This is a genomic window from Streptomyces sp. NPDC051136, assembly GCF_044455745.1.
Taxonomy (GTDB): Bacteria; Actinomycetota; Actinomycetes; order Streptomycetales; family Streptomycetaceae; genus Streptomyces.
The window spans coordinates 310,500-361,107 of record NZ_JBITFE010000010.1 but is presented as its reverse complement, the minus strand read 5'-3'; the positions used below and the strand labels follow the sequence as shown (position 1 = coordinate 361,107).

Here is a 50,608-nt window from a genome sequence, read left to right as displayed (position 1 = left end):
GAACCACACCAGCGACCAGCACCCGTGGTTCCAGGAGTCCCGCAAGAACCCGGACGGCCCCTACGGCGACTACTACGTCTGGGCCGACGACGACACCCGCTACGCCGACGCCCGCATCATCTTCGTCGACACCGAGGCCTCCAACTGGACCTACGACCCGGTGCGCGGCCAGTACTTCTGGCACCGTTTCTTCTCCCACCAGCCGGACCTCAACTACGAGAACCCGGCCGTGCAGGAGGAGATGCTGGCGGCCCTGAAGTTCTGGCTCGACCTGGGCGTGGACGGCTACCGTCTCGACGCCGTGCCCTACCTGTACGCCGAAGAGGGCACCAACTGCGAGAACCTGCCCGCCTCCCACGCGTTCCTCAAGCGGGTGCGCCGCGAGATCGACGCCCAGTACCCGGACACCGTGCTGCTGGCCGAGGCCAACCAGTGGCCGGAGGACGTCGTCGACTACTTCGGCGACTACGCCACCGGCGGCGACGAGTGCCACATGGCCTTCCACTTCCCCGTCATGCCCCGCATCTTCATGGCCGTGCGCCGCGAGTCCCGCTACCCGGTCTCGGAAATCCTCGCCAAGACCCCGGCCATCCCGTCCGGCTGCCAGTGGGGCATCTTCCTGCGCAACCACGACGAGCTGACCCTGGAGATGGTCACCGACGAGGAACGCGACTACATGTACGCGGAGTACGCCAAGGACCCGCGCATGCGCGCCAACATCGGCATCCGCCGGCGGCTCGCCACCCTGCTGGACAACGACCGCGACCAGATCGAGCTGTTCACCGCCCTGCTCCTCGCCCTCCCGGGATCACCGATCCTCTACTACGGCGACGAGATCGGCATGGGCGACAACATCTGGCTCGGCGACCGCGACGCCGTGCGCACCCCGATGCAGTGGACACCCGACCGCAACGCCGGCTTCTCGACCTGCGACCCGGGGCGCCTCTACCTGCCCACGATCATGGACCCGGTCTACGGCTACCAGGTGACGAACGTCGAGGCTTCGATGGCCTCGCCCTCGTCCCTGCTGCACTGGACCCGGCGCATGATCGAGATCCGCAAGCAGAACCCCGCCTTCGGCCTGGGCACCTACACCGAGCTGCCCTCCTCCAACCCCGCGGTGCTGGCCTTCCTGCGGGAGTACGAGGACGACCTGGTGCTGTGCGTGAACAACTTCGCGCGCTTCGCCCAGCCCACCGAGCTGGACCTGCGCGAGTTCGCCGGACGCCATCCGGTCGAGCTGTTCGGCGGCGTCCGCTTCCCCGCGATCGGCGAACTGCCGTACCTGCTGACCCTCGGGGGCCACGGCTTCTACTGGTTCCGGCTCACCCGAGTCGCATCCCGCATCGGCCGCCGCGCTTGAGCGTGGGCCGAGGAAAGGACGCGTCACCATGCCGAAGACCGCATCCCTGCGCCCCGGACGCGGGCAGCTCGCGGAGCCGATGGCGTCACTCGGCGAGCTGCTGCGGGAGTGGCTGCCGCGCCAGCGCTGGTTCGCGGGCAAGGACCGGCCCGTGGCCGAGCTGGGTCTGCTGTCGATGACCGAGCTGTTCCCGGGCTGTCTGCACCTCCTGGTGCACACCGGGCAGGGCTCCGTGCCCTCCCCGGGCGGCGCTCCGCCGGCCGGGGACTGCTACCAGCTGCTCCTCGGCGTGCGCGAGCAGCCCTCGCCGCGCCTGGGCCGGGCGATCATCGGCCAGGTGCAGGACGGTCCGCTGGCCGGACGGACCGTCTACGACGCCCTGCACGATCCCCGCACCGCCCAGCTGCTCCTGGAGCGGCTCCGGCACCCCGGCAAGGCGGGGCCGCTGCGCTTCGAGGCCGACGCCACGCGTCCGGTGCCCGGCGGACTCGCGCCGCGGCTGCTGGACGCCGAGCAGTCGAACTCCTCGCTGATCTACGGCGACGAGTTCATCCTGAAGCTGTTCCGGCGCGTCCAGCCCGGCGTCAACCCCGACCTGGAGGTGCCGGACGCGCTGGCCCGCCAGGGCTGCGGCCGGGTCCCCGCGCCGGTGGCGTGGATGCGCACGACCCATCCCTACCAGGCGACGCTCGGAGTGCTCCAGCCGTTCCTGCACGGCGCCTCCGACGGCTGGACCCTCGCCCTGAACGCGCTCGCCGCCGGGGACGAGTTCACCGTGCAGGCCCACGAACTGGGGCAGGCGATGGGCGACGTGCACCTGGCACTGGCCTCCGCCTTCCCGGTGGGCGCACCCGGTGAGAACGGCCGCACGGCGGCGGCGATGACCGAGCGGCTGACCGCGGCCGCGCACTGCGTGCCGGCGTTGCAGCCCTTCGTGCCGGGACTGCGGGCGGCCTTCGCTGCACTGTCCACCTGCGACTGGGGGCCGCCCGCCCAGCGCATCCACGGCGACCTGCACCTCGGTCAGGTGCTGCGGGCCGGCCGGGACTGGTTCGTCATCGACTTCGAGGGCGAGCCCTCGCGTCCGCTGGCCGAACGGCGCAGCGCCCACTCCCCCGTCCGCGACATCGCGGGGATGCTGCGTTCCTTCGACTACGCCGCCCGGCAGCGCCGCCCGTGGCGCCCCGAGTGGGCGCGCCGCTGCCGGGAGGCGTTCTGCGCGGGCTACGCGGCCCGCGCCGGATGGGACCCCCGCAAGAAGCACGGCCTGCTGCGCGCCTACGAGACGGACCGTGCCGTGTACGAGGTGCTGTACGAGGCCCGGCACCGCCCCGACTGGCTTCCCGTACCCATGGCGGCGATCGAACGACTCGCCGTGAGAGGAGACTGACCCGTGGCCCTCCGCGACACCTCGATCCCCGAGCCGTCCGCCCCGGCCCCGCACGCACCCGGTGCCTGCGCGACCGCGCCGCCCCTCGACCCCGCCGACCGGGGGCGCCTGCTGGCCGGCGCCCACCACGACCCGCACGCCCTGCTCGGCGCCCACCCGGTGCCCGGCGGCGTCGTCTTCCGGGCGCTGCGCCCCTTCGCCCGCGAGGTCGGCGTGCTCGTCGACGGCGAGCGCCACGCCCTGGCGTCGGAGGGGGACGGCCTGTTCTCCGGCGTCCTGCCGCTGTCCGGGATCCCGGCGTACACGCTGGTGGTGGCGTACGAGGAGGGCGAGCCGCGGGAGACGCACGATCCGTACCGCTTCCTGCCCGCGCTCGGCGAACTGGACCTGCACCTGATCGGCGAGGGCCGGCACGAGCAGCTGTGGCAGGCCCTCGGCGCGGAGCCGATGACCCACGAGGGCGTCACCGGCACCCGCTTCACCGTGTGGGCGCCGAACGCGCAGGGGGTGCGGGTCGCCACCGACTTCACCCACTGGGACGGCACGGCGTTCCCGATGCGTTCGCTGGGTTCGTCCGGCGTGTGGGAGCTGTTCCTGCCGGGGGTCGGCGAGGGCACCCGGTACAAGTTCGAGATCCACTCGCGCCACGGGCACCGGTTCCTCAAGGCCGACCCGATGGCCCGCGCGGCCGAGGAGCCGCCGAACACCGCGTCCGTGGTGACCGCCTCGCACTACGAGTGGGGCGACGCCCAGTGGATGCGGACCCGGGCCGCCCGGCCCGTGCACGAGGCACCGTTCTCCGTCTACGAGGTGCACCTGCCGTCCTGGCGCCCTGGGCTGACCTACCGCGAGCTGGCCGAGGAGCTGCCGGCCTACGTCACGGACCTGGGCTTCACCCACGTCGAGCTGATGCCGGTCGCCGAGCACCCCTACGGCCCGTCCTGGGGCTACCAGGTCACCGGGTTCTACGCCCCGACCGCGCGCCTCGGCACCCCGGACGACTTCCGGTACCTGGTCGACGCGCTGCACCGGGCCGGGATCGGCGTGATCATGGACTGGGTGCCGGCGCACTTCCCGAAGGACGACTGGGCGCTGGGACGCTTCGACGGGGACCCGCTGTACGAGCCCGGGGACGACCGGCGCGCGACCCACCCGGACTGGGGGACGTACACCTTCGACTTCGCCCGGACCGAGGTGCGCAACTTCCTGGTGGCGAACGCCGTGTACTGGTGCGAGGAGTTCCACATCGACGGGCTGCGCGTGGACGCGGTCGCCTCGATGCTCTACCTGGACTACTCGCGCGACTCCGGCCAGTGGGAGCCCAACCGGTACGGCGGCCGGGAGGACCTGGCGGCCATGGCCTTCCTCCAGGAGATGAACGCGACCGTCTACCGGCGCTGCCCGGGCGTGGTGACCATCGCCGAGGAGTCGACGGCGTGGGGCGGGGTGACCCGGCCGACCGACACCGGCGGGCTGGGCTTCGGGCTGAAGTGGAACATGGGCTGGATGCACGACTCGCTGGAGTACGTGGCCCACGAGCCGGTGCACCGCAAGTACCACCACCACGAGATGTCCTTCTCCATGGTGTACGCGTACAGCGAGAACTACGTGCTGCCGATCTCCCACGACGAGGTGGTGCACGGCAAGCAGGCGCTGGTGTCGAAGATGCCGGGCGACTGGTGGCAGCGGCGCGCGAACGTGCGCGCCTACCTGGGCTTCATGTGGGCCCACCCCGGCAAGCAGCTGCTCTTCATGGGGCAGGAGTTCGCGCAGGGCGCCGAGTGGTCGGAGAAGCAGGGTCCGGAGTGGTGGCTGCTCGACGAGGGGTACCACTCGGCGGGCGACCACCGCGGGGTGCGGGACCTGGTCCGTGAGCTCAACAGCCGCTACGCGCGCACCCCGGCTCTGTGGCAGCGCGACACCGACCCGGCCGGCTTCCGGTGGGTGTCGGTGGACGCCGCCGAGGACAACGTCTTCGCCTTCCTGCGGTACGCCGCGGACGGCTCCCCGCTGCTGGCGGTGTCGAACTTCTCCCCGGTGGTCCGGCACGCGTACGGCCTGCCCGTCGGTGACGAGGCGGTCGCCTGGCAGGAGGTGCTCAACACCGACGCCGAGGAGTACGGCGGCGGCGGTGTGGCCAACCCGGACCCGGTCAAGCCGGAGGACGGGAACCTCCGGATCACGCTGCCCCCGCTGGCCACGGTGTGGCTGATGCCGTACGCCCTGTGAGGTGACCAGGTGTCCGACCGGCCGCCCCGGGGCAGTCGGTTGGTCACACAGGTCCTCAGAAAGGCGGCACCACGTGCGCACCGTCGGAGTGGAGGAGGAACTCCTCCTGGTCGATCCCGCGACCGGCGAGCCGCGGGCGCTGTCCGCGGCCGTGCTCGCCCGGGCGTCGCTGGACGACGGGGAGCAGGACGTCTTCGAGAAGGAGCTGCACGAGCAGATGCTCGAGTTCGCCACGCATCCGCAGGCGGACATGGAGCGGCTGCACGCGGAGATCGTCCGCTGCCGCGGGGAGGCCGGGCGGCACGCCGGCGAGATCGGGTGCGCGGTCGCCGCGCTCGCCACGTCACCGCTCCCGGTCACCCCGTCCATCGGCGTGAACCGGCGCTACGAGTGGATGGCCGAGCAGTACGGCGTCGTCGTCCAGGAGCAGCTGGTCCTCGGCTGTCACGTGCACGTCTCGGTCGAGTCGGACGAGGAGGGCGTCGCGGTGATCGACCGCGTGCGGCCCTGGCTGCCGGTGCTGACCGCGCTCAGCGCCAACTCGCCGTTCTGGCAGGGCGTGGACTCCTCGTACAGCAGTTACCGCAGCCGGGTCTGGCAGCGCTGGCCGTCGGCCGGTCCCACCGAGCTGTTCGGCTCGGCGGAGCGCTATCACCGCCGGGTCGCGGACATGCTCGCGACGGGGACGATCCTGGACGACGCGATGGTCTACCTCGACATCCGGCTCTCCCAGCGCTATCCGACGGTCGAGTTCCGGGTCGCGGACGTCTGCCTGGACGCCTCGACGGCCGTCGTCCTCGCCGCGCTCGCCCGCGCGCTGGTCGACACGGCTGCCCGGGAGTGGCGCGAGGGCGTCGAACCGGCCGGGCACAGCGTCAGCCTCCTGCGCCTCGCCGCCTGGCGGGCCGCCCGGTCGGGGCTGACGGAGGAGCTGCTGCATCCCGGGACGATGCGGCGGATGCCCGCCGAGAGGGTCCTGCGGGCCCTGGTGGAGCACACCGAGGAGGCCCTCGCCGCCGCGGGCGACCTCGACCGGGTGCGCAAGGGTGTCGACACACTGCTGCGGGACGGCAACGGGGCGCGGGTGCAGCGCGGTCTGCTGGAGAGCACGGGCAGCCTGCGGGAGGTCGTCGCCGCCTGCGTGCGCCGCACCCAGGCGGGCTGAGACGTCCCGCGGCGGCCCGTCGCCGCCGTCCGGCCGGCCGCGTACCGGCACCGGACCGGGCGCCGAGCGGACCGGGCGCCGGCCGGTGGCCCCGGCCCTCGGTCGACGAAGGTCGGGGCGCTCAGTAGATGAGGGCCAGGGCGTAGCCCAGCAGACCCACCGCGAAGACCAGCACGACGGCGAGGATCAGTGTCATCGGCCCCTTGGCCCAGCCCTTGGCCGGATTGTTGCGCAGGTCCCGGGGACCGGCCTCGGGCATGCTGCTCTCCGCCGGCGGGGTCTCCCCGGGCGGCACGCCGCCGCCGGGCTCCAGGCCGGTGCTGAGTCGCGGATCGGGATCCGGGTTCGAATAGCTCATACCTCCCGGGTCCCCCGATCCGCCGAGATCACCAGGTGCGAACACTTCTGCCGTCCCGGCCCCCCGCCGCCCGCCGCTGGGCTAGCCTCCGAGCACCGCCGGCCCCGGTGCTCACCGGTGCCGGTCGGGGGACCCCCGTCCGTACACGTCAGGAGCCGGCGCATGCACGACCCCGCTCTCGCTCCCCGGGCCGTCCCGCCGCTGACCGGGGGCCTCGCCGACAGCCTCTTCGAGACGGCCGCCCGCACGCCCGCCCTGCCGATGCTCGCCCGCCGCCGCTCCCCCGGCTCGGCGGTCTGGGACCAGGTGAGCGCCGTGGAGTTCCGCGACGAGGTCGTCGACGTGGCGAAGGGCCTGATCGCGAGCGGCGTCTCGCCGGGCGACCGGGTCGCCATCATGGCCCGCACCCGGTACGAGTGGACGGTCTTCAGCTACGCCCTGTGGACGGTGGGCGCCGAGGTCGTGCCGGTCTATCCGACCTCCTCGCGCGAGCAGGTCGAGTGGATCCTGCGGGACGCGGGCTGCGTGGGGGTGCTGGTCGAGGACGAGCAGGGCGTGATGACCGTCGGCCCGGTGTGCGCGTCCCTGCCCGCGCTGCGGCACGTCTGGCAGCTGGACGCGGGCGCGCTGGAGTCGCTGGTGGAGCGCGGCGCGTTCCTCCCGTTCGCCTCCGTCGACTCCATGCGCCGCATCGTGCTGCCCGACTCCACGGCGGTGGTCGCCTACACCTCGGGCACCTCGGGCCGCGCGCTGGGGTGTGCGCTGAGCCACCGGGGCCTGGCCGGCCCGTGCGACACGCTGCTGGCGGGCTGGGGCCACACGGTGGCGCCCGAGGGAGAGCAGGGAACGGTCCTCGCCTACCTGCCGTTCGCGCACGTGTACGGGCTGATGATCCAGACCCTGTGCGTCCGGGGCGGGCTCCTCATGGCGCACGAACCCGCGATGACCGGGGAGGCCCTCTCCTCGGCCCTGTGTTCCTTCCGTCCGACGTACCTGTACGCGGTGCCGTCGGTCCTGGAGAAGATCTACAAGAACTTCCTGCGCACCGCCCAGCAGGCGGGCCGGGGTGCCCTGTTCGAGCGGGCCGCGCACACGGCCCGGGACTTCGCCGCCGCGCAGGAGAGGCAGCGCCTCGGGCGGGGGGCGGGGCCCGGCCTCGACCTGCGCCTCCAGCACGCCCTGTACGAGCGGACGGTGTACCGGCGGCTGCGCGGCGCCCTGGGCGGCCGGGTGGGCCGGGCCACCTCGGGCGGTTCACCGCTCAGCCGCGAGCTGTCCCTCTTCTACGAGGGCATCGGCGTCTACGTGCACGACGGCTACGGCCTGACCGAGACCAGCGGCGGGCTGACCATGCAGCCGCTGGGCCGGGAGAAGTCGGGCACGGTGGGCCAGCCGCTGCCGGGGACGGAGATCCGGGTGGCCGACGACGGCGAGATCCTGGTGCGGGGGCCGTCACTGTTCCGGGGGTACCTCGGCGACGAGGCCGCCACCCGTGCGGTGCTGCGCGGCGGCTGGCTGGCCACCGGCGACCTCGGGCACCTGGACGAGGAGAACTATCTGGCGATCACCGGACGCAAGAAGGACGTCATCATCACCAGCGGCGGCAAGAGCGTGGCCCCGGCCGCGCTGGAGGAGCGGCTGCGGATGCACCCGCTGGTCCACCAGGCGGTGCTGGTCGGCGACAACCGGCCGTGCGTCGGCGCGCTGATCACGCTGGACCCCGAGTTCCTGACCCACTGGCGGGCCTCCCTGGCCCTGCCGGGCGACGCACCGGCCCGGGAGGCCCGCGAGGAGAACGCGCTGCGGGAGGAGATCGCGCGGGCCGTGGCCGCGGCCAACAGCGCCGTGTCGCGCTCGGAGTCCATCAGGGTCTTCCGTGTCCTGCCCGCCCCCTTCGACGTGGCCGGCGGCTTGCTCACCCCGTCGATGAAGCTCCGGCGGGACGCGATCGCGCAGGCCTACGCCCTGGAGATCGACGCGATGTACGCGGCCCGCTCGCACCGCCGGCCCGCGCAGGCGCCGTCCCGGGAGCCGGCGGGCTGGGAGGACGCGGACAACGTGTTCCTCCGCTGATCGGCGACCGGCCCGCCCCTGGCCAGGCGACGACGGCGCGACTAGGTTCGCCCGGCACGGGAACTAAAAACGGTGGGAAGGCGAAGGAGAAGAGACGACGCCCGGCCGTGGCCGGGCCGGGAAGGCGCAATGGCAGCCGAGTCGCGTTGGGACAGGACACTGGCTTCCGAGGAGATCACGAACCGCACCGCCAGTTTCACCGGGGAACTGCACAATGTGACCGGTGCGCGGCTGGTCGCGGAGGAGTTCCTCTACGACCTCGCCCGTGCGGCGCCGCCCGCGGCGCCCGAGCACTGGGACGACATCCTCCTCGTCGTCACGGAACTGGCGGCGAACGCCGTGCAGTACGCACCGGGGCCCTTCCAGCTGCGGCTGCGCCGCACGTTCGACGGTGTGCACGTGGTGATGCACGACACCAGCACCACCGAGCCCGCACCGCGCCCCTTCCATCCGAGCAAGGGCGGCGGCGGCATCGGCTGGCACCTGATCCACACCCTGTCCGACCAGGTGAGCGTCGTCACCGGGGAGCAGGGCAAGGACATCCACGTCTTCCTGCCCTGGTGACCCGGGCGGTCAGGTGACCGCGGCGCTCACGGCGCCCCCGCCGCCCGCAGGGGCACCAGGGCACTGATCGTCTTGCCGCCTCCCGGTCGCAGGTCGACGGCGATGTCCCGGGCGAGGCGGGCGACCAGCGGCCAGCCGTACCCGCCGCCGGGGTGCGTGGTGGGAAACGCGGCCACGGCCCGGGGCACCACGGTGCTGTTGTCGTGGACGGCGATCCACAGCCCCTCGTCCGTGGGGCGGGCCTCGAAGCCGGCCAGTCCGTCGCCGTGCCGGATCGCGTTGGTGACCAGCTCCGAGACCACGAGCAGCAGGTCGACCACGTCCTCCTCGCGCACCTCACGGCCGTGCCCGCCCCACCGGGTCCGGGCCATCGCCTCCGCGTACGCCCGCGCCGCCGCCGCGCTCGCCCCCGCCCCCGGCGCGGCGGGTACGGGGCCGGGCGCGACGCCCGGGGGTGCCGTGCCGGCCGCGGTGGCCGTGGTGATCCGGTCGGCTGCTTCCATGTGTGTGGTGTCCCCGGTTTCGGCGCGCGGTCGTTCGGTCCGGTCAGATCGCGGAACTCTCCCGCGGCGGCAGGCGGTGATAGTAGTCGCCGACGGACGCCAGGTACTCGCGGTCCATCGTCTCGCTGTCGGTCCGGAACCGGGGCGCGGCCTTGACCTCGGCCCTGGTGCAGTTCAGCTTGACCGTGCGCGTCTCGGCGTCGACACCGCGGACCACTCCGACCGGCACGAGCACACTGCGGCCGAACACCCACACGCCGGTGTCGACGACGAGGTGCGGCATGCCGAAGTGCTCCGCCTGCCGGTCCACGTGTCCGATGGTGCCGTCCTCGGCGACCACATCACAGCCCGTCAGGTCCGCTCCCGCCAGGTGACCGCTCTCCGCCGCGTACGACCAGATGCTCTCCATCGGCACCCTGCCCTTCCCTCCCGTGTCGGTGACCGCCGTGCGGCCGGACGGGACCCGAAGGTCCGGACCGGCTCCACAGCAGCACATACCCGGCCGGGCCCACCGCATTCGGGCCCTGCGGGTGCTCCGGTGCGGCCGGCGTCCGGCCGGGCTGTCCGCGCGGTGGAGCCGAGGCGGCGTTGTCCGTTGGTGGGTAGGCGTTCGGCCGGGTGACTCATCGCTTTGTCCGGGCCCCGGGACTGGGTTAGCCTCTGACGTATTTTTCTGCCCGGGACACATCCGTGAACTGGGCGGACGCGGGTACGCCAAGGCCGGACCGCCCGGGCGGTCCGGAGGGGGTGGTGAGTCCTCGCCCGAGGACTCCCGGGGAGCGGAGCGAGGGTGCAGATGACCAACGACAGCGCAGGTGCCGTCGACACGACTCCCGGCGATCAGGAGCTGCGCCGTCTCCTGGCGGGCCTCACGGCCGTACGGGACGGCGACTTCGGTACCCGGCTGCCGGACGACGCCGACGGGCTGATGGGCGACATCGCCACGGTCTTCAACGGCATGGTCGACCAGTTGTCCGTGTTCACCTCCGAGGTCACGCGGGTCTCCCGCGAGGTCGGCACGGAGGGGACCCTGGGCGGGCAGGCGAAGGTGCCGGGGGTCTCGGGCACCTGGGCCGACCTGACGGACTCGGTCAACGCCATGGCGGGCAACCTCACCACCCAGGTCCGTGACATCGCCCAGGTGGCCACGGCGGTCGCCAGGGGCGACCTCTCCCAGAAGATCGACGTGGACGCCCGCGGCGAGATCCTGGAGCTGAAGAACACCATCAACACGATGGTCGACCAGCTCTCCGCCTTCGCCGACGAGGTCACCCGCGTCGCCCGCGAGGTCGGCACCGACGGGCGCCTCGGCGGGCAGGCCGACGTGCAGGGCGTCAAGGGCACGTGGCGCGACCTCACCGACTCGGTGAACTTCATGGCGGGCAACCTGACCAACCAGGTGCGCAACGTCGCCCAGGTGGCGACCGCCGTGGCCAAGGGCGACCTCTCCCAGAAGATCACCGTGGACGCCCGCGGCGAGATCCTGGAGCTGAAGAACACCATCAACACGATGGTCGACCAGCTCTCCGCCTTCGCCGACGAGGTCACCCGCGTCGCCCGCGAGGTCGGCACGGCCGGCAACCTGGGCGGGCAGGCACGGGTGCGCGGCGTGTCGGGCACCTGGAAGGACCTCACCGACAACGTCAACGTGATGGCGTCGAACCTGACCGGTCAGGTCCGCTCCATCGCCCAGGTGGCCACCGCGGTGGCCCGCGGCGACCTGTCGCAGCGGATCACCGTCGACGCCGAGGGCGAGGTCGCCGCGCTGGCCGACGTGATCAACACGATGGTCGACACCCTGTCGGCGTTCGCCGGCGAGGTCACCCGCGTCGCCCGCGAGGTCGGCACCGACGGGCGCCTCGGCGGCCAGGCGAACGTGCCGAACGTCGCCGGCACCTGGAAGGACCTCACCGACAACGTCAACTCGATGGCCAACAACCTCACCAACCAGGTGCGCAACATCGCCCTGGTGACGACGGCGGTGGCCCGGGGCGACCTGTCGAAGAAGATCGACGTCGACGCGCGCGGCGAGATCCTCGAACTCAAGACGACGATCAACACCATGGTCGACCAGCTCTCCGCCTTCGCCGACGAGGTCACCCGCGTCGCCCGCGAGGTCGGCACCGAGGGCCGGCTCGGCGGCCAGGCAGAGGTGGAGGGCGTCTCCGGCACCTGGAAGCGCCTGACGGAGAACGTCAACGAGCTGGCCGGCAACCTCACCCGGCAGGTCCGCGCGATCGCCGAGGTCACGTCGGCCGTCGCCGAGGGCGACCTGACCCGCTCGGTCAACGTGGAGGCGTCCGGCGAGGTCGCCGAGCTCAAGGACAACATCAACGCCATGGTGGAGTCCCTGCGCGAGACCACGCGGGCCAACCAGGAGCAGGACTGGCTCAAGACGAACCTCGCCCGCATCTCCGGTCTGATGCAGGGGCACCGGGACCTGCCGGTGGTCGCGGAGCTGATCATGGACGAGCTGGTGCCGCTGGTGTCGGCCCAGTACGGCGCCTTCTACCTGGCCGAGGACGGGGACGGCGGTCCCGAACTGCGACTCGTCGGTTCCTACGGCTATCCGGAGCACACGGACCGGCCCACCCGCATCTCCTTCGGCCGCACCCTGGTCGGCCAGGCGGCCCGCAGCCGGCGCACCATCATGGTGAACGACCTGCCGCCGGGCTACCTGACGGTCTCCTCGGGGCTGGGCGAGGTGGTGCCGGCCGCGCTGGTGCTGCTGCCCATCGTGGTGGAGGGGCAGGTGCTCGGGGTCATCGAACTGGCCTCGGTCGCCCCGTTCACGCAGATCAACCAGGACTTCCTGGAGCTGCTGATGGAGACCATCGGCGTGAACGTCAACACCATCGTGGCCAACGCCCGCACCGACGAGCTGCTCGCCGAGTCGCAGCGCCTGACCGCCGAGCTCCAGGCCCGCTCCGCGGAGCTGCAGGCGCAGCAGGAGGAGCTGCAGCACTCCAACGCCGAGCTGGAGGACAAGGCGTCCCTGCTCGCCACGCAGAACCGGGACATCGAGGCGAAGAACCTGCAGATCGAGCAGGCCAGGCAGGAGCTGGAGGCGCGCGCCCAGCAGCTGTCGCTGGCCTCGAAGTACAAGTCGGAGTTCCTGGCCAACATGAGCCACGAGCTGCGTACCCCGCTGAACAGCCTGCTCATCCTGGCCCAGCTGCTCGCCCAGAACCCCTCGCGCAACCTCACCCCGAAGCAGGTCGAGTACGCGGGCATCATCCACTCGGCGGGCTCGGACCTGCTGCAGCTGATCAACGACATCCTGGACCTGTCGAAGGTCGAGGCGGGGAAGATGGACGTCTCCCCCGAGCGCGTGACGTTGCGCCAGCTCATCGAGTACGTCGAGGCCACGTTCCGGCCCATGACGACGCAGAAGGGCCTGGAGTTCACGGTGTCCACGGCCGCCGGGGCCCCGGCGGACCTGCTGACCGACGACTCCCGGCTGCGTCAGGTGCTGCGCAACCTGCTGTCCAACGCGGTCAAGTTCACCGAGCGGGGCGGTGTGGAGCTGGCCGTCGAGCCGGCGCCGGACGACGAGGTGCCCGCCGGCGTGGTCCGGGGCGGGGCGGTGGTGGCGTTCCGCGTGAAGGACACCGGCATCGGCATCCCGGAACAGAACCTGGAGTCGATCTTCGGCGCGTTCCAGCAGGCGGACGGTACGACGAGCCGCAAGTACGGTGGCACCGGGCTCGGCCTGTCCATCACCCGGGAGATCGCCCAGCTGCTCGGCGGGGCCGTCACCGTGGACAGCACGCCCGACCGGGGCAGCACGTTCACGCTGTTCCTGCCGGTGGCGCGTCCGGACTTCGAGGACCTGCTGGTCCGGGGGCCGGAGCGGATCCCGGCCGAGGCGTCCGCCGACGTGCTCGACGGGCCCCTGCCGTTGCCCGAGCTGACCGGCGGCCACCGGCAGCGGCCGCGGCGGCTGCTCGTCGTGGAGGAGCGGCCGCGCGGGCTGCTGACCCTGGTCGCGGAGAGCGTGATCGCGGATCTGACGCACGGGCGGGACGAAGCCGGCGACCGGCCGCCGCTCGACGTGATCACCGCCGTGGGGGCGGAGGAGGCGGCCGGTGCGCTGGCCGCCGAGCCGTGCCACTGCGTCGTACTGGAGCTGGGGATGCGGGACGACGAGGCGTCCCGTTTCCTGCACGCGCTGCGGGGCGACTCGGCGCTGGCGAGCGTGCCGGTGCTGGTGCACAGCGGTCACCGCGTCGACGCCGCCCTGGAGGAGGACCTGCGCTCGGACCCGGCGGGCGGGGCGCTGGAGTTCCTGTCGAGCCTGGACGAGCTGCGCGAGCGCATCGCCCTGCACCTGGCCGCGGAGGAACCCGGGGACGTGCTCTCCCTGGTCCGGCCGGAGGAACCGCTGCGCCTGACGGCCCAGACCGGCCACGCGCCGCCCGCCGGGCGCACCGTCCTCGTGGTCGACGACGACGCGCGCAACCTCTTCGCGCTGAGCGGCATCCTGGAACTGCACGGGTTCCGGGTGCTGCACGCGGAGAACGGCCGCCGGGGCATCGAGACGCTGGTGGACCATCCGGAGATCGCACTGGTCCTGATGGACGTGATGATGCCCGAGATGGACGGCTACACGGCGACGGCCGAGATCCGCCGGATCCCCCGGTACGCCGAGCTGCCGATCATCGCCGTCACGGCGAAGGCGATGCCCGGGGACCGGGAGAAGAGCCTCGCCTCGGGCGCCAGCGACTACGTCACCAAGCCCGTCGACACCAAGGACCTCATCGCCTGCGTACGGCGGTGGCTGCCCGCATGAACGCCTCCGAGCAGCCCGGCGAGCCGGCCGGTGACGCCCGCCCGGCCGCGTCCGACCGCGGCGACATGACCCCGTTGTCACCCGTGGGCAGGCTGGCGGCCACGGTCGACCGGCTCAGCCGTGAGGTCCGGGCCGCGCAGGCGGAGGCCGAGGGCCGGGCACTGATCGAGCTGGCGAAGGGCGTCCTGGTCGCCCGGCTCGGCTGCGGTCCGGCGCAGGCCGCCCGGCAGCTGGCCGAACTGGCCGAGCAGTCCCAGGCGACGCCGCTCCAGTTCGCGGTCGACGTCATCAACCAGGCCGCCCGCGACCGCATGTCGGAGGTGACGGACGCGTTCCTGGCGGCGACCGCCGCCGTACGGACCGCGGACCCGGACGACGACGCGGCCGGCGCGGGTGCCGACGCGACCGGTGGGGCGGTGGCCGGGTCGGCCGCCGTACGCCTGCGGGCGGCCGAGAGCGGCGCACTGGCCGCGAACGACACCCAGGCCGTCGCCGACGCCCTGCTGGAGCAGGCGCTGCGCCCGCTCGGCGCGGTCGCGGTGGCCATCTGGGCGGCCGGGTACGACGGGTCGCTCACCCTGGTGGGCAGCGCCGGTTTCCCGCCGGCGGAGGCCGCCCGCTGGCGCTACGTGCCGCCGGACGTGGCGACGGTGGCCCGGCGCGGACTGACCGAGCGGTCGGGGCAGTGGTACGCGTCCCTCGCGGAGACGGGGCTGCCCAGCGTGGGCCGGCACCAGTACCCGGACGGCGGCCGGGTCGCGGTGCCCGCCGGTACCGGCGGGCGCATCCACGGCGTACTGGAGATCGCCTGGGCGGTGCCGATGGCGCCGCAGCCGCCCCAGGTGGTCCGCCAGGTGGAGGCCCTGGCGGAGCTGTGCGCGCACACCCTGGAGTCGTACACGCCGAGCGGCCCGGGGCACGAGCCCCGGGTCATGCCGGACGCGGTGGAGCTGATGGACCTCGCCGACGGGCTGCACGACCCCGCCCTGGTCCTGGTGCCGCACCTGGACGCCTCGGGCAACCTGGCGGACTTCCGCATCCAGCACGTGAACAAGCGCTTCCTGGATCCGGCCGGGCGGCCGCGTGCCGTCGTGGGCGGCGCGCTGCTCCTGGAGGCGTACCCGATGGCCGCCGGGGACAGCGAGCTGTTCCGCAACGTGGAGCGGGTGTACGCCACGGGCGAGCCGTTCCGGGCCCGGCACATGAACCTGACGGCCCTGGTGGACCAGGTGCCGCTGTCGGCGGTGGCGGACATCAGCGTCAGCCGGCACGGCAACGCGGTGCTGCTCATCTGGCGCATCGAGGACGAGACGGCGCGGCTGGCCAGCCTCCTCCAGCACGCCCAGCGGCTCGGCCGCATCGGCGGCTTCGAGGAGAACCTGCTGACCGGCGAGATCACCTGGAACGGGCAGCTGTTCGACCTGTACGGGCGGCCGCAGACGAGCGCGCCGGTCCCGCTGGAGGAGCTGGCCGCGCACGCCCACCCGGACGACGCCGTGGCCATCGGGCGGTTCCTGCGCACGCTGCTGCACCACCGCAGGCCGGCGTCGGCGGCCTTCCGGCTGCGCCGGCCCGACGGGGTGACCCGGCACGTGCGGGTGGTCGCCGAGCCGGTCCTGGACACCGACGACCGGCTGCTGCTCGTGCGGGGCGCCTGTCAGGACATCTCCGCGCAGCACTGGACGGAGGTGGCGCTCGCCGCGACGCGCGACCAGCTGGCGCACACCGAGCAGCAGGCCGTCGAGCGCGCCCGGCTCACCCTGCAGCTGCAGCACGCCATCATGCCGCCGGCACAGGCCCCGCTGCGGGTGCCGGAGCTCCAGGTGGCCGTCCGGTACCGGCCCGCGGAGACGGAGCAGCTGGTGGGCGGCGACTGGTACGACGCCGTGGTGCTGCCGAGCGGGCTGGTGCTGCTGTGCGTGGGGGACGTCGCCGGGCACGGGATAGAGGCGGCGACCAGCATGGTGGTGCTGCGCAACGCGCTGCGCGGTCTGGCGGTGACCGGGGCAGGTCCGGGGCAGCTGCTGTCCTGGCTCAACATCGTGGCGCACCATCTGACGGGCGGGGTGACCGCCACGGCGGTGTGCGGCCTGTACGACCCGGCCCGCTCCACGCTGCGCTGGGCCAGGGCCGGCCATCTGCCGCCGGTGCTGGTGCGGGGTCCGGGAGCGGAGCCGCTGCCGCTGGTCAGGGGCATGCTGCTGGGCGCGGCCGCGGAGGCGGCGTACGAGGAGTCCGAGGTGCAGCTGGCCGGTGGGGACACCCTGCTGATGTACACCGACGGTCTGATCGAGCGCCGCGACCGCCCGGTGGAGGAGGCGCTGACCCAGCTGCTCAGCACCGTGCGTCCGACGCCCAACACCCTGGACCAGCACCTGGACCGGCTGCTCACGTACAGCAGGTCGGACACGGACGACGACACGTGTCTGGTCGGCATCCGGGTGGGATGATCCACCGGGTGGCGAACCGGTCCGGTCGGCGGGTGTGGATCCGGATTTCGGGGGTATCCGCCACGCGCGGTGGGCCACACGACGGTCCGCCGCACCGCCGCGTTGTTGGAGGTACACGTGCCCATAGCCCAGAACCCGCTGTCCGTCGAGGTGACGCTGCCGCGGGAGGATGTCGCGTTGCTCAAGGTGGAGGGCTACCTGGACGTCGACACCGCGACCGAGTTCCAGCACCACCTGGCCAACCAGCTGCACCACGGCCGACGGCACTTCCTGCTGGACCTGTCGGAGGTCCCGTTCATGGACTCGTCCGGCATGAACATCATCCTGCGCGTCTACCAGGAGGCCCGCGACCTGCCGGGCAGCGTGCACATCATCTCGCCGCCCCCGGCGGTGCAGCGCGTCCTGGACCTGACGGGGGTGAGCATCACGGTGCCGGTCTCCCAGAGCGTCGACGAGGCCCTCTCCCGCGTGGACGCGCATCCGGAGGGGCCGCAGGTGCCCGACGCCTGAGCGTCGCGCCCCGCACCTCGTCCGGACCGGTCGTACGGAAGCGGGTGCCGTGCCAGGTCGGCGGGTGGATACAGTGGTCGGCCGGCAGGGTCAGGACGTCGGCACGTCGCTTCCGTACGAGGTGAGGTGCGGCGCGACGCGGATGAGGAGTGGAACAGGTGCCGGAGCAGGCGGACGGAACGGCGGGCTCGCCGACGCGCGAGATCAGGGACCTGCTGCGGCGGCGCCGTGAGCAGATCGCCCAGCGATGGGCGGACGAACCCCTGTTCCGTGCCGTGTTCACCCTCTCGCGCGACGAGGCGGTCGAGGCGGGCAAGGCCGTCGTGGACGCGCTGGCGCACGTCGCGGACGCGGCCCGGGTGGAGGACCCGGACGCCGCCGGGTTCACCGAGGTGCGCGAGCAGTTGGCGCGCATGGGCGCGGCCCGGTCGCGAGCCGGGCTGAGCACCGCGCAGGTGTCGGGCGAGCTGGCCGCGCTGCGTCCGCCGGTCGAGAACCTGCTGGTGGCCGACCTGCCCGAGGACGCCCCCGCGGGGTACGTCCGGGAGTGTGTCACCACGCTGAGCGTGCTCATGGGCACCCTGCGGGTCGTGGTGATGCAGACGGCGCTCAGCGAGGGGCAGGCGCTCATCGACCGCCAGCGTCTCCAGCTGCTCGAGGTGGCCACGCCGGTCATCAAGCTGTGGGACGGCATCGTGGCCGTTCCGCTGATCGGCACGCTGGACAGCGCGCGCAGCCAGGTGGTGATGGAGACACTGCTGGAGTCCGTCGTCGAGCAGCAGGCGCGTTTCGCCATCCTCGACATCACCGGCGTGCCGACCGTCGACTCGCTGGTGGCCCAGCATCTGATGAAGACGGTCGCGGCGGCCCGGCTGATGGGCGCCGAGTGCATCGTCTCCGGCATCCGGCCCGCGATCGCGCAGACCATGGTCCACCTCGGTCTTGACCTCGGCACGGTGGTCACCCGGGCGAGCCTGGCCGACGCGCTGAAGTACGTGCTGCACGAGCTCGGTGTGGGGATCGTGACACCGGCGGCGAACGGAGCGGTCGCCCGGTGAGCCGGCCATTCCCCGGGCCCCACGGGGCTCCGGTGCCGGGGCGTGTTCCGGTGCTGCGAATCGGTGAGGTCCTGCTGGTCACCCTCCAGGGGGATCTGCACGACAGCACGGCCCAGCAGCTCCAGGACGACCTGGCCGAGACGATCGTGCGCAGCGGTGCCTCCGGAGTGGTCATCGACATCTCCGGCGTGGAGATCGTCGACTCGTTCCTCGGCCGGGTCCTGGCCGAGATCGCGGGACAGACCGGCCTGCTCGCCGCGCGGACCGTGGTGGTCGGCATGCGGCCTGCCGTCGCCATCACCCTGGTGGAACTGGGCCTGTCGCTGCCCGGCGTGCACACCGCGCTCAGCACCGAGGCGGCCATGGAGTTCCTCGGCCGGCACGCCCCCTCGTCCCGTTACGGCGGCTTCGGACGGGAGCGTTCGTGATGCACACCGCCGCGGGCTCGCAGGCCCGCCTGCCGATCCGCTCGGACATGGATCTGGTGTGGGTGCGACAGCAGGTGCGGCAGACGGCCGCCCGGCTCGGTTTCGGTCTGGTCGACCAGACCAAGCTGGTGACCGCGGCCAGTGAGCTGGCCCGCAACACCCTCGTGTACGGCGGTGGCGGCACCATGGAGGTGGAGTCGCTCACCGAGGGCGCCACGCACGGGCTGCGGCTGACCTTCAGCGACGAGGGGCCCGGCATCCCGGACCTGGACCGGGCGCTCAGCGACGGTTTCACCTCCGGCGACGGTCTCGGGATGGGCCTGGGCGGCGCCCGCCGCCTGGTGCACGAGTTCGCCATCGAGAGTTCTCCGGGCGCCGGGACGACCGTGCGGGTGACGTCCTGGGTGGGCCGGCCGCCACGCCCCCGTGAGGAGTCCTGATGCCACGTGTGTGGGACGTCCCGGTGCGGGACTCGACCCGGGTGCGCGACGCCAGGGTGGCCGCGGAGCAGGCGGCGGCGCTGGCCGGTCTCGACGAGCAGCGGACCTCCACCGCGGCGCTGGTGGCGACCGAGCTGGCCACCAACCTGCTCAAGCACGCCGGGGGCGGCCAGGTCCTGATCGACGTCGTCCCCCCGCCCGTTCTCGCGGCCGGCCGGGAGGCGACGCCGTGCGTGCAGGTCGCCACGGTCGACCACGGTCCGGGGATCGCCGACGTGTCCGCCGCGCTGCGCGACGGCTTCACGACCACGAACTCGCTCGGTGCGGGCCTGGGCACCTGTGCGCGCCTCGCCGACGACTTCGACCTGCACAGCGTCCCCGGCCGGGGCACGGTGGTGGTCGCCCGGATCGGCGCCGTACCCGAGGCCGCCGCCGTCACCGGCTCCGGTCCGGGGAGCCGGGTGCGGGCCGGTGCGGTGAACGTCCCGTTCGGCGGGGCGGAGTACTCGGGTGACGCCTGGGCCTGGGTGCGCGACGGGGACCTCGTCACGCTGATGCTGGCCGACGGACTCGGTCACGGTCCGGACGCCGCCCGTGCCTCGACCGCCGCGGTGGAGGCGCTGCGCGCCTCGCCCGACCTGCCGCCGGCCGAGGCGATGCGGCGGCTCGACCGGGCGCTGTCCGGGACCCGCGGGGCGGCCGTCGCGGTGGCCCAGATCGACACGCGGGCCGGCGTGCTCCGGTTCACCGGCGTCGGCAACATCGGGGCGCGGCTGTGCGAGGGCGGCACCTGGCGGCACCTGGTGTCCCGGCCCGGCATCGTCGGCACCCACCGGCCCACGACGCTGCGCGAGGAGGAGCGGCCCTGGGCGGACGACCGGGTCCTGGTCCTGCACAGCGACGGTCTGCCGAGCCGCTGGTCGCCGACGTCCGACACCTGCCGCACCGCGACCGACCCGGCGGTGACCGCCGCCGTGACCATCCGTGACGCCAGCAGCCCGGCCCGGCCGGTCCGGGACGACACCGCCGTCGCCGTGCTGGCCCCTACCCCGCCGGACGGCCCATGACCCGGACCTGGCAGATCGCCGGCGTCGTCGACGCGGCGCTGGCCCGCATCGGCACCGCACGGCTGGCGGCGGCCTGCGGTGTGGCGCCCGTGGAGCGCACCCGGCTGACGGCCCTGCTCGGCGCGCAGTTGCGGCTGTGCGTGGCCAAGGGCGGCACCTGGCGGCTCACCCTGGAGACCGGCACCGTCTCCCTCGCCGCGCCGGGTGCCCGGCAGAGCGTGCTGCACGCCGTGGTGACGCCGTCGCCCGAGGCCGCTGCCGCCGGACAGCCGCCGTGGCGGGTCACGGTGCCGTGTCCCGAGGCGACGGCTGATCCCGGCGCCGAGACCGTGGCGGACGACCCGGCGGGGCTGGCGGAGGCCCTGCTGGGTGCCGACGAGGACACGGCGCTGGTGCTGGAGAGACTCACCGAGCAGGAGGACCTGGTCGAGTTCCACCGCGAGGAGCTGCAGCAGACGAACCAGGGCGTGGTGGCGCTGCACGCCGAGCTGGACGCCGCCGGGCGGGCCCAGCGCGAGGCGTTCGCCGCCGAGCGCAAGGCGCGTACGGAGGCCGAGAACGCCCGGCGCAGGCTGACCTTCCTGGCGGACGCGAGCGCGGTGCTCACGGCGTCGCTCGACCACCACGAGATCGTGCGCAGGCTGCCGGAGCTGCTGGTGCCCGAGTACGCGTCCGACGTCGACGTCTGGCTGTTCGACCAGGACGGCGACCGGCCCGGTCCCGCCCGCGCGGCGGCCGCGGTGGTCGCCGCCCGCACCGGCCGGCCGCAGTACGCCGCCGCACACCCGGGAGGGCTGCCCGGCGTCGACGACCAGCCGCCGTCGGCGGCCGACCCCGACCGGCCCCTGCTGAGCATCCCGCTGCCGACCCGGCAGGCGCCGCTGGGCGTGGTGACGCTGTCCCCGCCCGGGGAGCGCTGGGACCCGGACGACGCCGTCATGCTGGTGGAGCTGACCCGGCGGACCAGCATCGCGATCGACCACGCCCGGCGCTACGAGCACCACCGCGACATCGCCGAGACGCTCCAGCGGGCCCTGCTGACGGAGCTGCCGGCCCCGCCCGGTCTCGCGCTGGCCGCCCGCTATCTGCCGGCCACCCACGGGCTGAACATCGGGGGCGACTGGTACGACGCCTTCCGTCAGCCCGACGGCGGGGTGATCGCCGTGGTCGGGGACGTCACCGGGCACGGGCTGCGGGCGGCCGTGATGATGAGTCAGCTGCGCACCGCCCTGCGCGCGTACGCGGTCGACGGCGGCAGCCCGGGGCAGCTGCTGACCCGCCTGCACACCTTCCTGCACCACCTCCAGCCCGACCTGTTCGCCACCGCCGTCATCGCGCGCTTCCACCCCGCGGAGACCACCATGACGTGGGCGGCGGCCGGGCACCCGCCGCCGGTGCTGCGTACCCCCGACGGACGGGTGCGGACACTGGACGCGAAACCCGGGGCGATGCTCGGCATCCCGCTGCGGCAGGAGATCGCGGACCACACGGTGTCCATGCCGCCCGGTTCGACGCTCGCGCTGTACACGGATGGCCTTGTGGAGCGTCGCGCCCGGGGCATAGACCCGGGCATCGCCCGTCTCGCGGACACGCTCGGGTCCTTCGACGCGGACCGGCTGGACGCGGATCTGGAGGGTGCGGCGGACGGCATCCTGCGTCCGATGCTCAGCGACTCCGAACGGGACGACGACGTGTGTCTGCTGCTCTGCCACCTGAGCCCCACGGGCTGACCTCGCACGTTTCACACGGTTCGCCCTCGCCCGGTGCGCTTTGGGCCCGGGCGGGGCATGGTGGTGATCAGGACGTGCCGCCTGCCTGCCGCACCCGGCCCGCCGGAGCGGTCGGAGCGCGGTGGCCCGCCTCAGGTGCGAAGCAGCGATCCACGGGCAGGCGATGGGCGTTCGCGGCAGACCGCCCCGGCGCCGCAGAAAGGGATGAACACCGTGACACGACCCAGGATCCTGGTGGTCGGCGCAGGCTTCGCCGGCGTGGAGTGCGTCCGTCGTCTGGAACGCCGGCTCTCCCCCGAGGAGGCCGAGATCACTCTGGTGACCCCGTTCTCCTACCAGCTCTATCTGCCGCTGCTGCCGCACGTCGCCGCAGGGGTGCTCACTCCCCAGTCGATCGCGCTCTCGCTGCGCCGCAGCAGCAAGTACCGGACCCGCATCATTCCGGGCGGCGCCATCGGGGTGGACCTCAAGGCGAAGGTGTGCGTGGTGCGCACCATCACCGACCGGATCGTCAACGAGCCGTACGACTACATCGTGCTGGCGCCCGGGAGCATCACCCGGACCTTCGACATCCCGGGGCTGACCGACCACGCGTTCGGCATGAAGACGCTGGCGGAGGCCGCGTACATCCGCGACCACGTCATCTCGCAGCTGGACCTCGCCGACGCCAGCCAGGACCCGGCCGAGCGCGCCTCCCGGCTTCAGTTCGTGGTGGTGGGCGGCGGCTACGCGGGCACCGAGACCGCGGCCTGTCTGCAGCGGCTGACGCACGCGGCCGTCAAGCGCTACACCCGGCTGGACCCGGCCCTGATCAAGTGGCACCTGATCGACATCGCGCCGAAGCTGATGCCGGAGCTGGGCGAGAAGCTCGGACGCGACGCGCAGGAGATCCTGACGCGGCGCGGCATCGACATCTCCCTGGGCGTCTCCATCGACAAGGCCGGCCCCGAGGAGGTCACCTTCACGGACGGCCGGGTGGTGCCCACCCGCACCCTGATCTGGACGGCGGGCGTGGTCGCCAGCCCGCTGATGGCCACCCTCGGTGCGGAGACCGTCAAGGGGCGGCTCGCGGTCACCGCCGAGATGTGCCTGCCCGACCACGACGGGGTGTTCGCGCTCGGCGACTCCGCGGCCGTTCCCGACCTCGCCAAGGGCAAGGAGGGTGCCGTCTGCCCGCCCACCGCCCAGCACGCGATGCGGCAGGGCCGGCACGTCGCGGAGAACCTCATCGCCACCCTGCGGGGCCAGCCGATGCGGCCCTACGTCCACAAGGACCTCGGTCTCGTCGTGGACCTCGGCGGCGCGGACGCGGTCTCCAAGCCGCTGGGTGTCGAGCTCAAGGGCCTGCCCGCGCAGGCGGTGGCCCGCGGCTACCACTGGTCGGCGCTGCGCACGGGCGTGGCGAAGGCCCGCGTGGCGGCCAACTGGGCGCTCAACGCGGTGGCCGGCGACGATTTCGTCCGTACCGGTTTCCAGGCCCGCAAGCCGGCCAAGCTGAAGGACTTCGAGTACACGGACGCGTATCTGACCCCGGAGCAGGTGCGGGAACAGGTGCGGGAGGCGAGCCGGGCGGAGTTGTGACCGGGGCCGCCCCCGCCGCCGGTACCGGGCCCGGGCATGACATGCTGAGAAGTGGATCTCGGCGTGAAGTGGCCGGGCCGTGGCTGGAACCGGCTGTGAGGGCCGGCTGTGAATCGGGAGAGTGTACGGCGGCGTGAAGGCAGCGGGGCGCTCGGCGCGGACACGGTTGCGGGACCGCGTCGCCGCGTCCGACCCGGGGCTGTTGCGGCTGACGGCGGGCTTGCGCACGGTGGGCGCCATCGCGCTGACACTGGGCGTGCTCGCCGTCGCCGGCGTCGACGTCAAACATCTGGTGGCCGGGGCCATGGCGGCGATGGTCGCGACCTTCGCCATCCGGGAGAAGGAGCCCGGCCCGCAGGCCGTCACGCTGGCGCTGGGCCTGCCGGTCGCCCTCGCCTCGGTCTCGCTGAGCACGCTGCTCACCTCGCGGGTCGTCCTCGGCGACGCCTTCTTCGTCGTCCTGATCTTCTGCGCGGTCTTCGTCCGCCGGTTCGGCGACCGGGGCACGGCGCTCGGGCTGATCGGCTTCCAGGTCTACTTCGTGTCGCTGTTCGTCGGCGCGAAGGTGTCGGGGCTGCCGGGGCTGTATGCCGCGATCGCCGTGGCGTTCGCCTCCAGCGCGGTGGTGCGGTTCGGGGTGGTCCCGGCGACGCCCGCGCGCATCCTGCGGCTGCTGCGGCAGGCCTTCCGGGCCCGGCTGGCCCAGCTGATCGCCACCCAGATCGAGCTGCTGGACGCCGGTCCCGACGCCATCGACAAGACGCTGGTGCGGCTGCGCGAGGGCACCGCGCGCCTGCACGAGACCGCCCTGCTGATCCAGTCCCGGCTGGAGGAGGGCACGCCCGACGCGTCCACGGCCCGCCTGGTGCAGCGGCGCATCGCGGACGCCGAGATCGCCTCCGAGCGTCTCGGCCTGCTGCTGCTGACCGCGCGCAGCGCCGAGCGGGCGGACACCCTGACCCTGCACCTGCCCGGCGCGCCCGCCCCCGCGGTGGGGCACTCGCCGGCGCCGGGCGAGGCCACGGAGACACTGCGCCGCGATCTGGCGGCGCTGCGCACGCTGGTGCTGCGGCCGCCCGCCGAGGCGCGCGGCACCGCGCTGTCCCACCTGCGCAACCGGCTGCTCGGCTACCGCGACGAGGAGAACCTTCCCGAGGCGACCGCGGCCGTGCAGGACGTGTTCCGCGGCATCGGTGAGGCGGCACGCGCGGTCATGGGCCTCAGGATCGCCCTGGACGGGCCGCAGGACGAGTCGGACGACTCACCGGCCACCGCCAGGTCCCGCGAGGAGCTGGACGCCGAGGACGCGGCCATCGACGCCGGTGAGGAGGCGGTGCCGGAGGAGGAGCCGACCGGGCTGCGGCGGCCCACCACGCGCGCCGCGGTGCAGGTGGCCGTGGGGTCCTCGCTGGCCATCGTCGGCGGCGAGTTCCTGTCCACGCAGCGCTGGTACTGGGCGGTCCTGACCTGCTGGATCGTCTTCATCAACACCGCCTCGACGGGTGAGATCCTGGTCAAGGGCTACCGCCGTCTGCTCGGCACCGTGCTGGGCGTGGTGGCGGGCATCGTGCTGGCCGGCCTGGTCGGCAACCACACCTGGACCGCGTTCGGGCTGGTGCTGGTGCTGATCTTCGCGATGTTCTACACGGCGCCGCTGTCCTACACGCTGATGTCGTTCTTCGTCACCGCGATGCTGGGGCTGCTGTACACGCTGCTGCACACCTACAGCATGTCGGTGCTGCTGCTGCGGGTGGAGGAGACGGCGCTCGGCGCGGCCTGCGGGATCGTGGCGGCCGCGCTGGTGCTGCCCATCCGCACCGACCGGCGTACGAACGAACTCCTCGGCACGGTCCTGGAGCGGCTCACCGACGTGACGGAGGGCGCCGTCGACCAGCTCAGCGGCGGCCCGGCGGCCGATCTGCTGGACACGGCGCGGGAGCTGGACCAGGCGCTGGGCGACCTGCGGGCGGCCACCCAGCCGCTGACCCATCCGATCACGCCGCTGCGCGCCCGGCGGGACACGGCCCAGTATGTGGTGGCGCTGCTGGAGACCTGCGCCTACCACGCGCGGTCGCTGGCGGCGACGGCCGAGCTGCTGCCCACCCATCCGTCGATCGCGGCCGATCCGCGGCTGCGCGGTGCCGTGCGGCGCACGGTGCGCAACATCGAGGCGATCGCCGCCCGCGTCACCGAGGACGACACCGGGACGGAGGTGGAGACCGGCCCGAGCATCGCCTCGCTGCTGGAGCCGGACGCCGCCGGGGTGCCGCGGTACGGGCGCATCACGGGCCGGGTCCTGCGGCATCTGGAGCGGCTGGACGAGGCGGTGGTCGGCCTCGCCCGGCCGCTGGGGGTGCCCGTCAAGGCGCCGCAGCGGTGACGGTGCCACCCGGAGGGTGAGGGTCAGAAGTCGCTGGGCATGCCGCTGGCCTCGGCGATGCCGCGCAGTTCCTCGTTCTGCTGGTGGCGTTCCTTGAGGTAGTCGGCTATCTCGCCGAGGCGCTCGGGGTCGGAGGCGGTGGCCGCGTCGGTGACGACCCGGACCGGTCCGGTCACGTCGGTGTCGATCTCGACGACCTCGTTGTCGAGACGTCCGGTGACGGCGGTGGCGATGACCAGTGCGGCCTCGTCCCTGATCTCCTGGGGCAGCGCCTCGGCGCTGTCCCCGTCCAGGGAGAAGTCGATGGTCGGCATCTGCTGCTCGTCGATCGCCTGGAGGACCGGTTCCACCACGCTGAGCAGCAGCTGGTAGTCGTCGTTCGGCATGCGGACGCGCAGGAGGTCGAGGTAGACGTCCACGGGACGTCCGTCCGGCGGAGGAATCTCGTGTTCGTTCATTCGCCCCGTGTTCCCCGTGCCGGGCGGCTCAGAACCTCCGCCAGCGGGCGAGCGTGAAGGAGAACACGCCGAACAGCACCAGCCCGGCGGCGACCAGGACCAGCAGCCAGGGGCCGAGGGGGGTGTCGGCGAAGGAGCGCAGGGTGTCGTCCAGTCCCTTGACCCGGTCGGGGTCGTAGTCGACGGCGGCCCGTACGGCGAAGACGCCGGCCCCGGCGAAGACGAGGCCGCGGGCCACCCCGCCGCCCACGCCGGTGACGTCGACCAGCCGCCGGACGCGGGGGCCCAGCTCGCCGAGCTTCAGCTTCTTGTGATAGCTGCGGCGCGCCGCCTGTATGCCGATGACGGCTCCGGCGATGACGATGCCGACGCCCGCGATGCCCACCAGCCACTGGCCGGCGGGTATGTCCATCACCCTGGCGGTGACGTCCCGGGACTGCCGGTCGCTGGAGCCGCTGTCGCCCGCGCCGGCCGCGAAGGCCAGCACGGAGTAGGCGACGAAGGCGTAGAACACGCAGCGGGCGGCGGCCGGCAGGCGCTTCTTGGCCGTGTGGCCGTCCTTGCCCGTGACGCCGAAGAGCGCCTCGGACAGCCTCCACAGAGCCATGCCGACGAGCCCGGCACCCAGCGCCCACAGCAGGACGGCCCCGAACGGCTTGTCCGCCAGCTCCTGAAGGGCACCGCCCCGGTCCGCCTGCCGGTTTCCCGAACCGAAGGCGATCTGCAGGGCCAGGATGCCGACCAGCAGGTAGATGACACCGCGGGCGGTGAGACCGGCCCGGGCGGCTCCCTCGGCCGCCGACCCGTTCGCGGCCCGCCGGGCGCGGCCCCGTCCGGTGAGTGCCTGGACACGTGCGTTCATGTGAATCCCCTCCCGAAATCCCGGATGCCCCGGCATCCTGCGCGCACACCGCCATGGTCGCCGGTGTGCCTGCGACGGCCGACGTGCGGCTGCCCGCCCACCGCCAAGCGGTGTGCGGGCAGCCGCACCGTCGTGCCCCTGTGCGTCCCTGGTCCGTTCGTCCCCGTCAGTCCGCCACGCCCGCGGGTGCGCCGCCGGGCACGGGCGCCGGCTCCAGCACCACGTCCGCGGGTGCGCCGCCGGGCACCGGCACCGGCTCCAGCACCACGTCCGCGGGCGTGCCGCCGGGCACCGGCACCGGCACCAGCGGGGCCGCCAGCTGGCGCCGGGCGGCCTCCAGGGCCCCCTGCACGTCACGGGTGCCGGTGGACACGCACAGCGTGTAGGCGAGGTCCCGGGTCCGCGGGCCCGGTTCGCCCGTCGCGTCCGCGGGCTCGCTGGTCGCGGCCGTCTCGTACTCCGCCAGGAGCCTGCGCAGTTCCGCGGGGTGTGGCATCAGCATCCGTCTCGTCCCTCCCTGGTGGTGCCCCGTGCGTCCCGCTCGTCGTCCCTGCCGCTCATCGGGTGCGCGCCGTGTGGCCGGGGCGGACCGCCCGCTGTCCCATTGCCTCGTCGCGCACGCGGGCGCAGCTGCGGCTGATGAGCCGGGAGACGTGCATCTGCGAGATGCCGAGGCAGTCGGCGATCCGGCTCTGTGTCATGTCCTCGAAGAAGCGCATGTAGAGAATGGCGCGCTCCCTCTCGGGCAGCCTGCGCAGGCCTTCCTTGGCCGACTCGCGGTCGATCACGGTGTCGTAGGAGGTGTCGGCCGCGCCGAGGGTGTCCGCGAGGCTGTAACCGTCGTCGCCGGCCGCCAGTTCGGCGTCCAGCGACAGGGTGCTGAAGCTCTCCAGTGCCTCCATGCCGGCGGTGACCTCGTCCTCGGTCAGCCCGGTGTGAGCGGCCAGGGCGGCCACCGACGGTTCGGGACTGCCCGGGCTCTGGACGAGTTCCCTGCGGGCGACGCGCACCTTGTTGCGCAGTTCCTGGACGCGGCGGGGCACCCGCAGGGCCCACATCCGGTCGCGGAAGTGGCGCTTGACCTCACCGGTGATGGTGGGCACGGCGTAGCTCTCGAAGGCTCCCCGCTCCGGGTCGAAGCGGTCGATGGCCTTGACCAGGCCGAGAGCCGCGACCTGGCGGAGGTCCTCGAGGGATTCGCCGCGGTCCCGGAACCGCCCGGCGATCCGGTGTGCCATGGGCAGCCAGGCCGTGACGAGTTCGTCGCGGACGGCGTCGCGCTCGGGTCCGTCCGGCAGTCCCGCCAGCCGGCCGAAGAGCGCCATGGTGTCCGGGGCGTCGTCGTGCCGGCGGCGGGCGGCGGTGGCGGAGGGGTCGGTCGGCTGGGGGGTAACGGGACGGATGGCGGGTGTTTCTATGAGCATGCGGATTCGCTCCTGAACGGTGGTCTCAGGGGACTTTCCGCGGGATACGGCGCTGTCCGGGTCGCCCCGGCACAGCCGGAGCGCCGAAACGGCCGTGCCGTTCCCGCTGCTGCGCCTCCGGTCCGAAGCACGAAACTGCGACTGCCCCTGCCCCGGTGGAACAAACTCCGCTTTTCCAAAAGTCATCAGGACAGCGGAACGACCACGGTGATGCACTTGCCTCCGGAGGGAAGGTCTGCCACGCGTACCTCGCGGGCCAGTCGGCAGACGATCGGCCAGCCCCGGCCGCCCAGACGCCGGCGGCCGCGGTCGTCGGTGGGAGGCAGTGCCACCGGGACGTCCTGGCTGCGGTCGCACACCGACAGGCGCACCCCGGGGTCCACCACGTCCACCTGGAAGTCGGTGACGCCTCCGCCGTGCAGCATGGCGTTGGTGGTCAGCTCCGAGGCGACGAGCAACGCGTCCGACAGGGCGCCCGCGTCGCACCACGCGCGACCGTGCGGGCCGGCCCCAGCGGTGCCGGCGTGTGCCGTGACGGCGTCCTCGACCGCCCTGCGGGCGTCGGCGGGCCTGCACGGCCGGCAGCGGCGCCACGCGTCCGTGCCGCGCTCCTCGACGGCGGACTGCATCGTGTCCCTGTCACACATCCGTCAGCTCCCTGGTCGGTGGAAGGGTCCGGTCCCTGGTCGGGGGAAAGGGCCCGGCCCCCTGGTCGGTGGGGTCCGGCCCGGCCGCCCGCGCCGTGCGGCCCGTTCCTGTCGGCTGACCTCTGCGGGTACCGGCAAACATCAGGTCCACCACGCGGCCCAAGGGCCATCCGGGCGCCGTACGGGGGTACGCGGAGTGCATGACGGATGTTGTGGACTCGGACGAACTGCTGCGCCGGATGCACCGCGCGAGGGCCTGCGCGGTGGAGGAGGGCCGCCATTGGCGGTCACGCAGCGAGGAACTGCGGACGACCGATCCGCAGGGGTCGCAGGAGGCCGCCGTGCGCACGGTGGCGTACGAGGCCGTGCTGCGGGTGCTCGACGAGGTGCTGACCCCGGGCCGGACCTCGGGGTGACGCGCCGCGGGACGGATTGAGGGGGCGGCGGACGGGAAACCGGGCGGCATGACAGCCGACCACCATGACGCACCGGTCCTGGAAGCCCTCGTCGACTACCACCGTGAGGGGCGCCTTTCGTTCACGCCACCTGGGCACAAGCAGGCGCGCGGGGCCGATCCGGCGGTGCGCGAGGTGCTGGGTGACGCGGTGTTCTACGGCGACGTCCTGGCGGCGGGCGGGCTCGACGACCGGCTCACCCGGGGACGGGTGCTGCAGCGCGCCCAGGAGCTGATGGCGGACGCCGTCCACGCCGACCACACCTTCTTCTCGACGTGCGGGAGTTCCCTGTCGGTGAAGGCGGCGATGCTGGCGGTCGCCGGGCCGCACGAGAAGCTGCTGATCGGCCGGGACGCCCACAAGTCCGTGGTCTCGGGGCTGATCCTGTCCGGCATCGAACCGGTCTGGGTCGAGCCGCACTGGGACGCCGAGCGGCATCTGGCGCATCCGCCGTCCCCCGAGGCGTTCGAGGAGGCCTTCGCCGCCCACCCGGACGCCAAGGGCGCGCTGGTGACCAGCCCGACGCCGTACGGGGCCAGTGCCGACCTGCGGGCCGTCGCCGAGGTCTGCCACCGGCGCTCGGTGCCGCTCATCGTCGACGAGGCGTGGGGCGCGCACCTGCCCTTCCACCCCGACCTGCCGTCCTGGGCGATGGACGCGGGCGCCGACATCTGCGTGACCAGCATCCACAAGATGGGCAGTGGTCTCGAGCAGGGCTCGGTCTTCCACCTGCGCGGTGACCTGGTGCCGCCGAAGCTCCTCGGGATGCGCGCCGATCTGCTGGGCAGCACCAGCCCCTCGGTGCTGATCTTCGCCGGGCTCGACGGCTGGCGCCGGCAGATGGCACTCGGCGGACGCGAGGTGATGGGCGGTGCGCTGGACCTGGCGGCCGACGTCAGGGCGGCGATCGAGGAGATCGACGGCATGCACGTCAACGACCGCGAGGACTTCTGCGGCCCCGGCCTCGCCCACGGCTTCGACCCGCTGCCGGTCGTCATCGACCTGGACGGGCTCGGCATCTCGGGCTACCAGGCGGCGGACTGGCTGCGCGAACACCGCAGCGTGATCGCGCACATCACCGACCACCGCCGGATCGGCGCGCAGATCACCCACGGCGACGACCGGGAGACCGCCGACGAGCTGCTCACCGCCCTCAAGGACCTCGCCCGGGCCGCGCCCGGCCTGGCCCCGGCGCCGCGGATCGAGGTCCCCTCGCCCGCCGAGCTGCGGATGCCGCAGGTGTCCCTGCCCCGGGACGCGTTCTTCGGGCCCACCGAGGACGTGCCCCTGGAGCGGGCCGCCGGCCGGATCGCGGCGGAGATGATCACGCCGTACCCGCCCGGTATTCCGGCCGTCCTGCCGGGCGAGCGGCTGGCCGAGCCGGTCCTGCGCTATCTGCGCAGCGGTCTGGAGGGCGGGATGTACCTGCCCGACCCGAGCGATCCGGCTCTGGAGACGATCAGGGTCGTCGCGGAGGGTGAGGACTGAGGGGAGATCCGGTGCGGGGCGAGTGAAACAGGTCACTCACCCCGGTACCGGTTTCACGGAACTCCCCGAGATGGTTTAGCGTTCATACATACGTGGCGACGGAGTCGACGAAAAGTCCTCCGCGGCCACCGCTTACGGCCCTGGCCGGCCTCCCCCGTCCGGCCAGGGCTTTTTCACGCCCTCACGCGACCGTCCCCGCTTCCGGCACGGAATCCGTACGGGATCCGCCGCCCGCCGAGGTGCCCACGGCGCCGACAGCGACTCCAATGGGCTTAGGGAAAGCCCCGGAACCGAATCGCCGGCGAGGAGCCCCGTGCCATGACCAAAGCGATCAAACTCCTGACCGCCCTCCCCCTCCCCCAGCGCGAGCGGCTGATGGGGCTCGCCCGTGAGGTCTCCTTCCCGGAGGACGACCTCATCTTCGAGGCGGGCAGCCGGGCCGACCGTTTCTGGGTCATCCGCTCCGGCGCGGTCTCCCTGACCCAGCAGGTGACCTCGGTGCAGCGGGTCACCGTGGCCAGCCTCGGCGTGGGCGACCTGCTCGGCTGGTCCTGGCTGTTCCCGCCCTACGAGTGGGACTTCGGCGCCGAGGCGTTCAGCCAGGTGCGCGCCTACGAGTTCGACGCGGCCGCCGTGCTCGACCTGTGCGAGCGGGACCCTCAGCTGGGCATCGTGCTGGTGCGCTCGGTCGCGGAGATCCTGGCGCACCGGCTGGAGTCCACCCGGGGCCGGCTCATGGAGCACTACGCGCTGCACGGACGCGGCTCCCTGTGAGGCGCCGTCAGACGCGGTAGCGGCGCAGGGCCGGCACCGCGGCGGCCAGGGCCAGCATCACCACCACGACGAGCAGCCCGCCGCCGGCCACGGCCTCCCGGGCCCCGAAGGCGGAGCCCGCGCCGCCGTGCAGGACGTCGGCCAGCCGCGGGCCGCCCGCGACCACGACGGTGAACACGCCCTGCATGCGCCCGCGCATCTCGTCGGTCGCGGCGGACAGCAGGATCGCCCCGCGGAAGACCATGGAGACCATGTCGGCGACACCGGCCAGGGCGAGGAACGCCACCGCGAGCCACAGGCTGCCGCTCAGCCCGAAGCCGGTGATGGCCGCGCCCCACACGACGACCGCGCCGATCACCATCCAGCCGTGCCGGCGCGCCCGCGAGAAGGTGCCGGAGAACAGCCCTCCGGCCACGGCGCCGACGGGGATCGCCGCGAAGAGCAGACCGAGCGCGAGCCCTTCGCCGTAGGAGGAGTACGTCTCGGCGGCGAGCTGCGGGAACAGGGCGCGGGGCATGCCGAGGACCATGGCGACGATGTCGGCCAGGAAGGACAGCAGCAGCACCTTGTGCCCGGCGATGTAGCGGAAGCCCGCCACGACCTCGCGCACGCCCGCGCGCCGCACCGCCGTGCCCGCCAGCGGCGGCAGGGCGGGAAGCTGGTGGACCGCCCACACGGTGACGCACAGGGCCAGGGCGTCGATCAGGTACAGCTCCGGCAGTCCGATCACCGGGATCAGCGCACCGGCGAGCAGCGGCCCGACCACCTGCCCGGTCTGCATGACGGTCGAACCGAGGGCGTTGGCGGCGGGCAGCTCGTCCTCGGGCACCAGGCGGGCGATGGAGGCGTTGCGGGCGGGGGCGTTGAGACCCCAGAAGGCCTGCTGCAGCGCCAGCAGCAGCATCAGCGCGGCCACCGACTCCAGGCCGGTGACCGCCTGCACCCAGAAGAGCAGCGAGGTCACCGCGATGCCGGTGTTGGTGATCAGCAGCAGCTTGCGGCGGTCCATGGTGTCGGCCACCGCGCCGCCCCACAGCGCGAACACGATGAGCGGCAGCAGACCGGCGAGGCTCGCCGCACCCACCCAGGCCGAGGAGCCGGTGATGTCGTAGATCTGCTTCGGTACCGCGACCGCCGTGAGCTGGCTGCCGACGGCCGTGACGATGGTCGAGGACCACAGCCTCCGGTAGGCCGGGCGGCGCAGGGGGCGGGTGTCCATGGCCCAGCGGCGCCACCCCCGCCGCGTGGCACCCTCCGCCGCCGGGACCTTCGTCTCCTGTCCGGTGCCGCTCTCACTGCTGCTCTCGCTGGTGTCCACGCGCTTCCTACATGCTCGATACATCTTCCGGCTGCGGGGATCACTATCGCAGGTCCGTTCGAGCCCGTCCGAACGCCCGGGGCCGCGGGCGGCCCGGCTCAGGCGCCGGCGATGAGCGAGACACCGAGGACGATCATGGTGGCGGCCACCAGACCGTCCACGACGCGCCAGGCCCCGGGCCGGGCCAGGAAGCGGCCGAGGTGGCGGCCGCCGAAGCCGAGCGCGGCGAACCAGACCAGGCTGGCGACCGCGGCCCCGAGGCCGAAGGTCCAGCGCAGCGGCCCCCGGTCGGCGGCGACCGAGCCCAGCAGGAACACGGTGTCGAGGTAGACGTGCGGGTTGAGCCAGGTCAGCGCCAGGCAGGTGAGCACGGCCCGGCGACGGGAGCCCGCCGCGTCACCCTCCGCCCGCAGCACGCCGGACGGGCGGACCACCCGCCGGGCGGCCAGGGCGCCGTAGCAGAGCAGGAAGGCGCCGCCGACCCAGCCCACGACGGTCAGCGCACCCGGCCAGGCCACCACCACGGCGCCGACCCCGCCGACGCCCAGGGCGATGAGCACGGCGTCGGACAGCGCGCAGATCCCGACCACGGCGAGGACGGCGTCACGGCGGATCCCCTGACGCAGGACGAAGGCGTTCTGGGCACCGATGGCGACGATGAGCGAGAGACCGGTGCCGAAACCGGCGGCCGCGGCCGTGAGCGCGTTGTTCATGCCCTCGACGCTAAGCGGACCGATCACCGGACATCCAGCTAAAGATTCTTACGTATCATTAGCCCTCGTGATGACGACGTGACGGCGACCTTCGCGGATCTGCCGCTGGACCACGTACGCACCTTGCTGGCCGTGGTGGACGAGGGCACGTTCGACGCGGCCGCCGCCGCCCTGCACGTGACGCCGTCCGCGGTCAGCCAGCGGGTGAAGGCGCTGGAGCAGCGGACCGGGCGGGTGCTGCTGCTGCGCACCAAACCGGTGCGGCCGACCGACTCGGGGGCGGTGCTGGTGCGGCTGGCCCGCCAGGTCGCGCGGCTGGAGCGGGACGCCTCGGCCGAGCTGGGCCTGCGGGGGGAGGGCGAGCCGACCCGGGTGTCGGTGGCGGTGAACGCGGACTCGCTGGCCACCTGGTTCCTGCCCGCGCTCACCCGCATCCCCCGGGAGCCCGCGCTCTGCTTCGACCTTCGCCGCGAGGACGAGGGGCACACCGCGGCGCTGCTGCGGGAGGGCGCGGTGATGGCGGCGGTGACCTCGTCGCCGGAGCCGGTGCCGGGCTGCACGGTCCGGGCACTGGGCCGGATGCGCTATCTGCCCTGTGCCGCTCCCGCCTTCGCCGCCCGGCATCTGGCGGGGCCGGCGCGGGAGGCCGTCGCCGACGCCCCCGTGGTGGTCTTCGACCGGCGGGACGACTTCCAGGACTCCTTCGCGCGGCGGCTCGGTCACGAGGGCGCGAGCGGCGCGCGGCACTACGTCCCGACCTCGGAGGGCTTCCTCGAGGCGGTCGCCGCCGGACTGGGCTGGGGCATGGTCCCGCAGCCGCAGGCCGAGCCCCTGCTGCGCACCGGCCGCCTCGTCTGCTTCGCCCCGGACCTGACGGTGGACATCACGCTGTACTGGCAGCAGTGGAAGCTCGATTCCCCGGCCCTCGCCACGGTGACGGAAGCGGTGGTCACGGCGGCCGCGAAGGCGCTGCGCCGGTAGTGCGCGGACGCCGCTCGGGCGACGGCACCGGTTTCACACCGCTGTCGACAGGTCACCCGCAGAGGAGGAAGCCATGCACGAAGACGCGAACGATACCGATCGCAGGTGACTTTGATGGACAACTGGCGAGAGCACGCCGCATGCCGGACGGAGGACCCCGACCTCTTCTTCCCGATCGGCACCACCGGCCCGGCCGCGCTGCAGACCGAGCAGGCGAAGGCGGTCTGCCGGACCTGCCCGGTCCAGGAGCAGTGCCTGCGCTGGGCACTCGACACGGGGCAGACCATCGGCGTGTGGGGCGGAACCGACGAGCTGGAACGCCGTGCGCTCAAGCGGCGCGAGGCCGCGCGGCGCAGGTCCGGCTGACCCCGGCGCCCCACCCCGACCCGGGCCGCGAGAGCGGCACCGGCCTTGAGAGGACCGCCATGAACGTGCGCGTGCGCCGCGTCTACGACCCGCCCGAACCGGACGACGGCGTGCGGGTCCTCGTGGACCGGCTGTGGCCCCGGGGCGTGGCGAAGGACGCGGCGCACGTGGACGAGTGGCCGAAGCGACTCACGCCGTCGGCCGGACTGCGCCGCTGGTACCACGCGGGCGACGGCTCGTACGAGGAGTTCGCGCGGCGCTACGAGGCCGAGCTGGCCGAGCCGGAGGCGGCCGAACTCCTCGACCACGTACGGGAGCTGACGGCCAAGGGGAACGTGACGCTGCTGACCGCGTCCAAGTCCCCCGACGAGAGCCACGCCTCCGTGCTGCTCCGCCTCCTCGGCCGGGGGTGAGCGGGGCGGAGCAGCTGGCCTCCGGTCCTCCCGCTCAGGCGGTCTGCCGCGCCGCGGCCCGGCCCGCCGCCCGCCCGGAGAACAGACAGCCGCCGAGGAAGGTGCCCTCCAGCGCGTTGTAGCCGTGCACCCCTCCCCCGCCGAAGCCGGCCACCTCGCCGGCCGCGTACAGCCCTTCGACGGGAGTGCCGTCGGCGGCCAGGGCGCGGGAGTCGAGGTCGGTCTGGATGCCGCCGAGCGTCTTGCGGGTGAGGATGTGCAGCTTGACGCCGATCAGCGGGCCCGCGGCCGGGTTGAGGATCCGGTGCGGGGCCGCGACGCGGCCGAGGCGGTCGCCGATGTAGCGGCGGGCGTTGCGGATGCCCTGGACCTGGGCGTCCTTGGCGTACGGGTTGGCCATCTGCAGGTCGCGGGCCTCGATCTGGCGTCGCAGCGCGGCGGCGTCCAGGAGCGGCTTGTCGGTCAACCGGTTCATCTTCTCCACCAGTTGCTCCAGGTCCGGTGCGCTCACGAAGTCGGCACCCCGGCGCAGGAAGGCGTCCACCGGGGCGGGCGCGCCCTTGCCGAGGACCCGTTCACGCAGGAAGCCGGCGCGGTCCTTGGCGGTGATGTCGGGGTTCTGCTCGGAACCCGAGAGCGCGAACTCCTTCTCGATGATCTTCCGGGTGAGGATGAACCAGGAGTGGTCGTGACCCGCGAGGTCCTCGGCGGTGCGCAGGTGGCGCAGCGTGCCGAGGGTGTCGTAGCCGGGCAGGTACGGCTCGGGCAGCCGGCGGCCCAGCGCGTCGAACCACAGGGAGGACGGGCCGGGCAGGATGCGGATGCCGTGGCCGGGCCAGATCGGGTCCCAGTTGCGCACGCCCTCGGTGTAGTGCCACATGCGGTCGCGGTTGACCAGGCGGGCGCCCGCCGCGGCGCTGATGTCGAGCATGCGTCCGTCGACGTAGGCGGGAACTCCGGTGACCATCTCGGCGGGCGGGGTGCCCAGACGCTCGGGCCAGTGCCGGCGGACGATGTCGTGGTCGGCGCCGATGCCGCCGGAGGTGACGATCACGGCCGGGGCGGTGAGCTCGAACTCGCCTGCCGCGTCGCGGTTGGAGGCGACGCCGCGCGGTGAGTCGTCCGCGGCGAGGACCGTGCCGCGCACACCGCGCGCGATGCCGCCCTCGACGACCAGGTGGTCGACGCGGTGGCGGTGGTGGAAGGTGAGCAGTCCGTCACGGGCGGCCTGCCTCGCGTACCGCACGAAGGGTTCGACGACCCCGGTGCCGGTCCCCCAGGCGATGTGGAAGCGGGGCACGGAGTTGCCGTGCCCGCCCGCCCTCAGGTCGCCGCGCTCGGCCCAGCCGACGGTGGGCAGGAAGGTGATGCCGTGTCCGGCCAGCCAGGACCGCTTCTCCCCCGCCGCCCACTCGACGTACGCCCGCGCCCAGCGCACCGCCCAGGAGTCCTCGTCCTCGGTCCGGTCGAAGCCGGCGCTGCCCTGCCAGTCGCTCCAGGCGAGGTCGAGGGAGTCCTTGACGCCCAGCCTCCGCTGCTCCGGGGAGTCGACGAGGAAGAGGCCGCCGAAGGACCAGAAGGCCTGTCCGCCGAGGTTGGCGGCGTTCTCCTGGTCGACCAGGGCGACCCTCCTGCCCCGGCTGGTCAGCTCGTGGGCCGCGACCAGACCCGCCAGACCCGCTCCGACCACGATGACGTCGGCATCCATGGCGACCGTCCCTTCCTGTTGTGTCCTTGACGGGTTGTGTCCTTGACGGGTTGTGTCTCAGCCGGGGTGTGTCATCGGCCGGCGCCGCCGTCGGTCAGCAGCGCGGTGAGCAGCCGCCCCAGCCAGGCCCGGGCGCGGACCACGTCCCGGTCCAGGAGGAGCTGCGTGGTGACTCCGTCGTACGCGGCGACCACGGCGTGCGCGGCACCGTCGATGCCGCCCAGTACGGCGGGCAGGGCGGTGTGCCCCCCGGCCCGCGCGAGCCGGTCGGCGATGGTGTTGCGCAGGCGGGTCCGGTGCTCCAGCAGGGTCCGGGCGACCTCGGGGGCGCGGGCGGCGTGCACCAGGAAGTCCGTCTTCACCAGGAGCCAGTCCCGGTCCAGGAGCAGCGCCTCGGTGACGCGCTCCACGGCGGCGGGCACGTCCAGGCCGGGGCCGTCGGCGGCGAGGGCGACGGACACCTGCTCGGCGATCAGGCCGGCCCGCTGCTCGTAGAGGGCGAAGAACAGCTCGTCGAGGCTGTCGAAGTTGGAGTAGAAGGCGCCCCGGCTGTATCCGGCGGCCTCGCAGACCTCCTCGATCGACACCCGTCCGAACCCCTTGGCCGCGAACACCCCGAACGCCGCGTCCAGGAGGTTCGCGCGGGTGCGCACGCGCCGCCTGGTCACCCGCCCGGTGGTCGCCTTCGCCGTCATGCGGCCGCCCTCTCCCTCGTTCGATGCGCGAATGTATCGGATACACCGCTGTATCGAAAGGGCGGAGACGGCATTTCCGGGGCACGACAAGCCAATAGAACACGCATTCGAAAACAGGAGTACGCTGGTTTCATGACCACGCACCTCCAGGGCTCGCTCTTCGACCAGACCGACGAGGTCCGGCTCGGGCCGCTCGACGGGTTGCGTCGCACCCATCTCGGCTCGGGAGCCTGGATCGACCTGCTCCCCGGGTGGCTGAGCGGCGCCGACGCGCTGTTCGAGCGGCTGGCCGCCGAGGTCCCCTGGCGCGCCGAGCGGCGTGCCATGTACGAGCGTGTCGTCGACGTCCCCCGGCTGCTGGCGTTCTACGGCGCCGCCGACCCGCTGCCCGACCCGCTGCTGACCGAGGCGCGCGACGCGCTGTCCGCCCGCTACGCCGGGGAGCTGGGCGAGCCCTTCACCACCGCGGGCCTGTGCCACTACCGCGACGGCCGGGACAGCGTCGCCTGGCACGGCGACCGGATCGGGCGCGGCGCGCGCCAGGACACGATGGTCGCCATCCTCTCGGTCGGCGCTCCCCGGGACCTGCTGCTGCGCCCGGCCGGTGGGGGCGGCCCGACCGTGCGCCGACCGCTGGGCCACGGCGACCTGATCGTGATGGGCGGCTCCTGCCAGCGCACCTGGGAGCACTGCGTCCCCAAGAGCACCCGCGCCGCGGGGCCCCGCATCAGCATCCAGTTCCGCCCGCACGGCGTGCGCTGAGGACACCCGGCGTTCTGGTTGGCTGCCCCTGCACGGGGGCACCGACCTGGAACGCGGGAGACCATGAGCGCGGACGTACGGCAGGTGGCCGACGGCACCTACCTGGTGCACGGCGGCCACACCAACTGGGCCGTCCTCACCGACGGCGAGGCGGCGACGCTGGTGGACACCGGATATCCCGGTGACCGCCGGGACCTGCTCGCCTCCCTGGCCGCCGTCGGGGTCGCGCCCGAGGCGGTGGCTGCGGTGCTGATCACGCACGCGCACAACGACCACCTGGGCTCGGCCGAGTACCTGCGCGCCGCCCACGGCACCCCGGTGCTGCTGCACGAGGCCGAAGTGCCGCACGCCCGGCGCGACTTCCTCCAGCAGGTGTCGGTCGCCGCGGTGCTGCGCAACGCCTGGCGGCCCGGCGCGCTGCCATGGATGGCGCACGTGCTGCGCACCGGCGGCACCGAGCAGCACCCGGTGACCGCTCCCGCGGCCTTCCCGGCGGACGGCCCCCTGGACCTGCCCGGCCGGCCCGTGCCGGTGCACACACCCGGCCACACCGACGGCCACTGCGTGTACCACCTCCCCGACGCCGGAGTGGTGGTCTCCGGCGACGCGCTGGTCAGCGGGCACGCCCTCTCCCGTACCGAGGGACCGCAGTTGCTGCCGGACCTGTTCCACCACGACCGCACGCGCGCGATCGCCTCCCTCGACGTCATCGCCGGTCTGGAGGGCGACCTCCTGCTGCCGGGGCACGGTCCCCTGCACCACGGGCCGGTGCGGGACGCCGCGGAACTGGCCCGGGAGCGGGCCGTCTAAGGTCGGGGCATGGCCTTGCAGATCAGCGCCACCAACCCGGAGCACCCCGCGCTCCTGCTCGAACTGCCCTGGCAGCTGCCGCTGGAGCAGTGGCCCGAGGAGTACCTCGTGCCGCTGCCGCGCGGCATCTCACGGCACGTGGTCCGCTACGCGCGCGCCGGGGACGAGGTCATCGCCGTCAAGGAGCTGGCCGAACGGCCCGCGCTGCGCGAGTACCAGCTGCTGCGCGACCTGGACCGGCTCGCCATCCCGGCGGTGGACGCGCTGGCCGTGATCACCGGACGCACGGACGCAGCCGGCGGCGCGCTGGAGCCGGTGCTGGTCACCCGGCATCTCGGCGGCTCGCAGCCGTACCGGTCGATGTTCGAGACGACGCTGCGTCCGGCGACCATGCACCGGCTGATGGACGCCCTCGCCGTGCTCCTGGTCCGGCTGCACCTGGCGGGGTTCGCCTGGGGGGACTGCTCGCTGTCCAACACGCTCTTCCGGCGCGACGCGGGTGCCTACGCCGCCTACCTGGTGGACGCCGAGACCGGGGAGCTGCACGCCCGGCTCAGCCCCGGGCAGCGCGACTACGACCTCGACCTCGCCCGGGTGAACATCAGCGGCGAACTGCTCGACCTGGAGGCGTCCGGGGCGCTGCACCCGTCCGTCGACCCGATCGACTTCGGCACGGAGATATGCGCCCGCTACCGGAGCCTGTGGGAGGAGCTGACCCGCACCTCCGTCTATCCGGCGGGCAAGTACCACTACATCGAGCGCCGGATCCGGCGGCTCAACGACCTCGGTTTCGACGTGGCCGAGATGCAGATCGAGCACGCCTCCAACGGCGACACGGTCACCTTCGTGCCCAAGGTCGTCGACGCCGGTCACCACCAGCGCCAGCTGCTGCGCCTGACCGGCCTGGACGCCGAGGAGAACCAGGCCAGGCGGCTGCTCAACGACCTGGAGAGCTGGATGGCCACCCAGGACGACTACGCCCCGGGCGACCCCCTCGGCGCCCGCCCGGAGGTCCTCGCCCACCGCTGGGTGCGGGAGGTCTTCCGGCCCACCGTGCGCGCCGTGCCGGTGGAGCTGCGCGGCGCGATGGACCCGGCGGAGATCTACCACGAGCTGCTGGAGCACCGCTGGTACCTGTCCGAGCGGGCCCAGCACGACATCGGCCTGGACACGGCCGTCGAGGACTACCTGGTCAACATCCTGCCCACGGCCCGGGAGACCCTGCGGCCCACCGCGGACTGAACAGCGCCTCCACCGGGGTCAGCTGTGCGGGACGACCGCCACCGGGCACTCCGCGTGGTGCAGCACGCCGTGGGCCACCGAGCCGATCCGGGCGCCGACGGCGGTACGCCGGGCGCGGCGGCCGACGACCATCAGCTGGGCTCCCCCGCTCACCGACAGCAGCACCTGCCCGGCACTGCCCATCTCCACGTGCTCGACCACCGGGACGTCGGGGAAGCGCTCGCGCCACGGTGCGAGCGCCTCGCCGAGCGCCTTCCTCTCGTACTGCTCCAGGCCCCCGGCCTCGTCGGCGAGCGCCATGGAGCCGGGACTGTAGGTGAAGACCGTCGGCAGCTGCCAGGCCCGCACGGCACGCACGGTGGCGCCGCGCGCGGCGGCCGCCTCGAACGCGAACCCGATGACGTCGGCGCTGTCCTCCGGCTCGCCCTGCTGGCCCACGACGACCTCGCGGCCCGCCGCCTCGGCGCTCGCCTCGTCCCCGGCGCGCACCAGGACGACCGGCCGCGGCGCCTCGGCGATGACCTGCCGGCCGACCGAACCGAGCAGGAAGCCGACGACCGCCCCGTGGCCGCGCGAGCCGAGCACCAGCGACTCGGCGCCGGCCGCCCCGGCGAGCAGTGCCGCGACGGCGTCGCCCTCGCGGATGTCGGTCGTCACGGTGAGACCGGGGTGCCGCTCGGTGACCGTCCCGACCGCCGCGGCGAGGCCGTCCCGCGCCCACGTCTCCTGTGTCGCGCGGTCCACCGTGCCGGCCACCCCGCGGTCCTGGAACCGCCAGGCGTGCACCACGTGCAGCGGGGCGTCGCGGCGGACCGCCTCCCTCGCCGCCCAGGCCAGCGCGGCCAGGCTCTCCTCCGAACCGTCCAGGCCTGCCGTGATCGGGCGCGTCATGCGGGTCCCTCCCTGTGTCGCGGTCACCTCGTCCATGGAGGCCAGTCTTCCCCAAGCCGCCCCGGCCACCGCGCAGGGGCGGGCACCTGCGCACTCGGTGCCCCCGCCGCCGCTGAGCGAGGACCCGCGATCGAACATACGATGGGCTTCAGGCCGGTGCGGTGACGGGGACGCCGTGCCGTGAACCCGGCCGCTCGACGTGGGGGATGTATGGCACAGGCCGACGGGGAGACTCGGACCGTCATCATGACCGTGGACGACGATCCGGGGGTGTCCCGTGCCGTCGCCCGCGACCTGCGGCGGCGCTACGGCGCCACGTACCGGATCGTGCGCGCGGAGTCCGGCGAGTCGGCGCTGGAGGCGCTGCGGGAGCTGAAGCTGCGCGGCGACCTGGTGGCCGTGATCCTGGCCGACTACCGGATGCCCCAGATGAACGGCATCGAGTTCCTGGAACAGGCCCTGGACGTGTATCCGGGCGCCCGGCGGGTGCTGCTGACGGCGTACGCGGACACCGACGCGGCGATCGACGCGATCAACGTCGTCGATCTGGACCACTACCTGCTCAAGCCCTGGGACCCGCCCGAGGAGAAGCTCTACCCGGTCCTGGACGACCTGCTCCAGGCCTGGCGATCCGGCGACCACCGGCCGGTGCCCAGCACCAAGGTCGTCGGGCACCGCTGGTCGGCGCGCTCCTCGGAGGTCCGGGAGTTCCTGGCCCGCAACCAGGTGCCGTACCGCTGGTACTCCTCGGACGAGCCGGAGGGGCGGCGGCTGCTGTCGGCGGCCGGGCAGGACGGACAGCGGCTGCCGGTGGTGATCACGCCGGACGGGACGCCGCTGGTGGAGCCGGAGGCGCCGGAGCTGGCCGCCCGGGTGGGCCTGGCGACCACGCCGACGGCCGACTTCTACGACCTGGTGGTGATCGGCGGCGGTCCTGCCGGGCTCGGCGCGGCGGTGTACGGGGCCTCGGAGGGGCTGCGGACGGTGCTGGTGGAGCGGTCGGCGACCGGTGGGCAGGCCGGGCAGAGTTCCCGCATCGAGAACTACCTCGGGTTCCCCGACGGCGTCTCCGGCGGCCAGCTCACCGACCGGGCCCGCCGGCAGGCGGCGAAGTTCGGCGCCGAGATCCTCACGGCGCGCGAGGTGACCGGTCTTGAGGTGAACGGCGCGGCGCGGGTCGTCCGGTTCTCGGACGGCTCGGCGATCGCCGCGCACAGCGTCATCCTGGCGACCGGCGTCTCCTACCGGCAGCTGACCGCCCCCGGTACCGAGGACCTGGCCGGCTGCGGCGTGTTCTACGGCTCGGCCCTGACCGAGGCGGCCTCCTGCCAGGGCCACGACGTGTACATCGTCGGCGGCGCCAACTCGGCCGGGCAGGCGGCGATGTACCTGGCCCGGGGCGCCAAGTCGGTGACGCTGCTGGTGCGCGGCGGCTCCCTGGAGGCGTCGATGTCGTACTACCTGATCCAGCAGATCGAGGAGACCCCCAACATCCGGGTGCGCTGCGGCACCCTCGTCGAGGGCGCGCACGGCGACGGCCACCTGGAGCGGCTGACGCTGCGCGACGCGGCGAGCGGTGCCACCGAACTGGTCGACGCGCAGTGGCTGTTCGTGTTCATTGGCGCGGCCCCGCTCACCGACTGGCTGGACGGCACGGTGCTGCGCGACGAGCGCGGGTTCATCCTCGCCGGGCCCGATCTGACGCCCGACGGACGGCCGCCGGCCGACTGGGAGCTGGACCGTCCGCCGTACCACCTGGAGACCAGCGTCCCGGGCGTCTTCGTGGCGGGCGACGCCCGCGCGGAGTCCGCCAAGCGGGTCGCGTCCGCCGTCGGAGAGGGAGCCATGGCCGTCATGCTCGTCCACCGTTACCTGGAGCAGTCGTGAGCGGGCGGCCGATGCCGTGCAGCCCCGGCGAGATCGGGCAGCTGTTCCTGTTCGAGAAGCTGGCGCCCGAGCAGCTGGGCCGGCTCTGCGCGGAGGGCCGGGTGGAGCTGTTCGAGCCCGGTCCGGTGTACACCGAGGGTCAGGACGCCACGTGCTTCTACGTGCTGCTGGAGGGCACGGTCGTGCTGTCCCGCCGGGTCGGCGAGGACGACGTGGAGACCAACCGGACCTCGCAGCGCGGGGTGTACGCGGGCGCGATGCAGGCGTACGTCGGCGACCGGCTGCCGCAGGTCTACACGAACTCCATGCGGGTAACCGAGCCGTCGCGTTTCTTCGTGCTCCCGGCGGACACCTTCGCCGCCGTCATGCGGGAGTGGTTCCCGATGGCGGTGCACCTGCTGGAGGGGCTGTTCTTCGGGGCCAAGAACAACCAGCGCGCCATCGGCCAGCGCGAGCGGCTGCTGGCGCTGGGCTCGCTGTCCGCGGGTCTCACGCACGAGCTGAACAACCCGGCGGCGGCCGCGGTACGGGCCACCTCGACGCTGCGGGAACGGGTGGCCAAGATGCGGCACAAGCTCGCCGTGATCGCCGAGGGGCCGTTCTCCCGGGACGCGCTCGCGGAGCTGATCGAGATCCAGGAACGTACGGCGGAGCGGGTCGCCAAGGCGCCCTCGCTCAGCCCGCTGGAGGCCTCCGACCGTGAGGACGCCCTGGGCGACTGGCTGGCCGACCACGGCATCGAGCAGGGCTGGCAGCTCGCGCCGACCTTCGTGCAGGCGGGTCTGGACACCGAGTGGCTGGAGCAGGTCGCGGCGGCCGTGGACGAGGAGATCCTGCCGGGAGCGGTCGGCTGGCTCAACTACACCGTCGAGACCGAGCTGCTGATGAACGAGATCGCGGACTCCACCGCCCGGGTCTCCCACCTGGTGAACGCGGCCAAGCAGTACGCGCAGCTGGACCGGGCGCCCTACCGGACGGTCGACGTGCACGAACTCCTCGACAGCACCCTGCTGATGCTCTCCGGGAAGATCGGCCCGCGGATCGAGGTCGTCAAGGAGTACGACCGCACGGTGCCCGAGGTCCCCGCCTACCCGGCGGAGCTGAACCAGGTGTGGACCAACCTGATCGACAACGCGGTCGCCGCGGTGAACGGCGCCGGCGGCGAGGGGACGCTGACCGTGCGGACCGCGCTCCACCACGACCGGCTGCTGGTGGAGTTCCGCGACACCGGCCCCGGCGTCGCCCCGGAGATCCGGGAGCGCATCTTCGACCCGTTCTTCACCACCAAGCCGGTGGGCGAGGGCACCGGGCTCGGCCTGGACATCTCCTGGCGGATCGTGGTCAACAAGCACCACGGCAGTCTCCAGGTCGAGTCCGTACCGGGCGACACCCGTTTCCAGGTGCTCCTGCCGCTCACCGCCGCGGAGTCCCAGCGGGCCGACGCGACCGGTTCCCCCGCCCGAGCCGATTCCACCGACGCGACCGAGGAGACGGTATGACCAGCGACACCGGAATCGATCCCACCGTCCCGCCCAGCGGCACCGGCTGCGCCGAGTGCGACGCCGCGGGCGGCTGGTGGTTCCACCTGCGGCGCTGCGCGGCCTGCGGCCACGTCGGCTGCTGCGACAGCTCACCGGGACAGCACGCGACCGGCCACTACCGGTCCACCGGCCATCCGGTGGTGCAGAGCTACGAACCGGGCGAGGACTGGTACTGGGACTACGCGACGAACGAGGTGCGCGCGTCCGGCCCGGACCTCGCCCCGCCCGCCAGCCACCCGGACGGCCAGCCGTCGCCGGGCCCCGCGGGCCGGGTCCCGGCGGACTGGGCGGACGCCCTGCACCGCTGACCGGCGGACGCCGACGGACGGACGTCCGGCTCGGAACGGGGAGGCCCGCCGCGGGGCCCGCGTGTCAGGATGGGCAGCGTGCCGCAGACCTCACTGACCAGCCCGCTCGTCGGCCGCGAGGACGAACTCGCGCGTCTCACCGGCGTACTGGAGCGTGCCCGCGCCGGTGAGGCCCGCGCGGTCCTCGTCGCCGGGGACGCCGGGGTCGGCAAGACCCGGACCCTGGACGAGGTCGCCGGGCGCGCCGCGGCGGCCGGGACGACCGTCCTCACCGGGCACTGCGTGGACCTGGGCGACGTGGGCCTGCCGTACCTGCCGTTCACGGAGATCCTCGGCGCCCTGGCCGCCGACGAGCGGTTCGCCGCCGTGCTGGCCGGGCATCCGGTGGCCGACCGGCTGCTCGGCGGCGCTCCGGCCGACGCGGCGGACGCCGCGCCCTCCCGGCTGCGGCTCTTCGAGGGCGTCGCGGCCCTGCTGACCGAGGTGGCGGACATCGCGCCGCTGCTGCTGGTCCTGGAGGACCTGCACTGGGCCGACCAGTCCTCCCGGGACCTGCTGAGGTTCCTGCTCAGCCGCGGCGTCCTGCAGCGCCCCGCGGGCGGGGCGCCCGGTCAGCGGCTCGCGCTGTTCGCCTCGTACCGGGCGGACGACCTGCACCGCCGCCACCCGCTGCGTCCGCTGCTGGCCGAACTGGTGCGCCTGCCCGGCGTGGAGAGGCTGGAGCTGCGCCCGCTGCCCGACGACGACGTGGCCCGGCTGGTGCGTTCGCTGCGGGAGCGGCGGCTGCCGGACACGACCGTGCGCCGGATCGTGGAGCGGGCGGAGGGCAACGCCTTCTACGCCGAGGAGCTGGTGGCCGCCACGGACGCGCCCACCGGTGGCGTCCCCAGCGGCCTGGCCGACGTGCTGCTCATCCGGGTCGAGCAGTTGTCGGACACCGCCCAGCAGGTGCTGCGCACCGCCGCCGTCGCCGGTCGCCGCGTGGGGCACGACCTGCTGCGGGACGCCGTCGGGCTGCCCGAGCAGGAGCTGGAGTCGGCGCTGCGCGAGGCGGTGGAACGGCAGTTGCTGGTCTCCGGCGACGGGGACACCTACTCCTTCCGGCACGCCCTGGCCCGCGAGGCGGTCTACGCCGACCTGCTGCCGGGTGAACGGTCCCGGCTGCACGGCGCGTTCGCCCGGCTGCTGGCCGGTCCCGACCGCCGGGCGGACAGCGCGGCCGAGCGCGCCCACCACTACCGCGCGAGCCACGACCTGCCCGAGGCGCTCGCCGCCTCACTGGAGGCCGCCGACCACGCCCAGCGGGTCCAGGCGCCCGCCGAGGAACTGCGGCACGTCGAGACGGCCCTCGACCTGTGGACGGCGGTCGACGCCGCCGCGCGCCCCGCGGGACCCGACGCCGTGACCCTCACCCTGCGCGCCTCCGCGGCCGCCGTGCACGCCGGGGAACTGCACCGCGCGGTCTCCCTGACCCGCTCCGCCCTGGCCGGTCTCGGCCAGGACGCGGACCTCGAACTGGCCGCCCGCGTCCGCTACACGCTGGCCGGGAACCTGCTGACCGTCGACAACCTGCCGGCCGCCTACACCTACAGCAGCGAGGCGCTCGGACTGATCCCCGCCGAGCCGCCGTCGGCGACGTGGGTGTGGGCGGCGGCCACCCATGTGTCGACGGCCCGTCAGGTCGGTGAGAACGAGACGGCGCTGCGGGTGGCCCGCCGCGCGCTGCGGGTCGCCGAGGAGCTGGGGGTCACCGACGCGCGCGCCGATCTGCTGATCTCCCTGACGGGCCTGGAGGGCGGCAACCGCGCCACCCCGCGGGGCCGGGAGCGGCTGACCGAGGCGCGCGAGCTGGCCCGGCGGGCGGGCAACGCTCCGGTGGAGCTGCGTGCGCTGTTCAACCTCGCCATCGGCTGCTTCGAGTCCGGTGACCTGGAGGAGTGCCTGCCCTGGGCGTCGGAGGGACTGGAGCGGGCCCGCAGCTTCGGCCTGCTGTCCTCGCCGTACCCGCGGGAGATGCGCTATCTGCGGCTCCTGGTCCAGTACACGCTGGGCCACTGGGACGAGGTTCTGCGCGAGTCCGCCGGGCACGACGGGGAACGGCCGGCCGCGGACGGACACGCCGCCGGACCGGGGCTGTTCGTGGCGCTGGCGCGCGGCGACCTCGGGGCGGCCGACCGGGCCCGGGCCCTGCTGAAGGGGCCGTTCGACTGGATGGCGCGGATGGTCGCGGGTCTGGTGCTGACCGACGCGGCGGCGCTGCGCGGTGACGCGGAGGACGCCGTGCGGTGGATGCGCTCCAGCGTCGAGGCGCTCACCGAGGCGGGCGAGCGGCCCGCCGTGACCCTCCGCCTCGCCACCCTCGCGCTGTCCGCGGTCGCCGACACCGTGACCGAGCTGCGCCGGACCGGGGACGGGGCCGAGGTGGCCCGCTGGACGGACACCGCGGCGGAGCTGCTGGCCGATGCCCGCCGGTCCGCGGCGCACGGGTACGACGGCGTTCCGCAGGGGCCGGAAGGGCAGGCGTGGCTGGCGCGGGCGGAGGCGGAGTGGTCGCGGATCCCGGCCGCGGCCGCGGACCCGGCGGCCTGGGAGAAGGCGGTGGCCGCCTTCGCGCACGGCGACGTCTACGAACGCGCGCGGTGCAGGCTGCGGCTGACCGAGGCCCTGCTGGCGGCGGACCGCCGCGAGGAGGCGGCCGCCGAGGCCGGTGCCGTACGCCGGGAGGCCGACCGGCTCGGCGCGACGGTGCTGCGCGACCGGCTCGACGACCTGGCCCGGCGCGGCCGGCTCACGGACCCTGCAACGCCCCAGGGCACCGCGGTGCTGACCGCCCGCGAACAGGACGTCCTGCGGCTGCTCGCCCTGGGCCACAGCAACCGCCGGATCGGCGAGGAGCTGTTCATCAGCGCCAAGACGGCGAGCGTCCACGTGTCCAACATCCTCGCCAAACTGAACGCGGCGAGCCGCACGGAGGCGGTCGCGGTCGCCTACCGGCAGCGGCTGATCGCCCCGGAACCCACGTCCTCGTAGCGCGGACCGCACCCGATCTTGGCGGAACGGGACGGTCCGGGCCAGGATGCCGTCATGAAGGGTGACCTCTTTTCCAGCGCACACATGGTCCGGCCCGCCACGGCGCCCGGCATGACCGTCGAGAACTCCAAGTGCATCCGGTACACGGTGAACGGCGAGATGCTCGCCCGGCAGGGCGCGATGATCGCCTACCGGGGCAGCCTCCAGTTCGAACGCAAGGGCCAGGGCGTGGGCGGCATGCTCAAGCGCGCGGTCACCGGGGAGGGGCTGCCGCTGATGGCGGTGCGCGGGCAGGGCGAGGCCTGGTTCGCCCACGAGGCCCAGACCTGCTTCGTCGTGGAGGTCGAGCCGGGTGACGAGTTCACCGTCAACGGCCGCAACGTCCTGTGCTTCGACGCCTCGCTCTCGTACCGCATCGCCACGGTGAAGGGCTCCGGCATCGCCGGCGGCGGGCTGTTCAACAGCGTCTTCACCGGGCAGGGCAGGCTGGGGCTGGTGTGCGAGGGCGACCCGCTGGTCATCCCCGTCTCGCACCAGTACCCGGTGTACGTCGACACCGACGCGGTCGTCGGCTGGTCCGCGGGGCTGTCGACCTCCCTGCACCGTTCGCAGTCGATCGGCTCGATGCTGCGCGGCGGTTCCGGGGAAGCCGTCCAACTGGTCCTCCAGGGCGAGGGCTTCGTCGTCGTACGGCCGAGCGAGGCGACGCCGCAGAAGCCGCAGCAGCACTGAGCCCCGTTCCGGGACTTGTTGACCTTCGGGGGCCTCGCGCGCAAGGCTGCGAACGGGCGCGGATCACCCGCCCGCGCACCGGAAGGAAGAGACTGCCTTGATCGCGATCACGGAGATCGAAGCCGCGGCCGAGCGGATCGCCGGACACGTCGTACGCACCCCGACCGTGCCCAGCCCAGGGCTGTCCGCGCTGCTCGGCGTGCCGGTCACCGCCAAACTGGAGCTGCTCCAGCGCACCGGCTCGTTCAAGGCGCGCGGCGCGACGGCGAAGCTGCTGTCGCTGACCGAGGCCGAGCGCGCCGCCGGTGTCGTCGCGGTCAGCGGCGGCAATCACGGCATCGCCGTAGCCGTGATGGCGGCGGCCCTCGACGTGAAGGCCACGGTGGTGATGCCGCGTACGGCTCCGGCCCGTTCCGTGGAGATCGCCGAGGAGGCGGGCGCCCTGGTCCGGCTCACCGACGGCATGGACAGCGCCTTCGCGCTCGTCGCCCGGCTCCGGGAGGAGGGGCTGACCCTGGTCCACCCCTTCGACGACCCCGTGGTCATCGCCGGGCAGGGCACGGTGGGCCTGGAGTTCGCCGAGGACGCCGGGGACCTCACCGACGTGCTGGTGAGCATCGGGGGCGGCGGGCTGATCGCGGGTGTGGCGGCGGCGCTGCGGGCGCTGCGGCCCGGAGTGCGGATCTGGGGCGTGGAGACGGCGGGCGCCGAGGCCATGTCCCGGGCGCTCGCGGCGGGCGGGCCGCTCGCGGTGCCCCTGTCCTCGGTCGTCACCACGCTCAGCGCGCCGTCCGTCTGCCAGGTGACGTACGACCACGTGGCGGAGCTGGTCACCGAGGTGCTCGTGGTGTCGGACCGGGAGGCCGTCCAGGGCTCGCTCACGCTCGCCGAGCATGCGAAGGTGTGGACCGAGCCGGGGGGGGGGGGGGGGGGGGGGGGGGGGGGGGGGGGGGGGGGGGGGGGGGGGGGGGGGGGCCGGCGCGGGGGGGGGGGGGGGGGGGGGGGGTGGAGGGGGGGGGCCA

44 protein-coding genes are annotated in these 50,608 nt (G+C 73.5%); 31 read left to right on the top strand and 13 right to left on the bottom strand.

The features are described from left to right. The 4 genes from treS to ACIBCJ_RS28785 all read left to right on the top strand — a co-directional run. The coding region (gene treS, locus ACIBCJ_RS28800; protein WP_365979896.1) for a maltose alpha-D-glucosyltransferase at positions 1-1,363 on the top strand (1,363 nt) is incomplete at its 5' end. Positions 1,364-1,391: 28 nt separating this feature from the next. Further along, positions 1,392-2,753 carry a maltokinase gene (locus ACIBCJ_RS28795; RefSeq protein ID WP_365979895.1) on the top strand — a complete coding sequence of 454 codons (1,362 nt, stop codon included), beginning with the start codon at positions 1,392-1,394 and terminating at the stop codon, positions 2,751-2,753. A gap of 3 nt (positions 2,754-2,756) precedes the next feature. Further along, positions 2,757-4,982, top strand: a complete 2,226-nt coding sequence (glgB, locus tag ACIBCJ_RS28790; RefSeq protein WP_362095617.1) for a 1,4-alpha-glucan branching enzyme — start codon at positions 2,757-2,759, stop codon at positions 4,980-4,982. Between the two features lie 73 nt (positions 4,983-5,055). Beyond that, positions 5,056-6,147 carry a glutamate--cysteine ligase gene (locus tag ACIBCJ_RS28785; protein WP_362095620.1) on the top strand — a complete coding sequence of 364 codons (1,092 nt, stop codon included), beginning with the start codon at positions 5,056-5,058 and terminating at the stop codon, positions 6,145-6,147. A gap of 121 nt (positions 6,148-6,268) precedes the next feature. Here the strand turns inward: ACIBCJ_RS28785 and ACIBCJ_RS28780 are convergent, their stop codons facing one another. Continuing rightward, positions 6,269-6,505 carry a DUF6480 family protein gene (locus ACIBCJ_RS28780; protein ID WP_362095623.1) on the bottom strand — a complete coding sequence of 79 codons (237 nt, stop codon included), beginning with the start codon at positions 6,503-6,505 and terminating at the stop codon, positions 6,269-6,271. A 162-nt stretch (positions 6,506-6,667) separates the two neighbouring features. On the opposite strand from ACIBCJ_RS28780, the gene ACIBCJ_RS28775 reads away from it, so the two are divergent. Beyond that, entirely contained in the window at positions 6,668-8,578 is a 1,911-nt protein-coding gene (locus ACIBCJ_RS28775) for an AMP-dependent synthetase/ligase (RefSeq protein WP_365979894.1), read from the top strand. Positions 8,579-8,707: 129 nt separating this feature from the next. Next, on the top strand, positions 8,708-9,142 hold the full coding sequence (locus tag ACIBCJ_RS28770) for an ATP-binding protein (protein WP_362095629.1): 435 nt from the start codon (positions 8,708-8,710) through the stop codon (positions 9,140-9,142). A 26-nt stretch (positions 9,143-9,168) separates the two neighbouring features. Here ACIBCJ_RS28770 and ACIBCJ_RS28765 read toward each other — a convergent pair whose 3' ends face one another. Together ACIBCJ_RS28765 and ACIBCJ_RS28760 are read right to left on the bottom strand one after the other, a co-directional pair. Beyond that, positions 9,169-9,645 carry an ATP-binding protein gene (locus tag ACIBCJ_RS28765; RefSeq protein WP_362512745.1) on the bottom strand — a complete coding sequence of 159 codons (477 nt, stop codon included), beginning with the start codon at positions 9,643-9,645 and terminating at the stop codon, positions 9,169-9,171. Positions 9,646-9,688: 43 nt separating this feature from the next. After that, a complete protein-coding gene (locus ACIBCJ_RS28760) occupies positions 9,689-10,060 on the bottom strand; it encodes a PRC-barrel domain-containing protein (protein ID WP_133886574.1) in 372 nt (123 codons plus the stop codon). A gap of 381 nt (positions 10,061-10,441) precedes the next feature. Between ACIBCJ_RS28760 and ACIBCJ_RS28755 the strand changes: the two genes are divergently transcribed. The 10 genes from ACIBCJ_RS28755 to ACIBCJ_RS28710 all read left to right on the top strand — a co-directional run bounded on the left by ACIBCJ_RS28755 (position 10,442) and on the right by ACIBCJ_RS28710 (position 26,081). Continuing rightward, complete coding sequence (locus ACIBCJ_RS28755; RefSeq protein ID WP_365979893.1) at positions 10,442-14,437, top strand: HAMP domain-containing protein; 3,996 nt, start codon at positions 10,442-10,444, stop codon at positions 14,435-14,437. Next, positions 14,434-16,887, top strand: coding sequence for a SpoIIE family protein phosphatase (locus ACIBCJ_RS28750; RefSeq protein WP_362095639.1), 2,454 nt, complete (start codon positions 14,434-14,436; stop codon positions 16,885-16,887). The genes ACIBCJ_RS28755 and ACIBCJ_RS28750 overlap by 4 nt, the downstream gene beginning before the upstream one ends. Positions 16,888-17,004: 117 nt before the next feature. Then, the gene (locus tag ACIBCJ_RS28745) at positions 17,005-17,397 is read left to right on the top strand and encodes an STAS domain-containing protein (protein ID WP_362095642.1); all 393 of its coding nucleotides are present in this window, start codon (positions 17,005-17,007) and stop codon (positions 17,395-17,397) included. Between the two features lie 158 nt (positions 17,398-17,555). Next, the gene (locus ACIBCJ_RS28740) at positions 17,556-18,455 is read left to right on the top strand and encodes an STAS domain-containing protein (RefSeq protein WP_362095645.1); all 900 of its coding nucleotides are present in this window, start codon (positions 17,556-17,558) and stop codon (positions 18,453-18,455) included. Continuing rightward, positions 18,452-18,883, top strand: coding sequence for an STAS domain-containing protein (locus ACIBCJ_RS28735; RefSeq protein WP_362512739.1), 432 nt, complete (start codon positions 18,452-18,454; stop codon positions 18,881-18,883). The genes ACIBCJ_RS28740 and ACIBCJ_RS28735 overlap by 4 nt, the downstream gene beginning before the upstream one ends. Beyond that, positions 18,883-19,323: an anti-sigma regulatory factor gene (locus tag ACIBCJ_RS28730; RefSeq protein ID WP_362096729.1), complete on the top strand. Its 441-nt coding sequence runs from the start codon at positions 18,883-18,885 to the stop codon at positions 19,321-19,323. Before ACIBCJ_RS28735 ends, ACIBCJ_RS28730 begins: the two co-directional genes overlap by 1 nt. Then, positions 19,323-20,390, top strand: a complete 1,068-nt coding sequence (locus tag ACIBCJ_RS28725; RefSeq protein ID WP_362095651.1) for an ATP-binding SpoIIE family protein phosphatase — start codon at positions 19,323-19,325, stop codon at positions 20,388-20,390. Before ACIBCJ_RS28730 ends, ACIBCJ_RS28725 begins: the two co-directional genes overlap by 1 nt. Then, positions 20,387-22,120, top strand: coding sequence for a SpoIIE family protein phosphatase (locus tag ACIBCJ_RS28720; RefSeq protein WP_365979892.1), 1,734 nt, complete (start codon positions 20,387-20,389; stop codon positions 22,118-22,120). Before ACIBCJ_RS28725 ends, ACIBCJ_RS28720 begins: the two co-directional genes overlap by 4 nt. A 204-nt stretch (positions 22,121-22,324) precedes the next feature. Then, entirely contained in the window at positions 22,325-23,701 is a 1,377-nt protein-coding gene (locus ACIBCJ_RS28715) for an NAD(P)/FAD-dependent oxidoreductase (protein ID WP_362095657.1), read from the top strand. A 133-nt stretch (positions 23,702-23,834) separates the two neighbouring features. Beyond that, positions 23,835-26,081, top strand: coding sequence for an FUSC family protein (locus ACIBCJ_RS28710; protein WP_365979891.1), 2,247 nt, complete (start codon positions 23,835-23,837; stop codon positions 26,079-26,081). A gap of 23 nt (positions 26,082-26,104) precedes the next feature. On the opposite strand, the gene ACIBCJ_RS28705 is transcribed toward ACIBCJ_RS28710, so the two are convergent. The 5 genes from ACIBCJ_RS28705 to ACIBCJ_RS28685 form a co-directional block, all read right to left on the bottom strand. Beyond that, positions 26,105-26,539 carry a hypothetical protein gene (locus ACIBCJ_RS28705; protein ID WP_133886585.1) on the bottom strand — a complete coding sequence of 145 codons (435 nt, stop codon included), beginning with the start codon at positions 26,537-26,539 and terminating at the stop codon, positions 26,105-26,107. A 28-nt stretch (positions 26,540-26,567) separates the two neighbouring features. Next, complete coding sequence (locus ACIBCJ_RS28700; RefSeq protein WP_365979890.1) at positions 26,568-27,401, bottom strand: DUF1206 domain-containing protein; 834 nt, start codon at positions 27,399-27,401, stop codon at positions 26,568-26,570. Positions 27,402-27,567: 166 nt separating this feature from the next. Continuing rightward, the gene (locus ACIBCJ_RS28695; RefSeq protein WP_365979889.1) at positions 27,568-27,903 is read right to left on the bottom strand and encodes a DUF5133 domain-containing protein; all 336 of its coding nucleotides are present in this window, start codon (positions 27,901-27,903) and stop codon (positions 27,568-27,570) included. 55 nt (positions 27,904-27,958) lie between these two features. Continuing rightward, positions 27,959-28,825, bottom strand: coding sequence for a SigB/SigF/SigG family RNA polymerase sigma factor (locus ACIBCJ_RS28690; protein WP_362095670.1), 867 nt, complete (start codon positions 28,823-28,825; stop codon positions 27,959-27,961). A 185-nt stretch (positions 28,826-29,010) separates the two neighbouring features. Continuing rightward, entirely contained in the window at positions 29,011-29,472 is a 462-nt protein-coding gene (locus tag ACIBCJ_RS28685) for an ATP-binding protein (RefSeq protein ID WP_362095673.1), read from the bottom strand. Between the two features lie 200 nt (positions 29,473-29,672). On the opposite strand from ACIBCJ_RS28685, the gene ACIBCJ_RS28680 reads away from it, so the two are divergent. From ACIBCJ_RS28680 to ACIBCJ_RS28670, 3 genes are all read left to right on the top strand, one after another. Further along, a complete protein-coding gene (locus tag ACIBCJ_RS28680; RefSeq protein WP_362095676.1) occupies positions 29,673-29,888 on the top strand; it encodes a hypothetical protein in 216 nt (71 codons plus the stop codon). 48 nt (positions 29,889-29,936) lie between these two features. Then, complete coding sequence (locus tag ACIBCJ_RS28675; RefSeq protein WP_365979888.1) at positions 29,937-31,415, top strand: aminotransferase class I/II-fold pyridoxal phosphate-dependent enzyme; 1,479 nt, start codon at positions 29,937-29,939, stop codon at positions 31,413-31,415. A 318-nt stretch (positions 31,416-31,733) separates the two neighbouring features. Continuing rightward, complete coding sequence (locus ACIBCJ_RS28670) at positions 31,734-32,189, top strand: cyclic nucleotide-binding domain-containing protein (protein ID WP_362095682.1); 456 nt, start codon at positions 31,734-31,736, stop codon at positions 32,187-32,189. A 7-nt stretch (positions 32,190-32,196) separates the two neighbouring features. On the opposite strand, the gene ACIBCJ_RS28665 is transcribed toward ACIBCJ_RS28670, so the two are convergent. Both ACIBCJ_RS28665 and ACIBCJ_RS28660 read right to left on the bottom strand, forming a co-directional pair. Next, complete coding sequence (locus ACIBCJ_RS28665; protein ID WP_365979887.1) at positions 32,197-33,531, bottom strand: MFS transporter; 1,335 nt, start codon at positions 33,529-33,531, stop codon at positions 32,197-32,199. 74 nt (positions 33,532-33,605) lie between these two features. Then, positions 33,606-34,220, bottom strand: coding sequence for a LysE/ArgO family amino acid transporter (locus ACIBCJ_RS28660; protein WP_362095688.1), 615 nt, complete (start codon positions 34,218-34,220; stop codon positions 33,606-33,608). A gap of 78 nt (positions 34,221-34,298) precedes the next feature. On the opposite strand from ACIBCJ_RS28660, the gene ACIBCJ_RS28655 reads away from it, so the two are divergent. The 3 genes from ACIBCJ_RS28655 (at position 34,299) to ACIBCJ_RS28645 (ending at position 35,980) form a co-directional block, all read left to right on the top strand. Beyond that, positions 34,299-35,201: a LysR family transcriptional regulator ArgP gene (locus ACIBCJ_RS28655; RefSeq protein WP_362095691.1), complete on the top strand. Its 903-nt coding sequence runs from the start codon at positions 34,299-34,301 to the stop codon at positions 35,199-35,201. Between the two features lie 114 nt (positions 35,202-35,315). Then, the gene (locus tag ACIBCJ_RS28650; RefSeq protein WP_362095693.1) at positions 35,316-35,567 is read left to right on the top strand and encodes a WhiB family transcriptional regulator; all 252 of its coding nucleotides are present in this window, start codon (positions 35,316-35,318) and stop codon (positions 35,565-35,567) included. Positions 35,568-35,626: 59 nt separating this feature from the next. Further along, positions 35,627-35,980, top strand: coding sequence for a DUF488 family protein (locus ACIBCJ_RS28645; protein ID WP_365979886.1), 354 nt, complete (start codon positions 35,627-35,629; stop codon positions 35,978-35,980). A 34-nt stretch (positions 35,981-36,014) separates the two neighbouring features. Here ACIBCJ_RS28645 and ACIBCJ_RS28640 read toward each other — a convergent pair whose 3' ends face one another. Both ACIBCJ_RS28640 and ACIBCJ_RS28635 read right to left on the bottom strand, forming a co-directional pair. Continuing rightward, a complete protein-coding gene (locus tag ACIBCJ_RS28640) occupies positions 36,015-37,688 on the bottom strand; it encodes an FAD-binding dehydrogenase (protein ID WP_365979885.1) in 1,674 nt (557 codons plus the stop codon). A gap of 71 nt (positions 37,689-37,759) precedes the next feature. Next, complete coding sequence (locus ACIBCJ_RS28635; RefSeq protein WP_365979884.1) at positions 37,760-38,383, bottom strand: TetR/AcrR family transcriptional regulator; 624 nt, start codon at positions 38,381-38,383, stop codon at positions 37,760-37,762. A 132-nt stretch (positions 38,384-38,515) separates the two neighbouring features. Between ACIBCJ_RS28635 and ACIBCJ_RS28630 the strand changes: the two genes are divergently transcribed. The 3 genes from ACIBCJ_RS28630 (at position 38,516) to ACIBCJ_RS28620 (ending at position 41,197) form a co-directional block, all read left to right on the top strand. Next, positions 38,516-39,145: an alpha-ketoglutarate-dependent dioxygenase AlkB gene (locus tag ACIBCJ_RS28630; RefSeq protein WP_362507111.1), complete on the top strand. Its 630-nt coding sequence runs from the start codon at positions 38,516-38,518 to the stop codon at positions 39,143-39,145. Between the two features lie 63 nt (positions 39,146-39,208). Then, positions 39,209-39,955 carry an MBL fold metallo-hydrolase gene (locus ACIBCJ_RS28625; RefSeq protein WP_365979883.1) on the top strand — a complete coding sequence of 249 codons (747 nt, stop codon included), beginning with the start codon at positions 39,209-39,211 and terminating at the stop codon, positions 39,953-39,955. Between the two features lie 9 nt (positions 39,956-39,964). Then, positions 39,965-41,197, top strand: coding sequence for a DUF4032 domain-containing protein (locus ACIBCJ_RS28620; RefSeq protein ID WP_362095710.1), 1,233 nt, complete (start codon positions 39,965-39,967; stop codon positions 41,195-41,197). 18 nt (positions 41,198-41,215) lie between these two features. Here the strand turns inward: ACIBCJ_RS28620 and ACIBCJ_RS28615 are convergent, their stop codons facing one another. Continuing rightward, positions 41,216-42,088, bottom strand: coding sequence for a universal stress protein (locus tag ACIBCJ_RS28615; RefSeq protein WP_362095713.1), 873 nt, complete (start codon positions 42,086-42,088; stop codon positions 41,216-41,218). 210 nt (positions 42,089-42,298) lie between these two features. Here ACIBCJ_RS28615 and ACIBCJ_RS28610 point away from each other — a divergent pair, with 210 nt between their 5' ends. From ACIBCJ_RS28610 to ACIBCJ_RS28585, 6 genes are all read left to right on the top strand, one after another. After that, on the top strand, positions 42,299-43,975 hold the full coding sequence (locus ACIBCJ_RS28610) for an FAD-dependent oxidoreductase (protein WP_133886603.1): 1,677 nt from the start codon (positions 42,299-42,301) through the stop codon (positions 43,973-43,975). Continuing rightward, positions 43,972-45,474, top strand: coding sequence for an ATP-binding protein (locus ACIBCJ_RS28605; RefSeq protein WP_362095717.1), 1,503 nt, complete (start codon positions 43,972-43,974; stop codon positions 45,472-45,474). Before ACIBCJ_RS28610 ends, ACIBCJ_RS28605 begins: the two co-directional genes overlap by 4 nt. Next, complete coding sequence (locus ACIBCJ_RS28600; protein WP_362507102.1) at positions 45,471-45,824, top strand: UBP-type zinc finger domain-containing protein; 354 nt, start codon at positions 45,471-45,473, stop codon at positions 45,822-45,824. The genes ACIBCJ_RS28605 and ACIBCJ_RS28600 overlap by 4 nt, the downstream gene beginning before the upstream one ends. A 69-nt stretch (positions 45,825-45,893) precedes the next feature. Next, a complete protein-coding gene (locus ACIBCJ_RS28595; RefSeq protein ID WP_365979882.1) occupies positions 45,894-48,854 on the top strand; it encodes an AAA family ATPase in 2,961 nt (986 codons plus the stop codon). Between the two features lie 54 nt (positions 48,855-48,908). Beyond that, positions 48,909-49,586, top strand: coding sequence for an AIM24 family protein (locus ACIBCJ_RS28590; RefSeq protein WP_362095726.1), 678 nt, complete (start codon positions 48,909-48,911; stop codon positions 49,584-49,586). A gap of 97 nt (positions 49,587-49,683) precedes the next feature. Beyond that, positions 49,684-50,608, top strand: a 925-nt coding sequence (locus tag ACIBCJ_RS28585) for a threonine/serine dehydratase (RefSeq protein WP_399283648.1), incomplete at its 3' end; no start/stop codon positions are given.

Excerpts from the sequence above, each read along its gene's own strand:
- ACIBCJ_RS28795 (WP_365979895.1), top strand. The coding sequence starts at position 1,392 with ATGCCGAAGACCGCATCCCTGCGCCCCGGACGCGGGCAGCTCGCGGAG.
- ACIBCJ_RS28780 (WP_362095623.1), bottom strand. The coding sequence starts at position 6,505 with ATGAGCTATTCGAACCCGGATCCCGATCCGCGACTCAGCACCGGCCTG.
- ACIBCJ_RS28775 (WP_365979894.1), top strand. The coding sequence starts at position 6,668 with ATGCACGACCCCGCTCTCGCTCCCCGGGCCGTCCCGCCGCTGACCGGG.
- ACIBCJ_RS28770 (WP_362095629.1), top strand. The coding sequence starts at position 8,708 with ATGGCAGCCGAGTCGCGTTGGGACAGGACACTGGCTTCCGAGGAGATC.
- ACIBCJ_RS28765 (WP_362512745.1), bottom strand. The coding sequence starts at position 9,645 with ATGGAAGCAGCCGACCGGATCACCACGGCCACCGCGGCCGGCACGGCA.
- ACIBCJ_RS28755 (WP_365979893.1), top strand. The coding sequence starts at position 10,442 with ATGACCAACGACAGCGCAGGTGCCGTCGACACGACTCCCGGCGATCAG.
- ACIBCJ_RS28750 (WP_362095639.1), top strand. The coding sequence starts at position 14,434 with ATGAACGCCTCCGAGCAGCCCGGCGAGCCGGCCGGTGACGCCCGCCCG.
- ACIBCJ_RS28730 (WP_362096729.1), top strand. The coding sequence starts at position 18,883 with ATGCACACCGCCGCGGGCTCGCAGGCCCGCCTGCCGATCCGCTCGGAC.
- ACIBCJ_RS28725 (WP_362095651.1), top strand. The coding sequence starts at position 19,323 with ATGCCACGTGTGTGGGACGTCCCGGTGCGGGACTCGACCCGGGTGCGC.
- ACIBCJ_RS28720 (WP_365979892.1), top strand. The coding sequence starts at position 20,387 with ATGACCCGGACCTGGCAGATCGCCGGCGTCGTCGACGCGGCGCTGGCC.
- ACIBCJ_RS28715 (WP_362095657.1), top strand. The coding sequence starts at position 22,325 with ATGAACACCGTGACACGACCCAGGATCCTGGTGGTCGGCGCAGGCTTC.
- ACIBCJ_RS28705 (WP_133886585.1), bottom strand. The coding sequence starts at position 26,539 with ATGAACGAACACGAGATTCCTCCGCCGGACGGACGTCCCGTGGACGTC.
- ACIBCJ_RS28700 (WP_365979890.1), bottom strand. The coding sequence starts at position 27,401 with ATGAACGCACGTGTCCAGGCACTCACCGGACGGGGCCGCGCCCGGCGG.
- ACIBCJ_RS28695 (WP_365979889.1), bottom strand. The coding sequence starts at position 27,903 with ATGCTGATGCCACACCCCGCGGAACTGCGCAGGCTCCTGGCGGAGTAC.
- ACIBCJ_RS28690 (WP_362095670.1), bottom strand. The coding sequence starts at position 28,825 with ATGCTCATAGAAACACCCGCCATCCGTCCCGTTACCCCCCAGCCGACC.
- ACIBCJ_RS28685 (WP_362095673.1), bottom strand. The coding sequence starts at position 29,472 with ATGTGTGACAGGGACACGATGCAGTCCGCCGTCGAGGAGCGCGGCACG.
- ACIBCJ_RS28680 (WP_362095676.1), top strand. The coding sequence starts at position 29,673 with ATGACGGATGTTGTGGACTCGGACGAACTGCTGCGCCGGATGCACCGC.
- ACIBCJ_RS28675 (WP_365979888.1), top strand. The coding sequence starts at position 29,937 with ATGACAGCCGACCACCATGACGCACCGGTCCTGGAAGCCCTCGTCGAC.
- ACIBCJ_RS28670 (WP_362095682.1), top strand. The coding sequence starts at position 31,734 with ATGACCAAAGCGATCAAACTCCTGACCGCCCTCCCCCTCCCCCAGCGC.
- ACIBCJ_RS28665 (WP_365979887.1), bottom strand. The coding sequence starts at position 33,531 with ATGTATCGAGCATGTAGGAAGCGCGTGGACACCAGCGAGAGCAGCAGT.
- ACIBCJ_RS28660 (WP_362095688.1), bottom strand. The coding sequence starts at position 34,220 with ATGAACAACGCGCTCACGGCCGCGGCCGCCGGTTTCGGCACCGGTCTC.
- ACIBCJ_RS28650 (WP_362095693.1), top strand. The coding sequence starts at position 35,316 with ATGGACAACTGGCGAGAGCACGCCGCATGCCGGACGGAGGACCCCGAC.
- ACIBCJ_RS28645 (WP_365979886.1), top strand. The coding sequence starts at position 35,627 with ATGAACGTGCGCGTGCGCCGCGTCTACGACCCGCCCGAACCGGACGAC.
- ACIBCJ_RS28640 (WP_365979885.1), bottom strand. The coding sequence starts at position 37,688 with ATGGATGCCGACGTCATCGTGGTCGGAGCGGGTCTGGCGGGTCTGGTC.
- ACIBCJ_RS28635 (WP_365979884.1), bottom strand. The coding sequence starts at position 38,383 with ATGACGGCGAAGGCGACCACCGGGCGGGTGACCAGGCGGCGCGTGCGC.
- ACIBCJ_RS28630 (WP_362507111.1), top strand. The coding sequence starts at position 38,516 with ATGACCACGCACCTCCAGGGCTCGCTCTTCGACCAGACCGACGAGGTC.
- ACIBCJ_RS28625 (WP_365979883.1), top strand. The coding sequence starts at position 39,209 with ATGAGCGCGGACGTACGGCAGGTGGCCGACGGCACCTACCTGGTGCAC.
- ACIBCJ_RS28620 (WP_362095710.1), top strand. The coding sequence starts at position 39,965 with ATGGCCTTGCAGATCAGCGCCACCAACCCGGAGCACCCCGCGCTCCTG.
- ACIBCJ_RS28615 (WP_362095713.1), bottom strand. The coding sequence starts at position 42,088 with ATGACGCGCCCGATCACGGCAGGCCTGGACGGTTCGGAGGAGAGCCTG.
- ACIBCJ_RS28610 (WP_133886603.1), top strand. The coding sequence starts at position 42,299 with ATGGCACAGGCCGACGGGGAGACTCGGACCGTCATCATGACCGTGGAC.
- ACIBCJ_RS28600 (WP_362507102.1), top strand. The coding sequence starts at position 45,471 with ATGACCAGCGACACCGGAATCGATCCCACCGTCCCGCCCAGCGGCACC.
- ACIBCJ_RS28595 (WP_365979882.1), top strand. The coding sequence starts at position 45,894 with ATGGGCAGCGTGCCGCAGACCTCACTGACCAGCCCGCTCGTCGGCCGC.
- ACIBCJ_RS28590 (WP_362095726.1), top strand. The coding sequence starts at position 48,909 with ATGAAGGGTGACCTCTTTTCCAGCGCACACATGGTCCGGCCCGCCACG.